Annotated in this window: 53 protein-coding genes (1 of these 53 running past the window's edge); 4 read left to right on the forward strand and 49 right to left on the reverse strand. The window is 32.0% G+C overall.

Annotation, left to right across the window (positions count from 1 at the left end):
* Window positions 1-119: 119 nt before the first annotated feature.
* The gene (locus CD121_RS11305; RefSeq protein ID WP_126568316.1) at window positions 120-2,729 is read left to right on the forward strand and encodes a YfhO family protein; all 2,610 of its coding nucleotides are present in this window, start codon (window positions 120-122) and stop codon (window positions 2,727-2,729) included.
* Between the two features lie 200 nt (window positions 2,730-2,929).
* Here the strand turns inward: CD121_RS11305 and rplS are convergent, their stop codons facing one another.
* The 17 genes from rplS to CD121_RS11390 form a co-directional block, all read right to left on the reverse strand.
* The gene (rplS, locus tag CD121_RS11310) at window positions 2,930-3,280 is read right to left on the reverse strand and encodes a 50S ribosomal protein L19 (RefSeq protein ID WP_126568318.1); all 351 of its coding nucleotides are present in this window, start codon (window positions 3,278-3,280) and stop codon (window positions 2,930-2,932) included.
* A gap of 105 nt (window positions 3,281-3,385) precedes the next feature.
* Window positions 3,386-4,123, reverse strand: coding sequence for a tRNA (guanosine(37)-N1)-methyltransferase TrmD (gene trmD / locus CD121_RS11315; RefSeq protein ID WP_029055451.1), 738 nt, complete (start codon window positions 4,121-4,123; stop codon window positions 3,386-3,388).
* Window positions 4,123-4,626 (reverse strand): ribosome maturation factor RimM, encoded by a 504-nt coding sequence (gene rimM, locus CD121_RS11320; RefSeq protein ID WP_017637119.1) that lies wholly within the window; start codon window positions 4,624-4,626, stop codon window positions 4,123-4,125. Before rimM ends, trmD begins: the two co-directional genes overlap by 1 nt.
* 166 nt (window positions 4,627-4,792) lie before the next feature.
* Window positions 4,793-5,068 (reverse strand): 30S ribosomal protein S16, encoded by a 276-nt coding sequence (rpsP, locus tag CD121_RS11325; RefSeq protein WP_017637120.1) that lies wholly within the window; start codon window positions 5,066-5,068, stop codon window positions 4,793-4,795.
* A gap of 541 nt (window positions 5,069-5,609) precedes the next feature.
* Window positions 5,610-6,977, reverse strand: a complete 1,368-nt coding sequence (ffh, locus tag CD121_RS11330) for a signal recognition particle protein (protein ID WP_126568321.1) — start codon at window positions 6,975-6,977, stop codon at window positions 5,610-5,612.
* A 19-nt stretch (window positions 6,978-6,996) separates the two neighbouring features.
* The gene (locus CD121_RS11335) at window positions 6,997-7,329 is read right to left on the reverse strand and encodes a putative DNA-binding protein (RefSeq protein ID WP_046466606.1); all 333 of its coding nucleotides are present in this window, start codon (window positions 7,327-7,329) and stop codon (window positions 6,997-6,999) included.
* Window positions 7,316-8,563: a signal recognition particle-docking protein FtsY gene (ftsY, locus tag CD121_RS11340; RefSeq protein ID WP_017637123.1), complete on the reverse strand. Its 1,248-nt coding sequence runs from the start codon at window positions 8,561-8,563 to the stop codon at window positions 7,316-7,318. Before ftsY ends, CD121_RS11335 begins: the two co-directional genes overlap by 14 nt.
* Window positions 8,560-12,129 carry a chromosome segregation protein SMC gene (smc, locus tag CD121_RS11345; RefSeq protein WP_107999701.1) on the reverse strand — a complete coding sequence of 1,190 codons (3,570 nt, stop codon included), beginning with the start codon at window positions 12,127-12,129 and terminating at the stop codon, window positions 8,560-8,562. Before smc ends, ftsY begins: the two co-directional genes overlap by 4 nt.
* Before the next feature lie 146 nt (window positions 12,130-12,275).
* Entirely contained in the window at window positions 12,276-13,004 is a 729-nt protein-coding gene (rnc, locus tag CD121_RS11350) for a ribonuclease III (protein ID WP_017637125.1), read from the reverse strand.
* A gap of 110 nt (window positions 13,005-13,114) precedes the next feature.
* Window positions 13,115-13,348 carry an acyl carrier protein gene (locus CD121_RS11355; RefSeq protein ID WP_000426914.1) on the reverse strand — a complete coding sequence of 78 codons (234 nt, stop codon included), beginning with the start codon at window positions 13,346-13,348 and terminating at the stop codon, window positions 13,115-13,117.
* Window positions 13,349-13,681: 333 nt separating this feature from the next.
* Entirely contained in the window at window positions 13,682-14,416 is a 735-nt protein-coding gene (fabG, locus tag CD121_RS11360) for a 3-oxoacyl-[acyl-carrier-protein] reductase (RefSeq protein ID WP_029055455.1), read from the reverse strand.
* Window positions 14,417-14,424: 8 nt separating this feature from the next.
* The gene (fabD, locus tag CD121_RS11365) at window positions 14,425-15,336 is read right to left on the reverse strand and encodes an ACP S-malonyltransferase (RefSeq protein ID WP_126568323.1); all 912 of its coding nucleotides are present in this window, start codon (window positions 15,334-15,336) and stop codon (window positions 14,425-14,427) included.
* Window positions 15,329-16,315 carry a phosphate acyltransferase PlsX gene (plsX, locus tag CD121_RS11370; protein WP_070451366.1) on the reverse strand — a complete coding sequence of 329 codons (987 nt, stop codon included), beginning with the start codon at window positions 16,313-16,315 and terminating at the stop codon, window positions 15,329-15,331. The genes fabD and plsX overlap by 8 nt, the downstream gene beginning before the upstream one ends.
* Window positions 16,308-16,877 (reverse strand): transcription factor FapR, encoded by a 570-nt coding sequence (fapR, locus tag CD121_RS11375; protein ID WP_017637129.1) that lies wholly within the window; start codon window positions 16,875-16,877, stop codon window positions 16,308-16,310. Before fapR ends, plsX begins: the two co-directional genes overlap by 8 nt.
* A gap of 148 nt (window positions 16,878-17,025) precedes the next feature.
* Window positions 17,026-19,074, reverse strand: a complete 2,049-nt coding sequence (gene recG / locus CD121_RS11380) for an ATP-dependent DNA helicase RecG (protein WP_126568326.1) — start codon at window positions 19,072-19,074, stop codon at window positions 17,026-17,028.
* 245 nt (window positions 19,075-19,319) lie between these two features.
* A complete protein-coding gene (gene fakA / locus CD121_RS11385; protein ID WP_126568328.1) occupies window positions 19,320-20,969 on the reverse strand; it encodes a fatty acid kinase catalytic subunit FakA in 1,650 nt (549 codons plus the stop codon).
* A 14-nt stretch (window positions 20,970-20,983) separates the two neighbouring features.
* The gene (locus CD121_RS11390) at window positions 20,984-21,358 is read right to left on the reverse strand and encodes an Asp23/Gls24 family envelope stress response protein (protein ID WP_017637132.1); all 375 of its coding nucleotides are present in this window, start codon (window positions 21,356-21,358) and stop codon (window positions 20,984-20,986) included.
* Window positions 21,359-21,665: 307 nt separating this feature from the next.
* On the opposite strand from CD121_RS11390, the gene rpmB reads away from it, so the two are divergent.
* Window positions 21,666-21,854, forward strand: coding sequence for a 50S ribosomal protein L28 (gene rpmB / locus CD121_RS11395; protein WP_002435210.1), 189 nt, complete (start codon window positions 21,666-21,668; stop codon window positions 21,852-21,854).
* A 164-nt stretch (window positions 21,855-22,018) separates the two neighbouring features.
* Here the strand turns inward: rpmB and CD121_RS11400 are convergent, their stop codons facing one another.
* The 9 genes from CD121_RS11400 to CD121_RS11440 all read right to left on the reverse strand — a co-directional run bounded on the left by CD121_RS11400 (window position 22,019) and on the right by CD121_RS11440 (window position 30,901).
* Window positions 22,019-22,663: a thiamine diphosphokinase gene (locus tag CD121_RS11400; protein WP_029055459.1), complete on the reverse strand. Its 645-nt coding sequence runs from the start codon at window positions 22,661-22,663 to the stop codon at window positions 22,019-22,021.
* 5 nt (window positions 22,664-22,668) lie between these two features.
* Window positions 22,669-23,313, reverse strand: a complete 645-nt coding sequence (gene rpe / locus CD121_RS11405) for a ribulose-phosphate 3-epimerase (RefSeq protein WP_126568331.1) — start codon at window positions 23,311-23,313, stop codon at window positions 22,669-22,671.
* Window positions 23,314-24,189, reverse strand: coding sequence for a ribosome small subunit-dependent GTPase A (gene rsgA, locus CD121_RS11410; protein ID WP_017637135.1), 876 nt, complete (start codon window positions 24,187-24,189; stop codon window positions 23,314-23,316).
* A gap of 140 nt (window positions 24,190-24,329) precedes the next feature.
* Window positions 24,330-26,342 carry a Stk1 family PASTA domain-containing Ser/Thr kinase gene (gene pknB / locus CD121_RS11415; protein ID WP_017637136.1) on the reverse strand — a complete coding sequence of 671 codons (2,013 nt, stop codon included), beginning with the start codon at window positions 26,340-26,342 and terminating at the stop codon, window positions 24,330-24,332.
* On the reverse strand, window positions 26,339-27,082 hold the full coding sequence (locus CD121_RS11420) for a Stp1/IreP family PP2C-type Ser/Thr phosphatase (protein ID WP_017637137.1): 744 nt from the start codon (window positions 27,080-27,082) through the stop codon (window positions 26,339-26,341). Before CD121_RS11420 ends, pknB begins: the two co-directional genes overlap by 4 nt.
* Before the next feature lie 5 nt (window positions 27,083-27,087).
* The gene (rlmN, locus tag CD121_RS11425; RefSeq protein ID WP_029055464.1) at window positions 27,088-28,182 is read right to left on the reverse strand and encodes a dual-specificity RNA methyltransferase RlmN; all 1,095 of its coding nucleotides are present in this window, start codon (window positions 28,180-28,182) and stop codon (window positions 27,088-27,090) included.
* 1 nt (window position 28,183) lies between these two features.
* A complete protein-coding gene (gene rsmB, locus CD121_RS11430) occupies window positions 28,184-29,491 on the reverse strand; it encodes a 16S rRNA (cytosine(967)-C(5))-methyltransferase RsmB (RefSeq protein ID WP_017637139.1) in 1,308 nt (435 codons plus the stop codon).
* A complete protein-coding gene (fmt, locus tag CD121_RS11435) occupies window positions 29,488-30,420 on the reverse strand; it encodes a methionyl-tRNA formyltransferase (protein WP_017637140.1) in 933 nt (310 codons plus the stop codon). Before fmt ends, rsmB begins: the two co-directional genes overlap by 4 nt.
* Window positions 30,413-30,901, reverse strand: coding sequence for a peptide deformylase (locus CD121_RS11440; protein ID WP_029055467.1), 489 nt, complete (start codon window positions 30,899-30,901; stop codon window positions 30,413-30,415). The genes fmt and CD121_RS11440 overlap by 8 nt, the downstream gene beginning before the upstream one ends.
* A 207-nt stretch (window positions 30,902-31,108) precedes the next feature.
* On the opposite strand from CD121_RS11440, the gene CD121_RS11445 reads away from it, so the two are divergent.
* Window positions 31,109-31,312 (forward strand): TM2 domain-containing protein, encoded by a 204-nt coding sequence (locus CD121_RS11445; RefSeq protein ID WP_029055468.1) that lies wholly within the window; start codon window positions 31,109-31,111, stop codon window positions 31,310-31,312.
* A 74-nt stretch (window positions 31,313-31,386) separates the two neighbouring features.
* On the opposite strand, the gene priA is transcribed toward CD121_RS11445, so the two are convergent.
* The 4 genes from priA to gmk form a co-directional block, all read right to left on the reverse strand.
* A complete protein-coding gene (priA, locus tag CD121_RS11450) occupies window positions 31,387-33,795 on the reverse strand; it encodes a primosomal protein N' (RefSeq protein ID WP_126568334.1) in 2,409 nt (802 codons plus the stop codon).
* Complete coding sequence (coaBC, locus tag CD121_RS11455; protein WP_107999693.1) at window positions 33,795-34,994, reverse strand: bifunctional phosphopantothenoylcysteine decarboxylase/phosphopantothenate--cysteine ligase CoaBC; 1,200 nt, start codon at window positions 34,992-34,994, stop codon at window positions 33,795-33,797. The genes priA and coaBC overlap by 1 nt, the downstream gene beginning before the upstream one ends.
* A gap of 220 nt (window positions 34,995-35,214) precedes the next feature.
* The gene (gene rpoZ / locus CD121_RS11460) at window positions 35,215-35,427 is read right to left on the reverse strand and encodes a DNA-directed RNA polymerase subunit omega (RefSeq protein WP_017637145.1); all 213 of its coding nucleotides are present in this window, start codon (window positions 35,425-35,427) and stop codon (window positions 35,215-35,217) included.
* Complete coding sequence (gene gmk / locus CD121_RS11465) at window positions 35,427-36,050, reverse strand: guanylate kinase (protein WP_017637146.1); 624 nt, start codon at window positions 36,048-36,050, stop codon at window positions 35,427-35,429. Before gmk ends, rpoZ begins: the two co-directional genes overlap by 1 nt.
* Before the next feature lie 193 nt (window positions 36,051-36,243).
* Between gmk and CD121_RS11470 the strand changes: the two genes are divergently transcribed.
* Window positions 36,244-37,950: an Rqc2 family fibronectin-binding protein gene (locus CD121_RS11470; RefSeq protein ID WP_046466595.1), complete on the forward strand. Its 1,707-nt coding sequence runs from the start codon at window positions 36,244-36,246 to the stop codon at window positions 37,948-37,950.
* Between the two features lie 131 nt (window positions 37,951-38,081).
* On the opposite strand, the gene CD121_RS11475 is transcribed toward CD121_RS11470, so the two are convergent.
* The 19 genes from CD121_RS11475 to CD121_RS11565 all read right to left on the reverse strand — a co-directional run.
* Window positions 38,082-38,489 carry a VOC family protein gene (locus CD121_RS11475; RefSeq protein WP_017637148.1) on the reverse strand — a complete coding sequence of 136 codons (408 nt, stop codon included), beginning with the start codon at window positions 38,487-38,489 and terminating at the stop codon, window positions 38,082-38,084.
* Window positions 38,490-38,937: 448 nt separating this feature from the next.
* The gene (locus tag CD121_RS11480; protein ID WP_126568337.1) at window positions 38,938-39,162 is read right to left on the reverse strand and encodes a hypothetical protein; all 225 of its coding nucleotides are present in this window, start codon (window positions 39,160-39,162) and stop codon (window positions 38,938-38,940) included.
* A gap of 25 nt (window positions 39,163-39,187) precedes the next feature.
* Window positions 39,188-39,799: an orotate phosphoribosyltransferase gene (pyrE, locus tag CD121_RS11485; protein ID WP_017637150.1), complete on the reverse strand. Its 612-nt coding sequence runs from the start codon at window positions 39,797-39,799 to the stop codon at window positions 39,188-39,190.
* On the reverse strand, window positions 39,800-40,492 hold the full coding sequence (pyrF, locus tag CD121_RS11490) for an orotidine-5'-phosphate decarboxylase (RefSeq protein ID WP_029055472.1): 693 nt from the start codon (window positions 40,490-40,492) through the stop codon (window positions 39,800-39,802).
* Window positions 40,493-40,602: 110 nt separating this feature from the next.
* Entirely contained in the window at window positions 40,603-43,776 is a 3,174-nt protein-coding gene (gene carB, locus CD121_RS11495; RefSeq protein WP_017637152.1) for a carbamoyl-phosphate synthase large subunit, read from the reverse strand.
* On the reverse strand, window positions 43,769-44,869 hold the full coding sequence (locus CD121_RS11500) for a carbamoyl phosphate synthase small subunit (RefSeq protein ID WP_017637153.1): 1,101 nt from the start codon (window positions 44,867-44,869) through the stop codon (window positions 43,769-43,771). Before CD121_RS11500 ends, carB begins: the two co-directional genes overlap by 8 nt.
* Window positions 44,870-46,147 (reverse strand): dihydroorotase, encoded by a 1,278-nt coding sequence (pyrC, locus tag CD121_RS11505; protein WP_017637154.1) that lies wholly within the window; start codon window positions 46,145-46,147, stop codon window positions 44,870-44,872.
* Between the two features lie 18 nt (window positions 46,148-46,165).
* Window positions 46,166-47,047 (reverse strand): aspartate carbamoyltransferase catalytic subunit, encoded by an 882-nt coding sequence (locus tag CD121_RS11510; protein ID WP_029055474.1) that lies wholly within the window; start codon window positions 47,045-47,047, stop codon window positions 46,166-46,168.
* Between the two features lie 24 nt (window positions 47,048-47,071).
* A complete protein-coding gene (locus CD121_RS11515; protein ID WP_029055475.1) occupies window positions 47,072-48,364 on the reverse strand; it encodes a uracil-xanthine permease family protein in 1,293 nt (430 codons plus the stop codon).
* A gap of 192 nt (window positions 48,365-48,556) precedes the next feature.
* Window positions 48,557-49,084: a bifunctional pyr operon transcriptional regulator/uracil phosphoribosyltransferase PyrR gene (gene pyrR / locus CD121_RS11520; protein WP_017637157.1), complete on the reverse strand. Its 528-nt coding sequence runs from the start codon at window positions 49,082-49,084 to the stop codon at window positions 48,557-48,559.
* 396 nt (window positions 49,085-49,480) lie between these two features.
* On the reverse strand, window positions 49,481-50,398 hold the full coding sequence (locus CD121_RS11525; RefSeq protein WP_029055476.1) for an RluA family pseudouridine synthase: 918 nt from the start codon (window positions 50,396-50,398) through the stop codon (window positions 49,481-49,483).
* An 11-nt stretch (window positions 50,399-50,409) separates the two neighbouring features.
* Window positions 50,410-50,886 carry a signal peptidase II gene (gene lspA / locus CD121_RS11530; protein WP_029055477.1) on the reverse strand — a complete coding sequence of 159 codons (477 nt, stop codon included), beginning with the start codon at window positions 50,884-50,886 and terminating at the stop codon, window positions 50,410-50,412.
* A 167-nt stretch (window positions 50,887-51,053) separates the two neighbouring features.
* Window positions 51,054-51,527: a CHAP domain-containing protein gene (locus tag CD121_RS11535; RefSeq protein WP_117239310.1), complete on the reverse strand. Its 474-nt coding sequence runs from the start codon at window positions 51,525-51,527 to the stop codon at window positions 51,054-51,056.
* Window positions 51,528-51,531: 4 nt separating this feature from the next.
* Entirely contained in the window at window positions 51,532-52,326 is a 795-nt protein-coding gene (locus CD121_RS11540) for a VOC family protein (RefSeq protein WP_017637160.1), read from the reverse strand.
* 341 nt (window positions 52,327-52,667) lie between these two features.
* Complete coding sequence (gene ileS / locus CD121_RS11545; protein ID WP_029055478.1) at window positions 52,668-55,418, reverse strand: isoleucine--tRNA ligase; 2,751 nt, start codon at window positions 55,416-55,418, stop codon at window positions 52,668-52,670.
* Between the two features lie 215 nt (window positions 55,419-55,633).
* A complete protein-coding gene (locus CD121_RS11550; RefSeq protein ID WP_017637162.1) occupies window positions 55,634-56,284 on the reverse strand; it encodes a DivIVA domain-containing protein in 651 nt (216 codons plus the stop codon).
* A 23-nt stretch (window positions 56,285-56,307) separates the two neighbouring features.
* The gene (locus CD121_RS11555) at window positions 56,308-57,087 is read right to left on the reverse strand and encodes a YlmH family RNA-binding protein (RefSeq protein ID WP_017637163.1); all 780 of its coding nucleotides are present in this window, start codon (window positions 57,085-57,087) and stop codon (window positions 56,308-56,310) included.
* 141 nt (window positions 57,088-57,228) lie between these two features.
* Entirely contained in the window at window positions 57,229-57,522 is a 294-nt protein-coding gene (locus CD121_RS11560; RefSeq protein ID WP_017637164.1) for a YggT family protein, read from the reverse strand.
* Between the two features lie 11 nt (window positions 57,523-57,533).
* On the reverse strand, window positions 57,534-57,671 hold the end of the coding sequence (locus CD121_RS11565) for a cell division protein SepF (RefSeq protein ID WP_017637165.1). 447 nt of this gene lie beyond the right edge of the window; the window shows 138 of its 585 coding nt (coding positions 448-585); its start codon lies beyond the right edge, outside the window; it ends in the stop codon at window positions 57,534-57,536.

A 57,671-nucleotide genomic window follows, 5' to 3' on the forward strand; every position in this document is an offset into this window, starting at 1 on the left:
CATTAAATATCAACCACCTTTATGGAATACAATGATTTTTATATCAATAATTAGTATGATTGTAAGTTTGATATTTATTAAATATTTAAAATCTATAAAGAGAAAGAAGAGAAAGCATAATGTATAAAAAGATCACTTCCAATCCTTATTCATTTCTATTATTAATTATCATTGCAAGTGCTATTTTATCACTATGCATTTATCTCCCTTTCATTTATCTTTTTATTACTAAAGGAACAGTGTTTAGTGGTAATGGAGATGGATTCAGACAAATGATGCCATTTCAAATGTATTTATATGAACATTTCTCTACTTTCAAAGGATTCTATGATGAATCCTTTGGTTTAGGTGGAGATTATGTAAAAGGACTTGCCTATTATTATTCAATGTCACCTCTTATGTGGATTAACTTTGGTTGGATTTGGATTTTAGAAAAAATAGGATTAGCGCACCCACACGATATCAATTTTTGGCCTGCAAACCAATTAATAATGGCGTATGTTAGAACCGTTCTTACATTTATTTGTACATTTTATTTCTTTAGATATTTAAAATTCAAACCTACTTCAGTCATCTTAGCTACAATAATGTATTGTATTTCTACAGTTGTTATCTACTACAATTTTACATGGTCTTTTTATGGTAATTTATTAATTCTATTACCACTTTCTTTACTCTCTATGGAACGTTTCTTTAGAGAAAAGAAAATTGGACTTTTTATATTTGCCATTGGTTTGACCCTTTTTATGAATTTTTACTTTAGTTATTATCAAGCAATCGTATTAGGATTTTATTTTATTTATAGAATAATCATGACGCATCCAAAAGATATTGTGACTAGATGGCAAAAATTCTATATGCTTCTAATTGCTGTAATATTAAGTGTATTAAGCAGTATATTTGGATTGTTTACAGGACTTTCTTCATTTTTTAACAATGATAGAGCACAGAATTCTAAATTTGAAATCACTTTATTGACAGATCTTACAAACAGTAATTTTAATATTTTTGCAGATGGATTTTATATAACGATTACTTTTATAACAATTATTGCTTTATTTTCAATCAAATTATATCGTCATTATTATTTTAGATTATTTGCCATAGTGACATGGATATTATTGATTGGCTCATTATCACAATACTTTGATAGTGCATTTAATGGTTTTTCAATGCCCCAAAGACGTTGGGTTTATGCATTAACGTTATCTTCTAGCGCATTAGTTGCATTATTAATACAGCATATTAGTGAATTATCACTTAAAAAATACTTAATAGTTGCAATACCTATTAGTTTATATGGAATCATTTACTTTTTGGAAGCAAGTCATACTATTTATTGGATTCTGGTATCAATCATACTTATTGTCGTATTAGGTTTCATCATTAAAAAACCTATGCTTGCTAATCAATGGTGGCTCCAACTTTTATTAATATTACTCATTTTTCTACAACAATTAGCGATTGAACATGTGACTTTTAAGAAGACAATTGAGCCTTATCAATCAACGATGAAGGATATCAATGATCCCAGCAATAGAGGTCATACTTTAAACGATAAAATACAACAAATCAAACAATCACAGTCCAATCCATTGTCTAGAATCGATTACATGTCTTTTTACGGATTAAATTCACCATTCATTTATCACTATAATGGGATTTCTTTATACTCAAGCATTTTTGATGGAGACATTTTAAAATATTATGATAAGACAATGCAAATCAATATGCCAGTAGATAAAAATAGTACTTATCGTTATCTAGGCAATCGTGCAAACTTAATGGCATTATGGGGAGTAGAAGATCGACTTAGACATCCTAACGATTTAAATATGCCTTATGGATTTAAAAAGAAAGCGTTAATTAACGATAGCGGTGATCAATGGATTCATTCACATAACATGATGCATTATCCAGCTGCACATATTACAAATAAAATATATGATGCGAAAGATTTAAAATCTCCTTTAGATCAAGAACAAGCTATGCTTCAAGGTGTTGTATTTAATCAGAAAGACGATAAATCGAATACGTCTTTCAGTTCAAATCCAAATCTGTTATCACATACTAAACGTACGTTAGTTAATGCTAAACGACTTTATAATAATCATATTGAAGTTACTAAAAATAATGGAGGCATTCATCTTCAATTACCTCAATTCATTTCTAAACAATATAAAGATTTATACGTTGAAATGGATGTTGAATTATTATCACCAGATAAAAAACATACAGTAGGTGTAAATGATTACAGTCAAAACCGTAATGAGCTCACTTATAAATATCGTCGATTCGTAAGCCCAGTCACAATGCGTATTAAATCATCAGATGATTTAAATATAAAATTATCTAAAGGCAAATACCGTATTAAAGTTAAAGGTATATATGGCGAAAATTATCAAATATTAAAACAAAGTACGCAACAATTAAAGCATGTGCATATTGATAAACAACGAAATGGTTATACAATTAAAAAAGATAAAAAAGACAGTGGTTATTTAGTTATGCCTGTACCTTATGCTAAAGGAATGAAAGCATCTATTGATGGTCATACAGAAAAAGTTGAAAAAGCAAATGGTATCATGACAGCGATTCCTGTTAAAAAAGGACAAGAAATGATTAAACTAACTTATACACCACCTCATTTTTACTTATTAATCATTATTTCGATTATTGGTATCATCGGCAGTATAATATTTACCAAAAAATTAAATAAAAGAAATTAAAAAAGTATGAGTCTTATCAAATGTTTAAGTTGATAGGACTCACACTTTCTGTATAGATTTTTAATAACATTAAAGGATTTGTATTCACAAACGAATATATACCCATTCATACAAAAAGCCATTAAGCTATCATATTAAGATAACTTAATGGCTTTTCTAAAGTATAGTCTTCATACGTAACTACGTTATTAGTATGCTGATTAACGAATTTCTTGGATTCTAGCAGCTTTACCACGTAAATGACGTAAGTAGTATAATTTAGCACGACGTACTTTACCGCGACGTTTAACTTCGATTTTTTCGATTTTTGGAGTGTGTAATGGGAATGTACGTTCCATACCTACACCTGAAGAAATTTTACGAACTGTGAAAGTTTCTGAAATTCCTCCACCACGGCGTTTGATTACAACACCTTCGAATACTTGGATACGTTCACGTGAACCTTCAATGATACGAACGTGTACACGTAAAGTGTCACCAGGACGGAATGAAGGTAAATCTGTACGTAATTGTGATTTAGTTACTGCTTCGATTAACTTATGATTACTCATTATAAATTCTCTCCTTCAACCTATGTTCTTGCCTAGACAAATGTATAGCAGCGGATCATAGTGATTTTTAGTGCTTTTTCACACTTAAATTATGTTAGCACAACGTTAGTCGTTTTTCAATTGGTTTTTATATGTTTGTATGATTTTTTTATCTTTATCAGTCAAATCATATTGTTTTAATAAATCTGGTCGTTTATTTAATGTACGAATAATTTTCTGTTCATGACGCCACTCATCAATATGTGCGTGATTACCTGATAATAACACATCTGGTACTTTTAAACCTTTAAATTCTCGTGGTCTTGTATATTGTGGAAATTCCAATAAGCCATCTGAGAATGAATCATCTTGATGTGATTGTTCATTACCTAATACACCAGGAATGAGTCTAACAATGGCATCTGTCATCGTCATTGCAGGTAATTCCCCACCTGTTAATACATAATCACCCATAGATATTTCATCAGTGACTAAATGTTCCCTAATACGTTCGTCATATCCCTCATAGTGGCCACAGATAAACACAATGTGCTCTGCTTCACTTAATTCTTGTGCAATTGCTTGGCTAAATGGACGTCCTTGAGGACACATTAAAATAACTCGAGTATTATCTGTTCTGTTTAAGTCTTCCATTGCATTAAACACTGGCTCAGGCTTTAAGACCATACCTTGTCCACCACCAAAGGGATAATCATCAACTTGATTGTGTTTATTGATAGAATAGTCTCTAAAATTAATAGTATTCACTTCAATAATATTTTTGTCTTGAGCTCTTTTTAGTATCGAATGGTTAAGCACGCCATCAAACATCTCTGGAAAAAGTGTTAAATAATCAATTTTCATTAATCTAACAATCCTTCCATTGGCGTGATAATCACTTTTTTACCTTCAACATCTACTTCTTTAACTACATCTGCAATATAAGGAATTAAATATTCTTTATCTCCTTTTACAACCCAGACATCGTTAGCTCCAGTTTCAAAAATACTTGTAATTCTACCAATAGGTTGTTCATTATCATCAAAGACAGTACAACCTATAATATCAGAATAATAAAATTCATTTTCTTCTAATTCTATTTCTTCATGGTCTCTTTCTTGGTAAAGCGTAGCACCTTTTAAATATTCGATATCATTGATATTATCAATGCCTTCAAATTTCAACATATGAAATCCTTTATGTACACGATATGATGTTATAGTTAAATCTTTTTCAGTTTGATTTAATTTAGCTGTTAACACTTCTCCTGGTTGAAAACGAGTATCTGTAAAATCAGAATTAGATTTTACTTTCACTTCTCCTTTAATTCCATGAGTATTAACGATTTGTCCTACTTCTACTTCCATTAATACTAACCTCCTTATATTGCAAGTTTATTTCATAATATCACTTTACCATTGATTAAAGTTATTAGTTATTGATTTGTTATAAGTAAGACATTGATATAAATAAAAAAGGCACCAAATAATGGCGCCCTAACTAAATTGATAGATTAGTCAATAATGACTAGAATTATTTAGTGTGTTTTTGGTCATCAAATTTTTTCAAAATACCTTCTCTTGATAAGATATTGTGAACTGTATCTGTTGGTTTAGCACCGTCTTTTAACCATTTTAATGCTAATTCTTCGTCAATTTTCACTTCTGGAGCATTAACGTGTGCTGGGTTGTAAGTACCGATTTGTTCGATGATACGACCATCACGTGGTGAACGTGCATCTGCAACTACGATACGATAGAATGGGTTTCTTTTAGAACCTAAACGAGTTAAACGAATTTTAACTGCCATTATAAAACTCTCCTTTGAACATTTCAATTTTTATTTTCTACAAGAATAAATAATAACAGGTATATAAAACTTTGTAAAGACATTTTTCTTTACCAAATCTAAATTCATGAAATGAATTGTAGATTTGGTTATGCATTAGCTTTAGCTAAGGCGTTCCTCTTCGTTACTTTTTTCTGAAAGAAAATTAGTGTTGGTTATGGTAGTGGGAAAGTTAAAGTTTAATTTACAAGGGACATCAATAAACAAAATCATGTGTATTAAACAGCTTACTAAATTTTAAATAATTACAACTTTAACGTCGTCCCACCCCGGCAAGGTTGACTAGTATAGAAAAAAGCTTAAAAAGCGCATTTTCTATACAGACAACTACTGCCAATATAAGATTTTATCCCTTTATATCAATATATTTCAAACATATCTGTTCTAAATTCATGAAATGAATTGTCATAAATAGGTTCCTAATCGTACATACGATTAGGTAAGGCATTCCTCATACATAAAAAATTCCAACAGACTGAAATCTGTTGGAATATATAAAATATTATAAAGGTAAATTCATGCCTTTTAGCATATTTTGCATTTGATTACGTTTTGCTTTTTTACCTTTACCGCCACCAGTAAATTGTTTCATCATTTTCTTCATGTCGTTAAATTGTTTCATTAAACGATTCACTTCTTGTAATGAACGTCCTGAACCTTTAGCAATACGCTTTTTACGTGATACATTTAACATTGCTGGATTTTCTCTTTCACTAGGTGTCATTGATTGGATAATCGCTTTAATATGGTCGATTTGTTTATCACTCATATTAAGTTGATCTAATCCTTTCATCTTGTTCATACCAGGAATCATTTTCATTATGTCATCCAATGGTCCAAGATTTTTAACTTGATCAAGTTGCTCTAAGAAGTCATCCAATGTAAATGATGAATCTCGCATTTTTTTCTCTAAATCTTTAGCTTTTGTTTCATCAACATCTTGTTGTGCTTTCTCAATTAAGCTTAGTACATCACCCATACCTAAAATACGAGATGCCATACGTTCTGGATGGAATAGTTCTAAACCATCTAGTTTCTCACTCATACCTACAAATTTAATTGGTTTTTGAGTAACGGAACGAATTGATAGCGCAGCACCACCACGAGTGTCCCCGTCTAATTTAGTTAATGTAACACCAGTTACATCTAATTGGTCATCAAATGATTGAGCTACATTAACAGCATCTTGACCGGTCATGGCATCAACCACTAACATAATTTCATTAGGTTTCGCTATTTCTTTAACTTCTTGAAGTTCATTCATCAATGCTTCATCGATGTGTAAACGACCTGCTGTATCAATAATAACAAAATCTAAATGTTCTTCTTTAGCGTGTGCCAATGCATTTTGAACAATTTGTTGAGGTTTAACTTGGTCACCTTCACTATAAACAGGTACATCTAATTGTTTACCTACTGTTTGTAATTGGTCAATGGCAGCTGGTCTGTAAATATCTCCAGCAACTAACATTGGTTTTTTATTATATTTTTTACGCATTAAAAGCGCTAATTTACCGGCAGTTGTTGTTTTACCTGCACCTTGTAAACCTACCATCATGACAACAGTTGGTGGTTTATTAGCCATTTTGATAGATGAATTTTCGCCACCCATTAAATTAGTCAATTCATCTTGAACAATTTTAATGACTTGTTGTCCAGGTGTTAATGACTGCATTACATCTGAACCTAAAGCACGTTCTGAAACAGTTTTGACGAAATCTTTAACAACTTTAAAGTTAACGTCGGCTTCTAATAATGCAAGACGCACTTCTCGCATCATTGCTTTAATATCCGCTTCGGTAACTTTACCTTTACCACGCATTCTTTGCATTGATGCTTGTAAGCGATCCGACAATCCTTCAAATGCCATAATTATTCCCTCCTCATCGTTATTCTAATTCTTCTAATTGATCTATATATTGCTTTAATAATTCTGGTTTATCAAGAGATTGTTTCATTTGATTATAAATATCTCGTCGTTGTTCAAACCTTTTGTATAATCCTAATTTAGCTTCATAATCTTCAACTAAATCGCCAGTTCTTCTTATATTATCATAAACTGCCTGTCTACTCACTTTAAAAGTATCAGCAATTTCACTTAAAGCATAATCTTGTAAATAAAATAATTCTAGATAATTTCGTTGTTTATCAGTCAAAAGTGACTGATAAAAGTCGAAGAGATAATTCATACGTAACGTTTTAACTAAATCATTTTGGCTCATTATTATTTTCCTCATGATTATCAGCTGAAACGTCACTACTTTCTTCTGGAATTTCTTCATTTTGTTCAATCATATCTGCAAATAAACCATAAACATAACTTTCGGGATTAAATGGTTGCAAGTCGTCTAATTTTTCACCTAAACCTACATATTTAACTGGTATTTTAAGTTCATTTCTAATAGCTAACACAATACCACCTTTAGCTGTACCATCTAATTTAGTTAATACGATACCTGAAACATCTGTTACCTCTTTAAATGTACGAGCTTGTGATAATGCATTTTGTCCAGTTGTGGCATCTAAACAAAGTAATGCTTCATGTGGCGCGTCTGGAACGGCTCTACCAATAACACGTTTAACTTTTTCAAGTTCTTGCATTAGGTTAGATTTATTTTGTAAACGTCCTGCTGTGTCACATATTAAAATGTCTACTTGTTTATGTTTAGCAGCATTAATTGCATCATACATTACAGCTGCAGGATCTGAACCTTCACTTTGGCTAATCACTTCTACACCAACACGTTCGCCCCAAACTTTTAATTGTTCAATAGCGCCCGCTCTAAAAGTATCACCTGCTGCAAGCATTACTTTTTTACCTTCCATTTTATAACGATATGCTAATTTACCGATTGTTGTTGTTTTACCTACACCATTAACACCAACCATTAAAATAACATTTAAACGTCCATCTTCTAAATTCATCACTTCAGATTTATCATCTTCTTGGTGATAAATTTCAACAATTTTTTCTACGATAACTTCTCGTAAATCTTCTGTCTCTTGAATGTTACGACGTTGTGCTTCAACACGTAATTCTTCAGTAAGTTGCATTACCGTATTAAAACCAACATCAGCTGTAATTAACATTTCTTCTAATGCTTCAAAGAATTCTTCATCAACTTTTCTATAACGCGCTATTAAGTTATTTAACTGTTCTTGGAAATTTTCACGAGATTTTTCTAATCCAGCTTTAAATTTCGCTCCGATTTTTTGTGCTTCTATTTCTTCAAAATCTTCAATTGAAATTAATCCATCTTCATCAAAGTCAGCTTCACTTAACTTTTTAGGTTTCTTTTTAGGTTTTTCTTCTTCAATTTCATTTTGTAACCCTTGTTGTGAATCGTCAGTCTTTTTCGAAGACTCATCAATTTCTTCCTCATTGGATAATTCTTTTTCTATATCTTTTTCACTCGATCCTGAAAATTTATCTTTTAAGCGTTTAAAAAAGCTCATGCTTCTTCCTCCTTCATAACCTCATCTATTGTATTTAGGTTAACACTTACTAATTTAGATACTCCTGATTCTTGCATCGTAACACCATACAAACGATCTGAAAATTCCATCGTTCCTTTACGGTGCGTAATCACAATGAATTGCGTTTGATCAGATAACTCATTGAGATATTGAGCATATCTGATTACATTTGCTTCATCCAATGCCGCTTCGACCTCATCTAAGATTACAAATGGGGCTGACCTTACTTTTAAAATAGCGAATAATAAAGCTATTGCGCTTAATGCACGCTCTCCACCACTTAATAATGATAAATGTTGTAATTTTTTGCCAGGTGGTTGCACGATAATATCAACGCCAGCTGCTAGATAGTCATCTTCAGTGAGTTGTAACTCAGCCTTACCACCGCCGAACAGTTGTTTAAACACATTACTAAAATGATTTTGAACAGCGTGAAACGTCTCTTTAAATCGTCCTTCTACTTCTTTATCCATTTCATTAATAATTTGTTCTAATGTAGATTTTGCCTCACGCAAATCTGTTCGTTGTTCATTTAAGAAAGTATAACGTTCATTTAATTCTTCAAATTGTTCAATTGCATTTAAATTAACGGGGCCTAATTCATCAATGGACATTTTTGTTAATTTAACCTTTTTACGTAAAGAATCGATCTCTTCATCATTGTCATAAAGTGTACGTGCTCTTTCTACCGTAAGTTGATATTCATCATTAAGATGATCGATAGCATGATTGATTAATACATCTAATTTAGATTGATTTGCTTTAATATCTTGGTAATGATTTTCGATAGACAATAAATCTTGGTGGCATTCTTGAAGCTTATTATCATTGTCTTCAATCATTTGATTTAAGTCAACTCGTTGTTGTTTAACTTGATCTAGTTGCTGATTTAATTCAGTTCTTTCACGTTCTTTATCCTTAATTTGTGTTCGGATTTTATCAAACGCTTGCTCACCCATCATTTCATCTGAATTAAATAATTCTATTTTTTCTTTAATAGTATCAAGTTGTTGTTCTGTACTTTGTAATTGTTTATCTAAACGTTCGATGTCTTGTTGTTGAGCTTTAATACGCTCTTTGACTACTGCTAAATCTGATTGTTTTTGATGCAGTTGTTGTTGTGTTTGTGTAGTAGATGCTTTACCTTCTTTGGATAATTTTGTATAACGCTCGATATCTTCTTCAAGTTGTTTTAATTCTGCTTTAATTTCAGCTAAATGTTGTTGCTTTTGTTCGAGTGTTTCTTTACTCTTATCACTTTGATAACCATCATTTTTTTCAAATTCAAATTCTTCATGTTCATCTTTAAGATGTGCTTCTTGTTTCTTCAGACGATCAAGTTCTAATTCATAGCCATGTGCTTTTTCTTTCAAAGTATTATAACTTTGACTGATATCAAAATATTGTTCACTTAATTTTTCAGAATGAGATTGATGGGCTTGAAATTGTTTTTCAAATTCTTGAGTCTGTTGTTGATAATCTGCTAATTGCTTGCGCATTGTTGTAAGTTCATCTTTTTGAGACAAGATGCTTTTTGTTTTACGAGCGCCACCACCTGTCATAGAACCACCAGGGTTAACTACATCTCCATCAAGTGTAACAATTCTTGTACGATAGCGAATTGATCTCGCTAAGTCATTAGCATGCTTTAAGTCTTCAACTATAATTGTATTACCCAATAAATTCTCGACAATGTTTTTATATTGAGACGATACCTTAACAGCATCTGAAGCAATATTCACAAATCCTTCTGAAGATTGTGCTGTTGATTTGATATCTGAAGCTAAATAACGCGGTTGAATTACATTTAACGGTAGAAATGTTGCTCTCCCTAAACTGCGCTGTTTTAAAAACTGTATTGCTTGGCGTCCATCTTTCTCATCTTCAACTATAATGTGTTGTAATGATGCACCTAAAGCTGTTTCGATAGCCTGTGTTAAATGGGATGGAACGTCAATAACTTCTGCTACAGCACCATGAATACCACTTAATTCTTTACCTTTAGCTTTTAATATATGTTTTACGCCATTAAAGAAATACGTATAATCCTCTTCTTGTGTTGCTAAACTATCAATACGAGATTTTAATTTCTCGTTATAACGATAAGCTTGATACAATTTATTTTCAAATTCAGACTGGTGTTGTTTCGATTGAGTCAATTGTTTCTCTACTTCTTTGATTTGTTGTTCAGTCTTTTTCATTTCTTTCAGAGTTTGATTATAATCTTTTTCAGTATTTGAAATGTTATTTTGTATTTCTTTCAATTGATTAAAAGCTTCAACTAATCTAGAATCAAGCCTTGATTTTTTAGCTTCATTTTCATTAATAGTATGCTCTAAAAAACGAATATCATTATTCACGTCTGACTGTTTAGACATCAACTCATAATATTGGTTCTTTATTTCTTCTAATTTTTCATCATGTTGTTCATCAGAAACATATAATTTAGATTCAAGTGTCTGTATTTCTTTATTTAATTCTTTTTGTTTCTGTTTTAATTGATTAAGTGTATGAATTGCCTCTTCTTTTTCTTGTTGAACATTTTCTAATTGAGTCTGTAAGTTGTCTTGTTCTTCTTCAAATCTTGCATTAGTTTCTGACTGATTCTTTTTACGTTCTTCCAATACATTAAGTTGACCAGAGTATTTTTCAAATTCTTCAGTTGCCTTAACTAGGTTATAGTTTAATTGTTCAATCTGTTGGTCTAACTCTTGACGTTTACCTTTATGCTTTTGCAATAATTGATTAATTTGACTTTGTTCAGCCTCTTTATTTGCTTGTTTACCTTTTAAATCATTAAGTTGTTCGTCTAGTTGAGCGTTATCTTTTGTATATTGATCAATATCATGGACAGTAACAATTACATCACTTTTCTCCATTTCTGATGATAATTGTTTGTATTCTTTCGCTATAGCCGCTTCTTCTCTTAAAGGTTCAACGCGTCCTTCTAAATCATATAGAATGTCTTCAACACGTGTTAAATTATCTTCAGTATGATCTAATTTTTGAACGGATTCAGCTTTACGTTTTTTATATTTTAAAACTCCTGCTGATTCTTCGATAATTTGTCTTCGATCTATTGGCTTTGCATTTAAAATTTCATCAACTCTACCTTGAGAAATAATCGAAAATGCCTCTTTACCTAACCCAGAATCTAAGAACAAATCAATAATATCTTTTAATCGTGCACGATCATTATTTAAATAATACTCACTTTCACCACTACGATATAAACGTCGTGTGACTTCAACTTCTTCAGCATCAATTTGTAATTTTTTTGAATGATTATCTAATTTTAATTTAACTTCTGCATAATTTTGGGGTTTGCGATGTTCTGCACCAGAAAAAATAATATCTTCCATCTTAGAACCACGAAGTGATTTTGCAGATTGTTCACCTAAAACCCATTTAATCGCATCAGTAATATTACTTTTACCGCTACCATTTGGACCAACAATTGCTGTAACACCTTTATCAAACTGAACATCAGTATGGTCTGCAAATGACTTAAATCCTACGGCATCTATTGATTTTAAATAAACCATGCTATTCTCCTTATCCAAATCCACGTTGATTCTTACTTCGAAATCAACTTATTGTTTGATGCATATTCATGTTGATTGCATCAGTATTCAACTTATACAAATCACATAACGTTAATCTCTATTGGATGTATTTGTATGTCGTAACATTATTTGTTCTTCATCATTTTATAGGCACGTTCAGCTGCTTTTTGTTCAGATTCTTTCTTAGTTTTACCCTTACCTTCAGCAACAGCTTGCTTTTCTAATATCACTTCGGAAGTGAATAAACGGTGATGTGCTGGACCTTCTTCTTTAATCAAACGATAAGTAACGTCACCTTTGTTTTGTGTATGAACAAATTCTTGAAATTGTGTTTTGAAATCTACAACTCCATCTAGTTCATCATCTTCTACATAAGGGAAGATAATTTTTTCGGCGAATTTCCACACCGTATCTAACCCTTGATCCAAATATAAGGCACCAACAAATGCCTCAAAAGCATCAGAAATAAGGGAAGGTCTAGTTCTACCTCCAGTTTTTTCTTCACCTTTTCCTAACAAGATGAGTTCATTTAATTTAATTTTATTTGCAAATATTACAAGTGAAGGCTCACATACGATAGTCGCTCTCATTTTTGTTAAATTACCCTCTGGTAAATCTGGGTGTTTATCAAATAAATAACGTGAAACCGTCAATTCTAATACCGCATCACCTAAAAATTCTAAACGTTCATTATGAGCTAAACGATCCATATTAAAATCATTGATGAAACTAGAATGTGAAAACGCTTGTTGATATAAATCTATATTTTGATATTCAAAACCTAACTCTTGCATCTTTTGTGCAAATTGTTTTCGAAATTGATTAACCATCTCTGTCTTTTTATGATTGGTCATAAATCTTACCTCCTCAATTAATGATGCGTTAACTATAATTTTACGTGAAATTGCAATAAAACAAAAGAAAAAATCTGAGCCGACACAAAGACGACTCAGATATAGGTTTATTATTTTTCAAGACTATTGATGAATTTAACAGCATCACCAACAGTGTTGATTTTTTCAGCTTCTTCATCAGGAATTTCAGTACCAAATTCATCTTCTAATTCCATTACTAATTCAGCGATATCAAGTGAGTCAGCGCCTAAATCATCTTTGAAAGATGCATCTTCAGTTACTTTATCAGCATCTACACCTAAACGGTCAACGATGATATCTTTTACTTTATCGAAGTTTTCCACGTCGATTCACCTCCTTTAAAAGCGTCTATCCATAGACTATTATATTTTCCCATTTTAGATTCTAAAATACAAGTAGAATTTTAGAAACACTTGCATTTCATGCATAGTGTTTCTTATGCATGAGCTTTAGCTCAGGCGTTCCTTAATACTAATCGCCCCAACTTGCGTTGTCCGGCGATTTTCTTTTCGAAAATCTCTGTGTTGGGGCCCCGGCACCCGCAAGGTTGACTATAAAGTATCACTACTATTTTAATAGTTTAGTGATACTTACACATTAGTTTTAACTAATGTGTTCAATAATTTTAACTAAGTCAACTAATTTGAGCATAATCGTTACATGTACATTCCGCCATTAACATGGATAGTTTGACCAGTAATGTATTTAGCTTTGTCTGAAGCTAAGAATGCAACTGTATTAGCGATATCAGTATCTTCACCAAAACGAGCTAATGGAATTTGACCTAACATTTGTTCTTTTAAGTCATCACTTAAAGCATCTGTCATATCTGAAACAATAAATCCAGGTGCTACTGCATTAACTGTAATACCTCTTGAAGCTAGCTCACGTGCAGCTGATTTAGTTAACCCTACAACACCTGCTTTAGTTGCTACATAGTTTGCTTGACCTGGATTACCAACTGCTCCAACAACACTTGATAAGTTGATAATTGAACCACTACGTTGTCTTAACATTTGAGGCGTAACTTTTTGAATACAATTAAAGACACCTTTTAAGTTTGTGTCGATAACGTCATCCCATTCTTGTTCTTTCATACGCATAAGTAAATTGTCACGTGTGATACCTGCATTATTAACTAATACATCGACAGAACCAAATTGGCTTACGACTTCTTTAATCATAGCTTTAACTTCGTCTCCATTTGCAACATTAGCTTGAATTGCAAAACTTTCGACACCTTTTGCTTTAATTTCTGAAACGACTGCTTCTGCTTTTTCTTGATTGCCAGCATAGTTTACAGCTACATTGTAGCCCTCTTCTGCTAACTGAATTGCAATACTACGACCAATACCTCTTGAAGCACCTGTTACTAATGCACTTTTTGTCATTATTCATTTCATCCTTTCACATCTTCAAGCGTTTGAATTGAAGTTATTTTAACATCTCTATTAATTTTCTTAATAAGACCTGATAAAACTTTTCCTGGACCAATTTCGATAAAATGATCAACACCTTGATCTATTAACCATTCTGTTGATTTAATAAATTGAACTGGTGAATAAAGTTGTTTAACCATATTATGTTTAATTACTTCTGGATCAGTTTCTCCTTCAGCATTGTAGTTTTGAACGACTGGAAATTGTGCTTCATGCCATTCGAATTGATTAATATACGCTGCAAAATCTTCTTCAATTACGTTCATCATTGAAGAATGGAATGGGCCAGAAACTGCTAATGGTAATACACGTTTAGCACCTAAAGACTTTCCTTTTTCAGCTAACTCATCAATCAAGGATTTATGTCCAGATACTACAATTTGACCTGGTGAATTAATATTAGCTGGCTCAATTAATTCATCATCTGTTGAAAGTTCTTTACAAATTTTATCAACGTCATCATAATCCAAGCCTAATACTGCTGCCATGCTACCTACACCATTGGGAAATGCTTGGGCCATTAATTCGCCACGTTTACGAACGATTTTTACTGCATCTTCAAAAGAAAGAACACCACTCGCAACTAAACTAGAATATTCACCTAAACTATGACCCATAGTGAAATCAGCATTTACATTTTCTAAAGTTTCTAATAATGCAACACTATGTGTTAATAATGCAGGTTGTGTATTTTCTGTTTCTCCTAATTTACCTTCTTCATCTGTAAACATTGTTTCTAGTAAATCAAAATCAACTGCTGCTTGTGCTTGGTTCAAAATTGTCGTAGCTTTGTCATCTACATTATATAAATCTTGAGCCATTCCGACCTTTTGTGCACCTTGTCCGGGGAATACGATTGCTGTTTTACCCATTTGAATCACCAACCATTTCTCTCATAGTTTGTACAATTTGTTGTTCTCCTGCAATTTTTGCTTGGCGAATTGCTGAATAGAATGCTTTAGCATTAGAACTACCATGTGCTTTTACAACAGTACCATCTAAACCTAATAAAACAGAACCGCCATATTCTGAGTAATCCATTTTTGAAGCAAATTGATCTAAATCCTTTTTAAGAACAACTGCTGCCAATTTATTTTTGAAACTACTTAATAATGTTTCTTTCAACATTTTACCAATTGATTTAGCTGTACCTTCTAAGTTTTTAAGTACCATATTACCTGTAAATCCATCGGTAACAACAACATCAACATTACCATCCATCAATGTTTTAGCTTCTACATTACCAGTAAAGTTAAAATCTTGTTGCGCTTCCATTAATTCATAAGTTTTCTTAGTAAGTGTATTACCTTTTGCCGCTTCTGTACCAATATTTAATAATGATACTGACGGTTGTTTGATGCCTCTAATTTTTTGTGCATATATATTACCTAATTGTGCATATTGCAATAAATGTTCAGGCTTAGCGTCTGCATTAGCGCCAACATCTAAAAATACAAATCCCTTACCATCAATAGTTGGTAAAGTAACAACGAGCGCAGGTCTTGAGACGCCTTTAATTCTTCCAACAATGAACAAACCTGCTGACATCAATGCGCCTGTATTTCCTGCTGATACACAACCATCTGCCTCTCCAGATTTTACTGCTTCAGCCATTTTAACCATTGAACTGTCTTTTTTACGTTTAATTGCTCTAACTGGTTCATCTTCCATTTCGATTTTTTCAGAACAATGTCTAAAATCTATACGTCCATGATTTAAAGTATATTGGTCTTTATCACCAAATAAAATAATTTCTAAATCTTTAAAATTATCTACAGCTTTTTTTACGGCTTCTAATACGATTCCTGGTGCGTCGTCTCCACCCATCATGTCTACTGCAATTTTAACCATTAAATTCATCCTCACTTATATAGAACATTTTAAAATTACCTTTAAATACTAGATTATCTTTTACATAAGAGTTTACTTCTATAAAATAATGTTTATCTGTTTGTTTTATTACTTTTGCTTCAGCTTTCACTGTATCATTTAATTTAACTTTATCCAGAAATTTAATATTACTTTCTTGAGTTAAAACTGTTGGGTTATGTATAAGTGCTACACACAGTGAATTTGCTTGTGCAAATAAAATATGACCTCTAGCTATTGATGATTTCGAAAAAACTGAATCTGTTGTAATTTCAATCATTGATGTAGCAGTATGATTCGGTTTCAACTGTACTAAATCACCTATAACTTCATTAGCTTCCATTGATTTAATTTGATCATAATTGTGTTCTGCCACTAACTTAACACGTTTTCTTAATTCTGGAATATTAAGATGTGTACGGTCTAGTCGAATTGTTTGTATACTCACTTGGAACATTTCACAAAGTTCATTATCAGTAATAAAGGGGTTATTATCTATCGCTTGTTGAATAGCTTGTCTACGCTCGTTTTTCTTTAATTTCACTATCTCACCCCTCATTTTAGTACCAAGTCTTAAACATTCCTCACATATCATAACACTTTCTATTTCAATCCCTCAACAATAAACTATAATAGATATTTAAAATAGTTTTTAGATTATTGAAAATGGCGTCTTAATAGTACTCCAACAATTAATCAAAGCTCATATCTAATAAATTATCTTCAATGAAATGTCTTAAATGATCATAATTTGAATTGAAAAATTCTCCTGATTGAATTAATTCACCAGCTTCATCTCTAGCAACTTCTAACATTCTATAATCTTCTACTATATTCGCAACTAAGAAGTCAGGCAATCCACTTTGCTTAACGCCAAAGAAATCTCCTGGACCTCTCATTTCTAAATCGCGTTCACTTAATTCAAATCCATCCGTTGTTTGTGTCATGATAGTCATTCTTTCAATACCTGTTTCTGTTTTAGGTGAAGCTATAAGTACACAATAACTTTGATGCTCACTTCTACCAACTCTTCCTCGTAATTGATGTAGTGTAGATAAACCGAAACGATCTGCATCATAAATCATCATAAATGTTGCGTTAGGTACATTTACACCAACTTCAACAACAGTAGTAGAAACTAAAATATCAATCTCATGTTGACTGAATCGATGCATTACTTCATCTTTTTCCTCATTAGTCAATTTACCATGTAATAACCCTACTTTATTTTGCCCATAGTATTGTTGTAATGATTCATATAACTCAACTACATTTTGTACATCTTCTAAATGTTCTGAGCTTTCTATAAGCGGACATATCACATATGCTTGTCTTCCTTTTTTAAGTTCGCTTGTCATTTGAGTTAATACTTGTTCATATTGTTCATGCTTGGCCCAACTCGTGATAATCGGCTTTCTTCCTTTTGGTAATTGTTTAATAGATGAAACGTCCATTTCACCAAATACTGATATAGCTAAAGTTCTTGGAATTGGGGTTGCCGTCATAAATAATACATTAGTCATAGCACCTTTTTCTCTTAAACGTTGTCGTTGATTTACACCGAAACGATGCTGTTCATCTGTTATAACCAAACCAACATTTTCAAATGTTACATCATCTTGTATTAAAGCATGTGTACCTATAAGACAATCAATTGTTCCATTTTCAAGTTGTTCAAGTAGAATACGACGTTTTTTTCCTTTTACAGACCCTGTTAACAAGTCTACGTTCATAGTTTCTCCGAATAAATCAATTAAACTTTCTGCATGTTGTTCAGCTAATATTTCTGTTGGTACCATTAATGCAGATTGATATCCAGCCGTTTTTAAGGCATACATACATATAGCTGCTACAACAGTTTTACCTGATCCTACATCGCCTTGTAATAATCTATGCATACGTATAGGTGCTTTTAAATCTCTAAAGATTTCATTCACACTACTTTTCTGAGCATCTGTAAGTTCAAAAGGAAGTGAGTCTATAAAAGATTTCACTTTTTGAATATCATATTTTATTTCGATAGCATCATCTGAGGTCTTTTCCAATCTATTCAACCATTGCATACGCAATTCAAACATAAATAATTCTGTAAAAGCATATGTCCGTCGTGCTCTTAACAAATCATGTTTACTTTTTGGATGATGTAACGTTTTAAGTGTATAATCTAATGTTTCTAATTTATATTTTGTTCTTAATTCATCTGATAACCATTCATGAATGACCACATCATCTAGTGATTGACGAATATTATCTCGAAGTTGCTTTTGTTTAATGCCTTCTTTAATACGGTAAACCGGCTCTAGTTGCGTATCATTCGAATTATCTTGCTGATTAAAAAACATTCGATTGCCATTAATTTCTTGTTTAGCTCGATTCCATTTTCCTTTTACAGTTACGATACCATTTAATTCGATTTTCTTTTTTAAATAAGGTTGATTAAAAAAGACGCATTTAACGGCAATCTGATTGACCATAATATGTACTGTTAATTTAGACTTATTTCTTCCAAAGAATGCTACAGTTGGAGATGAATAGACTTCCCCTTGAACTGTCACTGTACTTTGATCTTCGGCTTCATTTAAATCTATAACAGTATTATCTTCGTAACGTGTAGGTAAATAAAGTACGAGGTCTTCCACAGTATTAATATTTAATTCTTGTAACACAGCCAAACGTTTAGGTCCAATGCCTTTTATTTGATTTAAAGGATACGGACTTTCTATTAAATTGACTTTCGCCATATTCGATCACCTTAATTTAAATTACTCTATTAAACGAGTTTTGATTATTAAACCCATTCTACCATTTACACAGCTTAACGTTGATAGAAACGCATTACGAAACTAAAGTTTACATAATATATTTATGTTAGACTTTATTATTATCATTTATTACTAAATATAAAAATAAAACGAGAATGAAGTATACAGCTATCTCTGCATAAAACTTCAATCTCGTTATCATTTATAGTTTACCTATATTACTCTTATTCAACCGCAAATAAATATTGATATATTGGTTGTTGTCCATTATGGTTTTCAATTTCAACATCAGGATAAGTAGACTCAACCCATTCAGTTAATTGATCCGTAATTTGTTGCTTACTATCTTCTCCAGCTATAATAGTTAAAATTTCACTATCTTCACTTAACATAGCTTCTAACAATTGCTTAGTAGCTGTATATTGATCAGCGTCACAAGTTATAATTTTATCTTCAGCAAGACCCATAAACTCATCTTTTTTGATTTCAACGCCATCAATTTTTGTATCTCTAACAGCAAATGTTACAGAACCTGATTTAACAACATCTAATGCATTGACCATATGGCTTTTATTATCTTCTAATGAAGAATCTGCATCAAACTGGAATAATGCTGCAATACCTTGTGGTACAGATTTTGTAGGGATTACTACTGCTTCTGCATCAACTATTTCAGCTGCTTGTTCACTGGCCATTAAGATATTTTTATTATTTGGTAAAATAATAGCACGTTTACATTCAGACTGTTCAATTACTTTGACAATATCTTCCGTAGATGGGTTCATTGTTTGACCACCACTAATGATATGAGTTGCACCCATCGATTTAAATAATTCTGAGATGCCGTCACCCATAGATATAGTAATAATTGCTGTTTCAACTGTTTGAGGTGCTTCGTGTTTATGATTGTTTGCTTCTTTTCTAATCACTTCACGATGTTGCTCTCTCATGTTTTCAACTTTAAGTTTGATTAATTCACCATATTGTTGTCCGTAATTAAATACTTGACCTGGATATTCCGTATGAACGTGAACTTTAACAATTTCATCGTCATTAATTACTAATAAGGAATCTCCAAATTCGCTCATATCTTGACGGAATTCTTCTTCTTTAAAAGGTTTCTTATCTTTACCAAAACGAACCATCATTTCAGTACAATAACCATAGACGATATCTTCAGTATTGATAACACCATGGAAATCGTGTTCATCATTTACTAAAGTATCAGTATCTAGTTTTGGTTTAGATGCTTCTATAGTTTCACCATTTAATCCTTTTAAAAATCCTTCATATACAGATAATAGACCTTTACCACCACTATCGACAACGCCGACTTCTTTCAATACGGCAAGTAAATTAGGGGTATTATTTAATGATTTTTCAGCTGCTTCAATAGTTGATTCCATAACTTCAATACAATCATTTGATGTTTCAGCTTTATCCACTGCTGCTTGAGCTGCGTCTTTAGCGACCGTTAAAATTGTCCCTTCAACTGGTTTCATAACAGCTTTATACGCAGTTTCAACACCAGCCTGCAAACTAGCAGCTAATTGTTGAGCAGTAATTTCGGCTTCTGTTTCGATATTTTTACAGAATCCTCTAAATAATTGAGATAAAATAACACCAGAATTACCTCTAGCACCCATTAATAATCCTTTAGAGAATGTTTTACCTAGTTCTCCAATGTTTTGTGATAAATTATTTTCAACTTCTTCACGACCAGAAGTGATTGTAAGATTCATATTAGTCCCTGTATCTCCATCTGGTACTGGATATACATTAAGCGAATCCACTAAATCTGCATTATTAGATAAATTTTGTGCCCCTTGTATTATCATATCGGCAAACAATTTACCATTGATTTTGCTAATCATTTCACGTTGTCCTCCTAAATCTTTTTGCCCGTTTGGTTTAATCTAACACCTTGTACAAAGATATTAACTGAATTCACTTTAACATTAAGTGTTGACTCTAATGTATATTTAACAGTTGACTGAACATTGTTAGCCACTTCTGAAATTTTCACACCATAACTTACTATAATATACATATCTATATCAACATTTCCGTTTTCTTCGCGTACTTTGATACCGCGTGCGTAATTGTCATGCCCTAAAATTTCAGCAATTCCATCTCTAACTTGTTGTCTAGATGACATACCAACTATGCCGTAACATTCAACAGCTTTACCGCCTACAACAGAGGCGATGACTTCATTCGAAATATCAATTTTACCGTAATCATTTGAAATTTCTAATGTCATATTAATATTCCTCCTGAAAAATAAAGTTATATGTTGCGATTCTCATATAATTAAGCAATCTCATTGCTAAATTTTAATAATTAATATTAGTAAATCATTTGAATTTTTAATGTTTAAATTTCATATTTCTTTACAGTATCATACTATATTACTCCACAACTTACAATTATATCATAAAATATCAACAGTTTGCGCCATTAAATTTTAATTTGCAGAACTAATTATTGCCAATTTCGTTAAGTTATGATATCTTAATAAAGTATATAAGTAGTGACGTGTATTTATATTTATTAAAGGAGGTACTTTCATGGGTAAACAATGTTACGTAACAGGTCGTAAAGCTTCGACTGGTAATAATCGTTCACACGCTTTAAATGCGAACAAACGCAGATGGAACGCTAACCTTCAAAAAGTTAGAATTCTTGTTGACGGAAAACCTAAAAAAGTTTGGGTTTCTGCACGTGCTTTAAAATCTGGTAAAGTTACTAGAGTTTAATAAATATAATGCACTTATAAATAGTCCTTATGTGGAGGATTTATTTTAAAAGAACTTAAAGGAGCTTCCTTTAAGTTCTTTTTTTATGCAATCATATTTACAAGTAATAAAATAAGGGGGTACTATTTCCAAATAATTATATCTTTTTCTTTCCTATTATTCTATTAGTAATCTTTGTCTTTGCTTCTCATTTGTAAAACATGTCCATGACTAATTTCAATATTGCCTCGCTCATGTTTAACTTCATTTGAAATTGTTAACGTAGATCCCACTTCTAATTTTTCTTGTTGTAATTCATATTTAAATCCAGTTAAAGAAATAACTGGTTCACCACTCATAGGTATAAATGAAATATAAGGATAATTTGAATTAAAATCTACTGTATAACAACCAGGTGTCAGTAATGTAATTTCATTTTGAGTATCAATAATCTTAAACTTGACCCCTTTATTAATATATTCAGGTTTTAAGAGTAATTGAATAACACCCATAAAATGATCTAAACGACCACCAGTCGCGCCATAAATATTAATCTCTTTATACCCTTCGGCGACTGCTTGTGCTACACCGAGGCCTAAATCAGTATCATCCTTTTCTGCTTTCACTGGATGTATATTTAATTGTTGGGATAAAATGTGACGTTCTTCATCGTTTACTGAATCAAAATCACCAACCGAAAATTCAGGAATAATTTGATGCTTTAAGAGAATTAAGGCACCTCTATCTATGCCGCCCCAAATATCTTCACGGTGTTGATCAAATAAATCATTTGGAAGATTTCTATCAGAGCACATTAAATTGATTTCCATAATCATCAGCCCTTTAGTTTTTGTGTAACTTCTTTATAATCACTTTGTTTAAAGAAATATGAGCCAGTTACTAACATTGTAGCTCCATTTTTCACACAAATTTCAGCTGTTTCTGCATTGATACCGCCATCAACTTCAATATCAAATGTAAGTTGCTTTTCATTTTTTAACGTATTTAATTCTAGTATTTTATCAACACATTCTTCAATAAATGATTGACCACCAAAACCAGGGTTAACTGTCATAATTAATACATAATCTACTACATTGATAATAGGTAGTAGCTGACTAACTGGTGTTCCTGGATTAATGACAACGCCTGCTTTTTTACCTTTGTTCTTTATTTGTTCTAGCGCTCTATGAATATGGGCAGTAGCTTCTAAATGAACAGAAATGAAATCTGCACCATGGTCTGCGAATAATTCAATATATTGTTCAGGATTTTCAATCATTAAATGGACATCTATCGGTAAATCTGTTTGTTTACGAACTGCATCTAGAATTGGAATTCCAATAGAAATATTAGGTACAAATTGACCATCCATAACATCAAAGTGTAATCCATCAACTTGTGCATCTTCTAATTTTATTATTTCATCTTTTAAGTTTAAAAAATCAACTGATAGTAGTGAAGGTAATACTTTAGTCATTTAATATCGAACCTTTCTCTCTGAAATTTCATTAAATAATTGTAAATAATGTTCATATCTAAATTGTGCGATGTTTCCTTTATCTAATTCTTCTTTGACATTACATTTTGGTTCTTTAAGATGATTACAATTACGGAATTTACATTGCTCACCGTATTGTGCAATTTCGATAAAGTAGTTTTTAATCTCATCTTTGTCAATATGATCAAAGTCAAGTGCACTAAAACCTGGCGTGTCTGCGATAAAACCACTCACCGTTTCATGCAGTTCTACATGTCTAGTAGTATGTTTACCTCGATTAAGGGATTTTGATATATCATTAGTTTCAAGCTCAAGTTCTGGTTTAAAATGGTTTAAGAATGTCGATTTTCCAACTCCAGACTGTCCACTTAAAACAATTAAACCTCCTCCCCATTCTTCAACTAATGTCGTTTGGTTATCATGAATACTTACAAATTGAGTTGAATAACCTATTTCTTCATAAATAGATAGATAATTATTAATTTTTTCAATTTGATTATCGTCAGCCATATCTTTTTTAGTGACTAAGATTCTTGTGTTTAACCCATATGAATGAGCAATCACTAAAAATCTATCTAATAGTTGCGTTGAAAATTGTGGCTCAACAGCACTCATTACAATAACTAATGTATCAATATTACTGACAGGTGGCCTTTTTAATTCATTATCTCTTTCATGAACATGTTGAATATAACCTTCTGTTTCATTTTGCACATCAAAATCTACAATATCTCCAACAATGGGTGAAAATTTCTTCTTTCTAAATAAGCCACGTGGTTTCGTATTATAGCGTGTACCGTTAACATCTACTTGATAAACGCCGCTTATCAATTTTACAATTCGACCTGTCTTCAAAAGGACACCTCTCATAATTATTTTACTGATAATAGTATATCAAACTCATTAATAATTATATATCTTTATAACTATAAAAAATACGATGAGTCTCGTAATTGACTCATCGTATAGCACTTCATATTTTAATGAATTATTATTTAGTCATCATAATCCACATCTTTATCTGCAACAATTTTGTTATCTACTCTTACAGTGTAACCAGCAGTTTTACCTTTTTCAATTTTCATAGGAATATTAATTGATTTGTCATCTTTAATTTCAAATGATTGAACTGCGCTAGAACCACTATTATCTTTATCTCTAACATAAACTTCTACTTTTTGGCTTTTTCCCTTTTTACCAGAATAAGGTACTTTCACTGATTCATTGTAATTCTTAACATCTTTATCTGAATCATCATCTGATTTATCATCGTCGGATTCTTCGCCTTTAGAGACAACTAATGTTATTGTTGAGCCTTCATCTACTGATTTACCTTTTGGTGATTGTGAAATAATATCATTCTTTTTCACACTGTCGCTATAGGATTTTGAAACTTTTAATTTGAATCCTTTTGATTCTAATTCTTTCTTAGCAGTATCATATGATTTGTTTTCATAATCACTTACATATACTTGTCTAACTCCTAAAGATTCATAAATTTTGATATTATTGTCATTTAATTTCACTTTTTTATTTGCTGACACACTTTGATTAGCAATATAACCTTTAGGTGTGCTTGAACTATATGTTTGTTCAACCCCTACATCTTTAAGACCTACTTCACGCAGTTTATCGAGCGCGTCATCTTTTGATAAACCAATTACACTTGGCATTTTAACCATTTCAGGTCCTTTTGATACTACAATATCAATTTTATCTCCACGCTCAACGCGCTCACCTTTAGCTGGTTTAGATTTAATGATTTGATTTTCAGGGTATTTATCACTGTAATCTTTCGAAACGTCACCAAGTTTTAGATTATGATTTTTCAACATTGTTTCAGCTTGGGATTGTGTTTTACCAGTGATATCTGGCATTTCTTCAAATTTATCACCAAACACTGCCATACTTACAAAAGAAATAAGACCGATAAGTAATAACGCAAAGATAAATGCGTATAAAAATTTCTTTTTCTTAGAACTTTTTTTGCGTGGCGGTTCATATAAATGTGTATCTTTATTTTGAGGTTGTTGATTGTCTTGGTGATCCATTATTGGAATTTGCATTGTTTGACCAATACTTTTCTCTTTTGGTGTGTCGTCAATCTTTCTGGAAATTTCTTCTTTAGAAAAAGACATTGTTTTAGTCTTGGTTTGATCTAAAGTATATCTTTCTTCGTTAGAACGATTTTCATGTAGTGCACTACTTAAATCATCACGCATTTGTTGAATAGTAGTATATCTATTAGCTCTATCCTTCTCAGTCGCTTTAAGTACAACGTTGCTCAAAGCTTGTGGCACTTCTTCGCGTTTATCTGTTGTTATGTTAGGAATGGAATCTTGTATATGTTTAATGGCAATGCTTACAGCTGTTTCACCATTAAATGGTGGTTCTCCTACTAACATTTCAAATAACACGATACCTATAGAATATATATCAGTACCTTCATCGGTAGATTCACCTTTAGCTTGTTCGGGAGATAGATATTGCACAGTCCCAAGTACATGATTCGTTTGAGTTAACGATGTTTCACTTATCGCTTTTGCTATACCAAAATCAAAAATTTTCAAGGTTTTATTTTTATCAATGAGAATATTTTGTGGCTTTATATCTCTATGTACGATTCTATTGTCATGTGCATGTTTAATGCCTTCTAGAATTTGTTGAGTAAATTGTACTGCAGTTTCTAAACTTAAGGGTCCATGGTTCTCAATATACTCAGCAAGTGTGGGCCCTTCAATATACTCCATTACTAAAAAGTAACAATCATCTTCTTCAGCGACATCAAAAATGGTAACAATATTTTTATGTGATAATTGTGATGAATTATGAACTTCTCTTTCAAAGCGACGTAATGTCTCTTCTTTCTCCCTTGGTGGGATTGAAATAGCTTTAATTGCAACCTTACGCTTCAGAATTAAATCTTCAGCTAGATAAACAATGCTCATTCCACCGCCACCAAGCTTATCAATGACTTTATAGCGCTCATTAATCAGTTTATTTATCATACTCTATCACCCTCGATAGCAGATAATATAAAACTTATATTATCTCTAGATTCGTGGGCGAATGCTAAACGCATAAGGCTCTCACCATGATCTTCTAAAGAAGCTTCTTGTTTTAATTCTTCTTGAATCTCATAATTTCTAACATAATCTGTTAGTCCGTCAGAATTAAGTAATAAATAATCATAAAAGTTTAAGCGCTTAATAAATAAATCTGGAGACACACGTTTATCTGTTCCCATTACTTTAGTAATGATATTTCTTTGAGGATGATGGTATGCCTCTTCTTCTGTAATTTGACCTGTCATTACTAAATGATTCACAAAAGAATGGTCACTAGTAATTTGATCAATTTGCCTACTATTTATAACGTAAGCTCGAGAATCTCCAACATTAGCAATAACAACTACTTTATCGAATACTAATGCACAAACACAAGTCGTACCCATACCGTGGTAATCAGGGTTTTCTTGAGCATAATTATAAAGATCAAAATTAATTGCTTTAATGTTCGTACTCAACCATTCTTCAGCTTGATGTTCTTCGATTAAATTTTCCGCTTCAAAGCGTTTTTGTAGTTCATAAGTAACAAACTGACTTGCAATTTCACCAGCTCTATGACCACCCATACCGTCACACAACACTAACATTTGTTGACTAGTTTGGTTATAAAATATACCGCCTGCGTCCTCGTTCTTATCTCTATGTTGTCCAGTATCAGTGAAAAATTGTGCATTTAGCATTGCTCTTACCTCGTTTCTACTTGTCGTTCCTTCGCTCTTAATTGACCACATGCTGCATCAATATCTGATCCTTGTTCACGTCTTATTGTAGCATTGATACCTAATCGTTTTAACTCTTTTTCAAATTTAAAAATATCATCTTTAGGTGTTTTGACATAGTTTCTTTCTGGAACATGGTTAACTGGAATTAAATTGACGTGACAATTTAATCCTTTAATAAGATGAGCTAAATCTCTAGCATGTTCTAATTGATCATTTACACCGCCAAACAAACCATATTCAAATGTAATACGACGATTTGTTTTTTCTTGATAGTATTCAATAGCTTCCATTAATTTTTCAACATTATAGGCACGGTTTATAGGCATTAATCTTGAACGAATTTCATCTTTTGCACCATGTAAACTTACTGCAAAATTAATTTGGATATCTTCATCAGCAAAGTCATAAATTCTTGGAATAATTCCTGAAGTAGATACTGTGATATGTCTTGCACCGATATTTAAACTATTATCGTCATTTACAATACGTAAAAAGTCCATCATTTCATCATAATTTTCGAATGGTTCGCCAATACCCATAATAACAATTTGCGATACACGTTCATCTGTTTCGTCTAGTGCTTTTTGTACTGTTAATACTTGAGATACAATCTCTCCTGCTTCTAAATTACGTTTTAATCCGCCTAATGTTGAAGCACAAAATGTACAACCAATACGGCAACCAACTTGTGTTGTTACGCAAACTGAATTTCCATATTCATGTCGCATTAATACAGTTTCAATTGTATAGCCATCTTGTAATTCGAACAAGAATTTGATTGTGCCGTCTCTACTTTCTTGTTTAACAACAGTCGTTAACGTTGTCATTGCAAAGTTGTCTTTTAATAGTTGACGTAAATCTTTTGAAAGATTTGTCATTTCATCAATGCTATCAACACGTTTTTGATATAACCATTCAAAAATTTGTTTTGCTCTAAATTTCTGTTGACCGTGTTCAATTAACCAGTCTTGCATTTCATCGTATCTTAAAGAGTAAATAGACTGCTTCTCAAAATCAGGAAGGAATTTATTTTTCTTTTTCTTTTTTTCAGTAATCATATTAACTTTCCTTTCTTTTAATTCTAGCGATAAAGAATCCATCTGAATGATAGTCTTGGGGGAAGACTTGTAATGTTTTAACCATTTCACCAGTTGTTGGGTGTTGGAATGGTTCAAATTCAAAATCATCGTTTTGTTTTAAGAATGTATACACTACATTTTCATTTTCCATTTGTTCTATTGTACAAGTTGAATAAACAATTGAACCTCCAGGTTTTACGTTATGTTTTACATTCTCCAATATTTGTAATTGTAATTCAACTAGTGATTGAATTGTATTTTTCGACTGACTATATTTAATTTCAGGTTTATGTCGTAATACACCGAAACCGCTACATGGAGCATCCACTAAAATTTTGTCATATTGATTTTCATAGGGTTCTGTTGCATCGTGTTGAAAGGCTTTAATATTTTTAAGTCTTAATTTTCTTATATTGAAATCAATGAGTTTTATTTTATGATCATGTATATCTGTCGCATCAACATGCCCTTCTGGAGATAAAATTTCAGCGATGTGACACGCTTTACCTCCAGGTGCACTACATGCATCTAATACAGAATCATTTCTATCTAAATCCATGATATGCGCTACAAACATGGAACTTTTATCTTGAATTGATACTAAACCATCTTTAAAAGCTCTTGAGTTCACAATTGGTTTTCCAGAAATGTGAAGACAGAAAGGTAAAACGTCATCTTTCTTTACTGTATACTCTTCTTTTTCTAACGCACTTATAATGTTATCAATCGATCCTCTTGTTATATTAGCTCTTACAGTAGTAGCTACTGGTTCTAAAAATGATTGTGCAATTGTCTCTGTTTGTTCCAATCCGTAATGTGTTACCCAATGGTCAACTAACCACTTAGGTAAACTATATTGAATAGCAATTCTTTTTTTATCATCTTGGATATCATTTATATCTGGTAATTCACTTCTCATAATTGTACGTAGTATACCGTTAACCACATTTCCGGTATAATAACCGCCTTCTTCTTTGGCAATTTCCACCGCTTCATTAATGATTGCGTGATCAGGTACTTTATCTAAGTATACATATTGATAAATACTCATCCAAAGTAATTCACGTACCCAACCTTTGATTTTTGTTTTTAAAAATGGTTTCAAATAAAAATCTAAAGTATATTTACGTTTTACTGTACCGTATACAAGTTCAGTGAATAATCCTTTATCTAAATCACTAATTTCATATGTTGATAGTACTTCATTAATTTCTAAGTTACTATAGGCACCTTCATCTAATATTGCTTGTATTGTCTCAAAAGCGAGACCTCTTATCGAATTTGTCATACTAATTTCTTCCCAACTAGTGATTCTTGAACACCACTTAAATAATTTGCTACTTGCATACGTTTTTTACCGGCTAATTGAATATCAGTTAAAGCAATACATTCCTCTGAGGCAGTTGCAACTATAATTGCTTTCTTAGTCGTATCTACAATAGTGCCTGGTTCACCTTTTTTACCTGATACGATATGTGCACCATAAATTTTTAAATTTTTGTCATCCATAATAGTATAGGCAACTGGCCATGGTGATAGACCTCTTATATGATTGTGTATCTCTTGTGCACTACAATTCCAATCGATTTTTTCATCTTCACGACTAATATTTGAAGCAAATGAAGCTTGACTATCATCTTGTTCTACACTGTCATTAGTACCATTTAAAATTGAAGGTAATGTTTCTTTTAATAAATCAGCACCTAAAAAACTCAACTTATCATGCATTGAACCCACATTATCATCTTGTTCTATGTCGATAGCTCGTTGTGAGATAATATTTCCTGCATCTAGTTTTTTCACCATATACATAATCGTTATACCTGTTTCTTTTTCACCGTCTATAATCGCTTGATGTATTGGTGCGCCACCTCGATATTTAGGTAACAATGAAGCATGTACGTTTATTGCCCCTAGTTTAGGTGTATTCAATAATTGTTCTGGTAAGATTTGGCCAAATGCAGCTGTTACGATAAGATCTGAATCCATGTTTAATAATGTTTGTAATTCCTCAGATCCTTTTATTTTCTCAGGTTGATATACTGGAATATTATGTTCTACCGCTACTTTTTTTACAGGCGGTGGTGTCATAACGCGTTTTCTACCTACTGGTCTGTCTGGTTGAGTTACTACTGCAATAACTTCATGCTCTGCAATAAGCATTTCTAATACTTTAGTTGAGAAATCTGGTGTTCCCATAAAAATTATTTTACTCATTTTCGAAATATGCCTCCATTTCACTATCACTTAATATACGTTTAGCCTTTTCTGTGAAAAATATGCCATTTAATTGATCAATCATATGTAAAATCATTCTCGCTACATCATCGTACGCTGTTAATTCTACTGAATTTCCGTTAACGTCATTACTTTCAACAACAATCATTTTACTGCGTTCAACTTCACCATATACATCGGGTAAACTTACTGATCCTTCTAAATCAGTAATCGTTTCAGTTGATTGTTTAATAATTTTAGGGTTGATAAGTTGTAATAAGCCTTCCATTTCCATATCAACGATGGCAACTTGTTGGTTAATACCGATTTGATTTGCGCTTAATGCAGATCCTTCCAACGCATATAAAGTATCTTCAACATCTGTTAGTGTTTGCTTTAATTGATTATCGTATTGTTCTACTTGATGTGCCGGTTGGTTAAATATTGGATGCTCCGCTTTAACTAATTTTTTTACTGACATATTTAACGCTCCTCATTAAAATTCATCAAACCATTATAACTTATATAGTATAAAATTGCGACCTCCCTTATTCAGACTAAAGAATGAGAACGATCTCTTTGACTTTAATACCATATTTTATAAAATATAAATGAGTACTATGTTTAAAAAAAGGGAAGATTAATAAAGACAATTAATTTAAATTGTAAAAAAAGAGGTGAATTAATAATGGAAGTAAACAAAGTGATTTATATTTTATTAGCTGTATTTTTAGGTAGCTTTGGAATTCATAAATTCTATGCTGGTAAAAATATGCAAGGCATTCTACACATTTTATTCTGTTGGACAGCAATACCTCATATTTTAGCTATTATTAGTGCTATCTTAACATTATTCAGACCAGCTGATGAAAATGGTAATGTATTAATGTAATTAAATTAAATTTTTAAGCCATTGATCGCTGACAACTGTGTTTGTTGTCATGATACTCAATGGCTTTTTTATGTCTACATCATCATTTGTGGGTTGATATCTATTTTTAATGCTAATTTATCTTTAACATACTTGTCATGATAATAATCATCTAAATATGTTAATGCTTTGTGTAATTCTGGTTCTCTTTTATATTTAACTAGAATTTGGAAGCGGTACTCGTTGTTAATTCTTGATAAAGCCGCAGGAGAAGGACCGAGGACAAGGGCTTGATCAGTTAGATGTTGTAACAATATTTTATGAATATGTTTAGAAGCTTCCATTACTTTTTTCATTTCTTTATGTGAAATTGTAAAATTAATTAAAAAGTAATAAGGAGGATACTTACCTAATTTGCGATAACTCATTTCTTGTTGATAAAAAGTTAAATAATCATTTTTCTTAACATCTTCAATTGCGTAATGTTCAGGATTATATGTTTGAATAATTACTTGCCCTTCTTTTTCATGACGTCCTGCTCGTCCAGCTACTTGTGTTAATAGTTGATATGTGCGTTCGCTAGCTCTAAAATCAGGTAAATTTAACATTGTATCTGCATTTAGAACACCTACTAATGTGATATTAGGATAATCTAATCCTTTAGCTATCATTTGTGTGCCTAAAAGAATATCTCCTTTACCATTTTCAAAATCATTAAGTAATTTTTCATGAGCACCTTTACGTGATGTTGTATCTACGTCCATACGAATGATTTTTGCATCTTCGAATTCTTGCTGGAGTAATTCTTCAACTCTTTGTGTACCAGTCCCTACTTGTCTAATATGTTCACTTTCACAATTAGGACATTTATTAGGTGGCGTTTCTTGATAACCACAATAGTGACATTTCAATTGATCAGTTGTTTTGTGATACGTTAATGAAATATCACAGTTTGGACACTGTGGTACGTGACCACAATCACGGCAAAGCATAAATGAAGCATATCCTCTTCTATTTAAAAATAGTACGATTTGTTCATTATGGTCTAAACAATGTTGAATGGCTTGTCTAAGTGTAGAAGAAAACATTGAACGGTTCCCTTCTGCAAGTTCCTCACGCATATCCACAATATTAATAGCAGGCAGCGCTTGATTATTAACACGATTAGGTAATGTTAATAATTGATAAACGTCTTTTTCTGCACGTGCATATGTTTCCAAACTTGGAGTTGCACTTCCTAGTATGACTGGACATTGATGATAATGACTACGCCATTGCGCTATATCTCGCGCATGATATCTTGGATAATCTTCTTGCTTATATGTAGATTCATGTTCTTCGTCTATAATAATTAGACCTAAATTTTTAAATGGAGCAAATATACTTGAGCGAGCACCTACACTGACTTGTGCACGACCATCACGAATCTTTTGCCATTCATCATATCTTTCACCATTTGAAAGACCTGAATGTAACACCGCAACATCATCACCAAATCGGCGCTTAACCCGTAATACCATTTGTGGTGTTAAAGCAATTTCGGGGACGAGCATCATAGCCTGTTTACCTTGATTTAATGCTGTTTCAATAGTTTGTAAGTATACTTCTGTTTTCCCCGATCCTGTGACACCATGTAATAAAAATGTTCTCTCTTCATTTGCATCTATTTTTGCTTTAATCGCATCGAAAGCATTTTGTTGATCATTCGTTAATTGACGATTATTTTCTTTCTCAAAAATACGATTTGCAAAAGGATCTCTTTCAACTTCAGCGTCATACTTTTCTAAATAACCTTTTTTAATTAATGTATCTAAACTTGATTTAGAGAATCCCATTTCATCTAATTCTTTGATAAACACATCTCGGTGTCTTTCATCTAACAAGTAAGCATATAAATCATATTGCTTAATTGATTTTTCTAATTTATTTAAAATTTCGTCTGGATTACCTATATCCGTTACTTTAACAGCACGTTGTGTTTTCTTTTTAATATTTTGCGATAAGATAGTAGTTTCTTTAATGACATGTTGCTTTAATAAATCATCTAAATATCCTAAATCGTTATTTTTTTGTGCATCTTTATAAAAATAATATCCATCTTTATTAAATCTTTTTAAAATAGATTCTGATATGTCATTACCCTTTACAATTTCGAACGCTTTTTGATATTTAGCTTTAATTGCATTAGGCAACATGACTTCTAAAACTGAAATACGTTTTGTTAAATGATAATGACTAAGCCACTCACTAAGTTCAATTAATTCAGGTGTTAATTCTGGTTTGATGTCTTGAATCTCTTTGATTTCTTTAAGTTTACTGAAGTCAATGTCTTTATCAGGTTGATCTTGAATACTCATAACATACCCTTGAATTGTTCTTGGTCCAAACGGTACTATCACACGTATCCCTATTTGAACGAATGATTGCAATCGTTCAGGTATAATATAGTCAAATTTAAAATCAACACTTTTAGAAGGTATATCTACAATAACCTTTGCTATCATTATTGCCACCTAGTTTCTAATTCGTCTAAAATTTCGTTAGCAATTTCAACTTTTTTGCCTTTCTTTATATTGACCATATCTTGGTTTTTAAAATGCATCGTTAATTCATTTTCATCTGAATTAAAACCAATTGATTTATCACCAACATTATTGGAAATAATCACATCCGCATTTTTTCTTTTTAATTTATCTTGAGCATATTGTTCAATATTTTGAGTTTCTGCAGCAAAACCAACTAAATACTGATCCTGTTTATGTTCACCAAGATACTTAAGAATATCCTGAGTACGTTTAAATTTTACAGTTAAATCGCCATCTTGCTTTTTCATTTTATGATCTAACACTTCAGATGGAGTGTAATCAGATACAGCTGCGGCTTTAATAACGATATCTTGAGTATCATAGTATTGTAATGTTTCTTCAAACATCTCTTTTGCACTTTCAACTCGAATCACATTCACACCTTTAGGATCATCTAATTGGGTTGGCCCACTAACTAACGTGACATTAGCACCACGTTTTTGTAATGCAGTTGCTATTGCGAATCCCATTTTTCCTGATGAACGATTTGATACAAATCTAACTGGATCGATGACTTCAACTGTAGGACCTGCAGTAACAAGAGCATTTTTACCTTTAAATGAACTTTCAATTTGTGTCTCATGTTGATTAAAGTATTGATTAATGACTGACACAATTTGTAAAGGTTCTTCCATACGTCCTTTAGCAACATATCCGCACGCTAAATAACCGTCCCCAGGTTCTATAAATTGGTACCCATCAGATTTTAAAGTCTCTATATTATGTTGTGTTCGTTTATTTTCGTACATGTGTACATTCATAGCTGGAGCGATAAATGTTTGTGTTTCTGTTGCTAATAAAGTTGACGTTATCATATCATCTGCAATACCGACACTTAACTTTGCAATTGTATTTGCAGTCGCTGGCGCTACGATAATAACATCTGCCCAATCGCCAAGTGCAACGTGTTGGATTTCTTGAGGATTTTCTTCTTTAAAAGTATTTGTATAAACTGGATTTTTACTAATAGATTGAAAGGCTAATGGTGTAACAAATTCTTGTGCATGATTTGATAACATCACACGTACTTCATAACCTGCTTGAGTTAATTTACTAGTTAAATCTATAGCTTTATATGCAGCTATACCGCCAGTAACCGCTAATAAAATATGTTTCATTATTGTGTTCTCCTTAAATACATTTTCAATTCAATCAATTTATTTCCCTGATTAGAACTTTGCTCGTTTGTTTATTCAACAAGATGTTATTCAAATTTATATTAATTATACACAAATTATCAATGATATTAAAAAAACACACCTTATATAAGTGATATATTCATTACAACTCATGTAATAACATATCTCAAAAAAGGTGTGTACATTTATTTTAATGTGATTATCCTAAAAATTCGTTAGGAATAACTGGTGAAACTTTACCATCAGCAATTTCTTCTAGTGCTTTACCAACAGGTTTAGCTGAAATGTATTTACTTTCTAAAGCTGTTTCTGGTTTTTCATCTAATTCACGAGCTCTTTTTGCAGCAGTAGTAGCGATAAGATATTTAGATGTAATCTTACCTGTTAATTGGTTTAAAGGTGGATTTAACATTATTTTTTTGCCTCCAGTATCATTTTTCTATATTTAGCTTCTATTCTTTCACGTTTAAGGTGTTCAGCTTCGACGATTGATTGAATTTTGTTTTTGGCTAACTCTACTTCATCGTTAACCACAACATAATCATATAAATTCATCATTTCTACTTCTTTTCGTGCTTCGCTAACACGACTTTGAATTTTCTCATCTGATTCTGTCCCTCTACCTACTAAACGATCTCTTAAATCATCTAGACTTGGTGGAGCTAAGAAAATAAATAATGCTTCAGGGAATTTCTTTCTAACTTGTTTTGCACCTTCGACTTCAATTTCTAGAAATACATCATGTCCTTGGTCCATCGTATCTCTAACATATTGAACAGGCGTACCATAGTAATTACCTACATACTCGGCATATTCAATAAATTGATCATCTTTAATTAATGCTTCAAATTCATCTTTTGTTTTGAAGAAGTAATCTACACCATCAATTTCACCCTCGCGCATGCTACGAGTAGTCATCGATATAGAATACTTATACGAAGTATTGGGATCTTCAAATATTTTCTTTCTAACAGTTCCTTTACCTACACCAGAAGGACCTGAAAGAACTATTAACAATCCTTTTTCATTATCCATGCCTTACGACCTTTCTAAGCTATTCTTCTATTATTTAAATATGATATCATATTGCACTTGAAATTGTATAGAGATACTTTTAGCGACTCATTATACATTTTTCATAATAAGTTAAATTAAACAAGAATCATGACCGTACGAATGATGCATGTTACAATAATGAGAATGAATAACAAGAAGGTGGCAGATATCAATGGCATATGATGGCCTATTTACAAAACAGATGGTTGATTCCTTACAAGATTTAGTTACAGGACGCATCCATAAAGTTAATCAACCCGAAAATGATACGATAATTATTGTTGTACGCCAAAACCGTCAAAATCATCAACTACTTTTATCTATACATCCAAGCTTTTCAAGGTTGCAATTAACGAATAAAAAATATGATAATCCATTCGACCCACCTATGTTTGCTCGTGTCTTCCGTAAACATCTAGAAGGTGGCATTATTAAAGCTATTCGTCAAATTGGTAATGATAGACGTGTAGAAATTGATGTACAAAGTAAAGATGAAATCGGCGATACTATGTATAGAACGATTATATTAGAAATTATGGGTAAACATAGTAATTTAATATTAGTTGATGAAAATCGAAAAATCATCGAAGGATTTAAACATCTTACACCTAATACAAACCAATATCGTACAGTAATGCCTGGTTTCCAATATGAAGCCCCTCCAACTCAACATAAGTTAAACCCTTATGAAGTGTCAGGTTCTGAAGCATTAAAACATATTGATTTCAATGCAGGTAAAATTGCTAAACAACTGTTAAATACTTTCGAAGGTTTTAGCCCGTTAATTACAAATGAAATCGTTAATCGTCGTCAGTTTATGACGCCCGAGACTTTACCTGAAGCGTATGATGAAGTCATGGCTGAGACACTAGAAACACCTACCCCTGTATTTCATAAAAATCATCAATCTGGTAAAGAAGATTTTTACTTCATGACTTTAAATCAATTTTATGATGATATAGTAACTTATGACTCTTTAAATGATTTATTAGATCGTTATTATGATGCACGAGGAGAACGTGAGCGCGTCAAACAACGTGCTAATGATTTAGTGCGTTTTGTCCAACAACAACTTCATAAATATCAAAACAAATTAAGCAAACTCATGCATGAATATGAAGGAACTAAAGATAAAGATAATTATCAATTGTATGGGGAATTAATAACAGCAAATATTTATCGTATAAATCAAGGAGACGAATCTGTAACAGTACTCAATTATTATAATAATGAAGAGATTACAATTCCCTTGAATCCAACGAAATCTCCTTCTGTTAATGCACAATATTATTATAGACAATACAATCGTATGAAAACGCGTGAACATGAACTTCAACGTCAAATTCAGTTAACTAAAGAAAACATTGACTATTTCACTGGTATTGAACAGCAATTAGAACATATAACGGTAAATGAAATCGATGATATTCGTGACGAATTAGCAGATCAAGGATTTATGAAACAGCGTAAAAATGTTAAGAAAAAGAAAAATGCTAAAATACAGCTTCAATCTTATCTTTCAACAGATGGAGATACGATATTAGTAGGTAAAAATAATAAACAAAATGATTATCTCACTAATAAAAAAGCACAGAAAAATCATATATGGTTCCATACGAAAGACATCCCAGGTTCGCATGTTGTTATTCTAAATGATTCACCTTCAGAAGAAACTATTAAAGAAGCGGCTATGCTCGCTGGTTACTTCTCTAAAGCTGGAAATTCAGGTCAAATTCCTGTTGACTATACCGAAATAAAACATGTCCATAAACCTTCTGGTGCAAAACCAGGATTTGTCACTTATGACAAGCAAAAAACTTTATATGCAACTCCAGATTATGATCATATTCAACATATGAAATCTGAAAGTTTAACTTAATTTAAATATAAAGAGGACTGATTACGCATATATGAAGTGCACCCCAAAAGTTAGACTTAAAATCTAACTTTATGGATTTCAGCACAATATATGACACGTAACCAGTCCTTTTTAATTATATAAATATTTTGTTAGTGCTTATCTGGTAATGCAAGTTGGAAACTGACACCAAATTTATCTTGTACCCATGCAAATTCGCGATATGGTGGCATTTCAGTTTTAGGCATTAAAATAGCGCCTTCTTTTTTTAGTCCACTGAAAAGTCTTTCCATTTCCATTGTATCTTTAACAGTGACATAAAGTGACATTGCAGGATTCATTGGTAATTCTTCTCCATTGTTTGCATCAATAGCCATAAAAACTTGACCATTTAGTGTGAATATCGAATGTTGAACAGTTCCAGGTGTTCCAGGTCCATCTTCATCATATTTAACCATCGTTATAATTTCACTATCTTCAAATAAGCTTGTATATAAATTAATTGCTTCTTCTGCTTGATCATTAAACATTAAAAATGTCGTTATTTTTGGTATTTCCATTTTAATCCCCCTATAAGTGTTGTTTAAATTATTACCAATACTTATCCATAGTTTAACATGCGTGTCTTAATTTTGTTGACTATACCCACTTTTAAGATTTTAGCTATTTATAATATTTTTGTTAGAAGTAGTTTTTTAATTTTGACTTATATGTTTGAACGGTTAAAATTAAATTAAGTGAAAAGGAGGCCATAATATGACACATTTACTTATTCCTCTATTGATATTAGTAATTGTTTTACTAATTGGATGGCTATTAACTAAATTATTTATTCGTTAAAGTAATATAAAAAAGAAACGGCGTTAGAGTGTTGTTAAACTGATGTGCCCTTATAAAGTTAGATTTTTAGTACAACTTTAGGGTTCAGTACAAACATTGACTAATCGCCGTTTTTTTCATTCATTGCTTTTAAATTAATAATCATGTAGTTTAAATCATTATTTCGGACTACAATTCACCTTTAGTACGTAAGTTTTCCTTTGCTTTTTTGAAAATATCACTTGTATGTTCAAAAGCATTATAATTCATTTCTTTTTGAAATTTGGATACTTTACTTTCATTTTCTTGGACATCGAGTTGAGTTGTATTTCTAAAATCTTCCCGTCGACTTAAAAATGCATTGCAGTGTTTTAATGACGAGTACAGATGATTATCATGTTTCTGCTTTAACATTTTACATCCCACCTATAAACCTATCTTATGATAAGTTATCTCTCCAATCAACTAAAGTCTGAATGTCATTTTCAGAAATTTCTCCACGCTCTTTTGCTACTTCAATCAATTCATTATAATTACTTAAAGTGTAAAAAGGAATTTGTGCTTGTTTGAATGTATCATCTGCTTTAGCTAGACCATAAGTAAATATGGCAACAACGCCTAACACTTCTGCGCCAGCTTCTTTAAGGGCATCTACTGCTGTTACTGATGATCCACCAGTAGAAATTAAATCTTCAACAACCACTACTTTTTTGCCTTTACTTTTGGCACCTTCAATTTGATTTTGTTTACCATGGCTTTTACTTTTCGAACGAACATAGTTCATTGGTAACTCCATTTTTTCTGAAATATACGCAGCATGTGGTATACCTGCTGTTGCAGTACCAGAAATAATTTCTACGTCTTCAAATTTTTCATTAATAAGTTTGATTAAACCATCTCTAATAGCATTTCGTACTTCTGGATAGCCTAATGTTACTCTGTTATCGCAATAAATTGGTGATTTAATACCTGAACTCCATGTAAATAAATCATTTGGTGATAATGATACTGCTTCAATATCTAGTAGTGATTTTGCAATTTCTTTAGCCATTTAACCTAACCAACTTTCTTTTATTTTTTGATAACTTTCAACTGGATTGTCACTTTGAGTAATTGGTCGACCAACAACAATATGTGTTGATCCTAATTTTTTAGCTTGCTCCGGTGTAGTGATTCGTTTTTGATCATTTTGCGCAGCACCTTGAGGTCTAATGCCAGGCGTTACCTTCATAAAATCTTCGCCTAATTCTTTAGTTAACAATTCCGCTTCCAATGGTGAGCAAACGACACCATCAAGACCTGCTTGTTGAGTCAATCGAGCATAATTTAGAACTGCTTCTTCAATCGTTGTTTGTATATTTTGTTCATTATTTAACTGTTCTTGAGTTGTTGATGTTAATTGAGTAACAGCAATGATTTTTATATCTTTGTTGTGTTGACGTAATCCTTCAATAGCTGCTTCCATCATCGCCTTACCACCAGCTGCATGAACATTTACTAAATCTACATCTAATTTTGCTAACCCTTGCATTGCTTTATTTACTGTATTGGGGATGTCATGTAATTTTAAATCAAGAAATATACTATGACCTCTATCTTTAATTGATTTAATTAAATCAGGTCCTGTTTGATAAAATAATTCCATTCCAACTTTTACAAATAATGGTTCATTAAATTGATCTAAAAATGCATTAACTTTATCTGCAGATTCAAAATCTAATGCAATAATTGGTAATTGTTTCATTATGTACTCCTTATATTGAAAGTTCTTCAATCAAAGTCTAATAACTAAGAATTGAAGAACTTATCTAAATTAAAATGTAGTTTCAAAATATTAAATTATATTGAATTAGTTTACATATTTCGCATCGTAAATGTCATACTCTCAATAACATTAGTTAAAGCGCTAGCAGTATCTAATGATGTTAAACATGGAATACCATTTTCAACTGTTGTACGACGAATTTGGAATCCATCTCTTTCCACTTCTTTACCTTTTGTCATTGTGTTAATAACGATTTGAACGTCACCATTTTGAATACGTGTAAGCAAGTCATTTTCTCCACCGATTTTGCCTACAACTTCTGCTGGTATATTATTTTGTTTTAATTTTTCAGCAGTCCCCTTAGTTGCTAGAATCTTATAACCTACTTCATTAAGACGGTGTGCAATTTTGACAATTTCGTCTTTATCTTTATTGCTTACTGTCATTAATACTGTACCGTGATCTTTGACTTCAAATCCACTACCAGTTAACCCTTTGTATAGCGCTTTTTCTAATGTTTGGTCTTTACCCATTACTTCACCTGTAGATTTCATTTCAGGCCCTAAAGTAATGTCTACATTTTTCAGTTTATTAAAGCTAAATACTGGTGCTTTAACAAATACACCTTCTGAATACGGTTGAATACCTTCTTTATAGCCTAAAGATGATAATTTCGTACCCATGATTGCTTGCATAGCTAATTGTGCCATTTGAATGTCAGTAATTTTACTTAAAAATGGTACTGTTCGACTTGAACGAGGATTTACCTCTAGAACATAAACACCATCATGTGCAATTACAAATTGAATATTGATTAATCCAATAATATTTAAACCTTTAGCTAATCTAATTGTGTAATCTTCAAGTGTTTTAATTTCTTCTTGAGATAGTGTTTGAGGTGGGTATACTGCAATAGAATCACCACTGTGTACACCTGCACGTTCAATATGTTCCATTATTCCTGGAATAATGACTGTTTCTCCATCTGAAATAGCATCGACTTCAATTTCTTTACCAGTTAAATATCTATCAACTAATACTGGATGTTCTGGACTAGCTTTAACAGCTTGTGTCATATAATTTTCTAACTCATCATCACTATCTACAATTTCCATAGCACGACCACCAAGCACATAAGATGGTCTAACTACAACTGGATATCCAATATTACGCGCGTTTTCTAACGCTTCTTTTGGTGATGTTGCAGTTTTACCTTGAGGTTGTGGTACATCGATAGTATGAAGTAATGCTTCAAATTCTTTTCTATCTTCAGCACGGTTTAAGTTTTCTAAAGAAGTTCCTAGTACTTGTACGCCATGTTTTGCTAATTTGTCAGCAAGGTTAATTGCTGTTTGTCCACCAAACTGTACAACTACACCTTTAGGTTTTTCAAGATTAATAATACTCATTACATCTTCTTCTGTTAATGGTTCAAAATATAATTTATCTGAAATTGAAAAATCTGTTGATACAGTTTCAGGGTTATTATTTACAATAATTGCTTCATAACCAGCATTTTGTATTGCCCACACAGCATGAACTGTTGCATAGTCAAATTCTACACCTTGTCCAATTCGAATAGGTCCAGATCCTAATACAAGAATTTTTTCTTTATCAGTAACAATAGATTCATTTTCAGTTTCATAAGTACCATAGTAATAAGGTGTTGTAGACTCAAATTCAGCAGCACATGTATCTACCATTTTGTACACTGGAGTAATATTATTTTCAATTCGTAATTGATAAACTTCTTCTTCTGTCATATCAAAACGATGTGCAATAACTCTATCACTGAATCCATAATCTTTAGCATATTTAAGGTATTCTAAATCACCTTGATGTGCTTTAAGTTCATGTTCAATGTTGATAATATTTTGGAATTTATTTAAGAAGAAATAATCAATTTTAGTCATTTCATGAATTTCTTCTAAAGTTGTTCCACGACGAATAGCCTCACCTATAAAGAATAATCTTTCATCATCTTGATGACTAATACGTTCTTTAATGTAGTCTAAATCAAAGCTTTCACCGTTTGGTAATCCTAAATGATGTACGCCGTATTCTAATGAACGAATCGCTTTTAATAAAGATTCTTCATATGTGCGTCCTATTGCCATTACTTCTCCAGTTGCTTTCATTTGAGTACCTAATTCACGCTCACCTTTTTCGAATTTATCAAATGGGAAACGTGGTATTTTTGAAATAACGTAGTCTAGTGTAGGTTCAAATGCAGCATAAGAAGTTCCAGTAATTGGATTTAACATTTCATCTAGTGTTAAACCTACAGCAATTTTGGCTGCTAACTTCGCAATTGGATAACCTGTTGCTTTAGATGCTAATGCTGATGAACGAGATACACGTGGGTTTACTTCAATAATGTAATAGTTGTATGAATCTGGATCTAAAGCTAGTTGTACGTTACATCCACCTTCAATTCCTAAAGCGCGAATAACTTTTAATGACACATCACGTAGCATTTGATATTCGACGTCTGATAGTGTCTGACTTGGCGCAACAACAATTGAGTCACCAGTGTGTATACCAACTGGGTCAATATTCTCCATATTACAAACTACTATTGCATTATCATTTTTATCACGCATAACTTCATATTCAATTTCTTTAAATCCAGCAATTGATTTTTCAATTAAACATTGTGTAGCAGGACTATAATGAAGACCATTGGTAACAACTTCTTTTAAGTCATCATCGTTGTAGCAAATACCGCCACCAGTTCCTCCCATTGTGAATGCAGGACGAACGATTAATGGATAGCCAACTTCTTCTTTAAATTTAAAAGCTTGTTCTACTGTATTTACGATGTCACTTTCAGGTACTGGAACATTTAAATCATTCATTAACGTTCTAAATAATTCACGGTCTTCAGCTTGTTGAATTGATTCTAATTCAGTACCAAGTAACTTCACATTATTTGCGGCTAATACACCACTATCGTGTAATTGAATAGCCATATTCAAACCAGTTTGACCACCTAATGTAGGAAGTAATGCATCGGGTTGTTCTTTGCGAATAATACGTGCAATAAAATCGTGTGTTAATGGTTCAATATAAACTTTATCTGCAATTTCTTTATCTGTCATAATCGTCGCTGGATTTGAGTTAACTAATATAACTCTATATCCTTCTTCTTTAAGTGCAAGACAAGCTTGAGTTCCTGCATAATCAAATTCCGCAGCTTGCCCAATAATAATTGGACCCGATCCTACTACTAAAATTGTTTGAATATCGTTACGCTTAGGCATTTACATTACGCTCCTTTTCTATGAACTCGTTCATCATTGTTATAAATTCATCAAATAAATAATTCGAATCGCTTGGGCCTGGTCTTGCTTCAGGATGATATTGAACAGAAAAAGCAGGTAAAGTCTTATGTCTTAAACCTTCAACAGTTCCATCATTTAAAGCAATATGAGTAACCTCTAAATCAGTGTTTTCTAAAGAATCTTTATCGATTGAATAACCATGGTTTTGACTTGTAATGTCAACTTTACCTGTTTTTAAGTTTTTAACAGGATGGTTAGCGCCTCGATGACCAAACTTCATTTTGAATGATTTAGCACCTTGGGATAATGCGAATAATTGGTGTCCTAGGCAAATTCCAAAGAATGGAATTTTACCAAGAATACCTTTAATCATTTGAATAGCTACTTCTACTTCATCTGGATCTCCAGGTCCATTTGATAGCATTACGCCATCTGGTGACATCTTCAATATTTCTTCAGCAGATGTGTCGTATGGCACAACTGTCACATTGCACCCTCGCATATTTAATTCTCGTACAATATTTTGCTTTTTACCAAAGTCAAGAAGTACAACGCTTAAATCTGCTCCAGTAGATACATAAGGTGTTTTTGTAGAAACAGTTGATACTTCGTCTCTAGGTAATTCAGTTGTTTTAAGATGTTCAACTAAGCTTTCAATTTCATCTTTGTTATCTGTAAATCCAGCTCTTAATACACCATGTTGGCGAATTTTACGTGTGATACTTCTAGTATCAACACCTGAGATACCAGGTATTTGATATTGAACTAATACTTCATGTAATGTCTTTTGATTACGGAAATTACTTGGATGTGTACTTGCTTCTTTGACTACTACACCATTTAATGTAGGTGTTAAAGATTCAAAGTCATCTCTATTAATTCCATAATTTCCAATTAATGGATACGTAAATGTAATAATTTGACCTGTATATGAAGGGTCAGAAATTGTTTCTTGATAACCTGTCATTGCTGTGTTAAAAACAATTTCACCAATCGATAATTCATCTGAACCTAGCTGGTATCCTTCATAATAAGAACCGTCTTCAAATACTAGATAACGTTTTGAAAGCATTTATTTTTCCTCCTTAAATACAACTTCACCTTTTATCATAGTTAATACGGGATGTCCGTATACTTTCTCACCAATAAATGGTGTATTGTCAGCTTTTGATAAGAAATCTTCACTTCTAATTTCTTTTTCATTTTCTAAATCAATAATAGTAATATCAGCATAACTATCTTTGTGTAGTTTTCCGTAGTTAAGATTAAAGATTGTAGCTGGTTTAATTGTTAAATAATCAATTAATTGTTTTAATGACCAATTACCATTTCTTACGAAGTGTGTATATAGTAATGGGAATGCTGTTTCACTACCTACAATTCCAAATGGTGCTTTAGTCATAGGTTGTTCTTTTTCTTCTTTAGCGTGTGGCGCATGGTCTGTAGCAATACAATCAATTGTACCGTCTAATAATCCTTCTAATAATGCGTCACGATCTTCTGTACTTCTTAATGGTGGATTCATTTTATAATTAGCATCATCACCTGGAACATCATTTTCTGTTAATAATAAGTGATGTGGCGTTACTTCAGCTGTAACATGAATGCCTGCTTTTTTAGCATCGCGAATAACACGGACACTTTCTTTAGTTGATACGTGACAAACATGATAATGACATCCTGCTGCTTCAGCTAATAAAACATCTCTTGCAATTTGAACTGATTCACAAACATTTGGAATACCAGGAATACCTAGTTCTTCACTACGTTTACCTTTATGCATAGCGCCGCCATAAATTAAGCTATTGTCTTCACAATGAGCAACAATTGGCTTTTTAACTTTAGCAGCTTGCTTCATAGCAGCGTACATCATACTCGCTTGTTGTACACCGACGCCATCGTCTGTGAACGCAAACACACCTTCTTTAGCTAAAGCTTCGAAATCCACTAACTCTTTACCAGCTTGTCTAGTTGTAATTGAAGCATAGGGTAATACGCGAACTTGAGCTGTTTCAGAAATTCTTTCTCTTAACGCTCTTACATTTTCAACTGAATCTGGTACTGGTCTTGTATTAGGCATAGGGCAAATTGTAGTAAATCCACCTCTAGCTGCTGCTTTTGTACCTGTTTCAATTGTCTCTTTGTGTTCACCACCTGGTTCACGTAAATGCACATGTACATCTACAAATCCTGGTGCGATTAAATTTCCTTTAGCATCAATGACTTCAATATCGTCAGATGATGCATCTATTTTAGTACTGATCGTTTTAATTCTTTTACCTTCGATTAAAATATCTGTATTTTTCAATTTTCCGTTCTTAATAATTTTACCGTTTTTAATTAATTTCATGATTCAAATACCCCTTCCTTATTGTAAAAGCTCATCAATAACTGCCATTCTCAAATACATACCGTTTTCCATTTGCTTAAATATTCGAGACTTAGGTGCCTCTACCAATTCGCTTTCGATTTCTACTCCTCTATTTACAGGAGCCGGATGCATGACAATAGCTTCTTCTTTTAATTTATCATATCTTTCCCTAGTTAACCCATATTGTTGATGATAATTTTCAGCTTCAAAATTGGCCTTTCCAGTAATACCATGTCTTTCATGCTGAACTCTTAGCAACATCACAATATCTACTTGGTTAATCACATCATCAATATTTACATATGATGCCTCTATTGTATCGTCTACCCATTCTTCGGGGCTCGCGAACATTACATTTGCACCTAATGCTTTTAAACTATGAAAATTACTTCTAGCTACTCGAGAATTTTTGATGTCACCACAAATTAATACATTTAGACCTTCAAATTTTCCATACTCTTCATAAATTGTCATTAAATCAAGTAAACTTTGTGTTGGATGTTGACCACTACCATCCCCACCGTTAGCTATAGGGATATTTAAATTATTTAATTCTTCATAATATGCATTTTGAGAATGTCTAATTACAAGTAAATTAACACCAATACTTTCTAAAGTTTTACAAGTATCATACAAGGATTCACCCTTTTGAACTGATGATGTACTTGTCTCAAAATTAACTAAATTCAATCCTAACTTTTGTTCGGCAACTTCAAAACTACATTTTGTTCTAGTTGAATTTTCAAAGAACAAATTAGCTACAAATTTATCTTTGTATTGCGGTACATTAACTTCTCCAGATTTAAATTGACTTGCTTTTTTAACTAAGCTAAAAATTTCATCGTTTGATAAATCTTCCATTGATAATAAATGTTCCATTGTTTGCCTCCTCAGTTAAACTGATTATTTTTTAGGTAAGATTAAATTTAAAATAATACCTGATAATGCTGATAATGCCATTCCTTCAAGCTGAAGATTTATGCCAATACCTTTTAAATTGATAAGTAGATTTCCAATACCAATTACTAAAATGACAGATGCTATTACCAAGTTTCTATTGTTAGCAAAATCAACATTACTCTCAACAATCATTCTTAAACCACTTGCGGCGATAATACCGAATAATAGTATAGATACACCACCCATGACTGGTGTTGGTATTGAAGAAATAAGTGCTGTGAATTTTCCTATAAATGCGAGTACTATCGCTATGACAGCTGCGCCACCAATAACGTAAATACTATAAATTTTAGTAATCGCCAGAACGCCAATGTTCTCACCGTATGTTGTACTTGGTGGTCCTCCGATAATACTTGCAACCATCGTTGATACACCGTCACCGATAATTGATTTGTCTAATCCTGGATCTTTAAAGAAATTTTTACCTACAATTTTATTAATGACCATTTGATGTCCAATATGTTCACTGACTGTAACAAAAACAACAGGTATCATCACTAGTACCAATCCTAGGTGAAACGATGGTACATAATCTTTAAATGGTAGATAAATATCTGGGAAATCTAACCATTTAGCTTTAGCTATTGGCGCAAATTTTACTAATCCCATAAATATTGAAACGATATAACCTACAATAATACCGATTAAAACTGGTATGAGGGATAAGAATCCTTTGAAAAAACCTTGCACAATAATAGTTACTATTAAAGTGATTAACGCTACTACTAAATAACTTAAATTGTAACCTTTCATGTCTCCTGAATTTTCATACATTGCCATGTTTACTGCTGTAGGTGCAAGACTTAAACCGATAACCATGATTACTGGTCCAACCACAACAGGTGGTAATAATTTCATTAGCCATTCTGTTCCACTAAATCGTATACATATACCGATAATGACGTACATTAATCCACTCATGAATAATGCAACTAACATGTCTCCTAAACTATGTGTACTTAACCCAGTAATGATTGGAGTGATAAAAGCGAAACTAGAACCTAAATAAGCAGGTATTTTGGCTTTTGTTATTAATATGTATAATAATGTTCCGATTCCAGATGCTAATAATGCAGCTGATATTGGTAGTCCTGTTAAAAATGGTACAAGTACAGTCGATCCAAACATCGCAAATAAATGTTGTAAACTTAAGAATGCCCATTGGCCTGCTTTTGGTTTATCTTTAACATCTAATACTGGTTTTACTGTACGTTCAAACATTTGTTCATTTTCCATAATGATTCATTTCCTCTCATAAAAAAATCTCTTTACATACAGTTATGCAAAGAGACTAAAGTCAATGATATGAATCATAAGCAATATGTATCTATAGTCATATAAGTTTACATAACTATATTACAGTTAGTTAAATGCTTATATAATTCAATTCACCTTTTTCAGTCTCTCGTACTGTTTTAAAAGGATATATTATTCAATTACTACCGCATTCGTTGAATCCTTTTCCGTTAAGAATACTTTCACTGATTCATCTCGTGCAGTAGGTATATTTTTCCCTACAAAATCTGCTCGAATTGGAAGTTCTCTATGGCCTCGATCAACAAGTGTTGCCAAACCAATTTTAATTGGTCTAGAGTGTAATAGTATAGCATCTAATGACGCTCTTACAGTTCTTCCTGTATATAAAACATCGTCCACGATGACAACAACTTTTCCTGTGATGTCTACATCAATCTCAAATGCTTTATCAAAAGATTGCTTTGAAACTTGATCAATGTCATCTCGAAATTGTGTAATATCAATTGTACCTGTTGGAACAAGTTGTTGCTCAATCATATTAATTTTTTCTTGAATACGGTAAGCAAGGTAAGCACCTCGCGTTTTAATGCCCAATAATACTAAATCTTCTGTACCTTTGTTATACTCAAGAATTTCATGTGCAATTCGAGTTACTGTACGTTGTATTGCTGCTTCATCCATAATGATGCGTTCAGACATTTCCTCACCTCATAAATTAACATGAAAAAAACCTCACGCCTTTAACAAGACATGAGGTTGATATATAGACAATGTGTGATTGATGTTTTATCACATACACATGTTCATTCAATTACATGAGTTACATTCCTTTATTGACGTCTCTATATACGAATATAAAGGTAGTAACGTTAATGTAGATTAAGTATCATTTTCATGTCTTTGAAGCCTCTCTGGACTTACATTTAAAGACCTACGATTTTTTATTTAAACTGTTATTAGTTTAATCCTAAAACTACAATTAGTCAACGGTCATATGACTATTTTTTTATTTATCTTTATAAGTTTATGACTTATGTCTAGACTTTAATTAATATCTAAATTCAAATATTGAACTATATGATTTATCAAACTATATTAAGCATCTCTTTTTCTAATATCATCTAATAAATCTTCAAATTCTTGTGGTAATTTAGCTGTTCTTTCAATATATTCATGCGTAACTGGATGTTCAAAACCGATGACTCCAGCATGTAAAGCTTGTCCACCAATATCTAATGTTTTCTTAGGACCATATTTAGGGTCCCCAACTAATGGGAATCCAATATATTTCATATGTACACGGATTTGGTGAGTACGACCTGTTTCTAACTCGCACTCAATTAATGTGTAGTCTTTAAAATGTTCTAATACATTGAAATGTGTTACTGCTTCTTTTCCATCATCTACGACAGCCATAGCTTGGCGGTCTTTTTTATTACGTCCAATAGGTGCGTCTACAGTTCCATAATCATGTGGAATATTGCCATGTACTAATGCGACATATTTACGTTTAACTGATTTCGCCATTAATTGCTCAACTAAGCCTCGATGCGCAATATCATTTTTAGCAACCATTAACAATCCTGAAGTATCCATATCAATTCTGTGAACGATGCCTGGGCGTATTTCACCATTAATACCTGATAAATCTTTAATTTGATACATCAATCCATTGACTAAAGTACCTGTATAATGACCAGGTGATGGATGAACAACCATACCTTTAGGTTTATATACAATAGCTACATCGTTATCTTCATAAAAAATATCAAGATTTAAATTTTCTGGCGTGATATCCGCTTCTACGACCTCTTGTTCTGTTACGATAATATGATCGTTTTGTTTAACTTTATAGTTTGGTTTTACCACTTTATCATTTACTTTTACTAAATCTTCTTTGATCCAATCTTGAATCTGACTACGTGACCAATCGCTATTCAATTCAGGTAATACTTTATCTAATCTTTGACCTACATAATTATTATCTGAAATTTGATATTCATATGTTTCCATTACCTTACCTCCTATTCTTTATTTGTTGTATCTTTAAGTAAAGCTATAATTATTAAAATTACACCAATTGTTAAACTTGAATCGGCAATATTAAATATTGGAAAATCATATCCAAAAATATTTGTGTCGATAAAATCAACAACTTCTCCATTAAACAAACGATCTATAAAATTCCCTAAAGCGCCTGCGAACAACAAACTAACAGCTAATTGCATAAATAAATTGTACTTAGCTTCTTTAATAAAGAATAATACGAGTATGATTAATATAATTACTGTAATGATATAAAAGAAAAACATTTTTCCACTTAAAATACCCCAAGCAGCACCATTATTTCTATGGGATGTTATATTTAAAAAATTTGGTATTACTTCGTAGGAATCCCCTATTTTCATTGAACTAGCAATTATCCATTTTGTTATTTGGTCAATGACTAAAATAAAAATGACTACGAATAATGAAATACCAGTATAATATTTCTTTTTCATTCATGTGCCTCCATTCAAAACCATTCATCACTTTTTTACAACATCTTTTATTATATCTTAATCAAGTATATAAAAACAGGATAGCCTAAAAATAAATACGATGTACATAATGAAATAATTTTATTTGCTAATCGGCATTATTATGAGTATCGATATGTTGTTCTTAATTATGCTTTTTCATTATTTTTAGGATGTATATACTGATATTGATCTACATCAAAACTTGGAATTGTTCTATCTGTAATTTCATAAGCTTTTTTAAAATTCATCTCAGAAATTTGAAGTGATCCATCTTGATTTATTTTTTCAATATATGCTACGTGCCCATATTTTCCTTTAGTTGTTTGTAATATCGACCCTTTTTTAGGTTGATGATTGACTTTGTAATCATCTTTTTCAGCATTTTTAGCCCATTCTTTTGCATCAGACCATGTGTTCTCAATTTGATGGTGATTTTCTTTAACTTTATCAAAAACATAATACGTACATTGACCTTTTTGATAAGTATTATATTTCATTGGATTGATTTCTAATAAATGATTTTTGGGCTCTGTCATATCTTGATTATTTAATCCATCTATTATTGCAGCTATCGTAATACATATAGTCACTATAAACATTAAAGTTATACTTTTTTTCACTGAATCACTCTTCTTTTATATAATTAAACCTAAAATATATGCCATCCGGCCCTTTAACATTCAAATGGGTCGTTTCTGGATAATGAAAATCTACAAGTGCTAAGCCATAAGAATGAGAATTATCAACGCGTTTAGTTCCGGATATCCATTGATTTATAGCTAAATGATGGTGGTAATGTTGAGATGATAAAAAGAATGAATAGTCATCCATATATGCTGATTCTTCTAAACCAAAATAATTTAAATAATAATCTTTGACTTCAGATATACGTACCGTCTTTAAATGTAACGTACCAATTTTAGCCTCATCTGGAATGCCTTGCCACTTTTCGTCTGAAACTTCATTTAATAAACGTGGGACGTTAATTGGCACAATATTAAGCAATGCTTTATCATCCTCATAATGCCATGACTCAAAATCTTGATCGACATAAAATTTCAAACCGTTGCCTTCAGGATCTTCAATAAACAAAGACGTTGAAACACTTTGTTCTCCACCGTTAACAGGTATTTCATAATCGCTCAATTGTACTAATAAATCAGCTAAATCAGATAGCGTTGGCAACATGATTCCTAAATTAAATAACCCAGCTTCTGACATTAATGGTTCTCGTCCATTAGTAATTTCATTTAACGTAATGAATGTATTTGACATTCCTACTTCATATTGAATGCTCGTCATCGTTTCGTTAACAATATTTAACCCTAATATTTCTTCATAAAAAGGTTTAAGTTCATCTTTATCTCTTACATTTATAGTTATTCCATTTACAAAATTTGCATTCTTATTATGAAACATACATACTACCTCTTTCATAAAGCTTATCTATAAATTTAACTCATTATTGAAATTATTATCAGTAACATCCATATTTTTAATATTATGCTAAAAATTTATACTAAAAGCAACTTAATTGCTAAAAATATTGCTTGAAAGAGCATAATGAGAACATGACATTTCAATTAAACTTACACTAATTCATTCCAATTTTAATGACTATCTAAATTTTCATTAGCTAATATATGAACGTAAAAATAATAAAGTAACCTTTATCAATATTTCAAATTTAAAAATATAAAATAAAAGCTGTTAGCAATGTCAATTGACACTGCTAACAGCTTTAAATCAATGATCTAATATTAATTTAATGTTTTTACGACTTCTTGACAACGTGGGCATAAGTGATCTAGTTCTCCTACTGATCCTAATTGATCACTGTAGTTCCAGCATCTTTCACATTTTTCACCTTCAGCATGTTCAATACGGATATCACCATATTGATAAGCTTGACCATTGTCAACGTGGTCAACTACTTCTGCTTGAGAAGTAATAAATAATTGTTGTAAGTCATTAAATTGTTGTAAGAATTCTGAAGCATTGAAATCACTATTACTACCGATAGTCACTTTAGCTTCTAATGATTTACCAATGACTTTTTCATTACGAGCTGCTTCTAATGCACGGTTGACGTCATCACGTAATTTCATAAATGTATTCCATTTATCTAATAATTGTTGGTCTACTTCTTCAACTTTTGGCATATCAGCTAAATGTACACTTTCTTCTTTAACATGTGGCGTATGTGACCAAACTTCTTCTGCAGTATGCACTAAGATTGGTGCAAGTAATTTAGTCATATCAACTAAGATTTGATATAACACTGTTTGCATACTACGACGTTTATGTGATGAACGTTCTTCAATATAAAGAATATCTTTACCATAATCTAAGTAGAAATTACTTAATTCTACATTGATAAAGTTTTGTACTTCTTGATAAATATTAAGGTAATCAAAGTTTTCATAGTTTTTGATAGTACTAGCAGTGAATTCACGTAAACGATGTAATAAATAACGATCGACTTCTAATAAATCCGCTTCAGCAATACCATCTGTTTCTGGATTGAAATCATTCACATTACCTAACATAAATCTTAATGTATTTCTGATTTTACGATATACATCTGACGTTTGTTTTAAAATTTCATCTGAAATACGCACATCAGCTAAATAGTCTGTACTACTTACCCATAAACGTGCAATATCAGCACCTTTTTGTTTTACAACTTGATCCGGTACAATCACGTTGCCTAATGATTTACTCATTTTCTTACCTTCTCCATCCATGACGAAACCATGAGATAATAAGAATTTGTATGGTGATTGACCTTTTGTTGCCACTGCAGTTGTAATTGATGAGTTAAACCAACCACGATATTGGTCACTACCTTCAAAGTATAAATCTGCTGGGAAACTTAATTCAGGGCGTGTTTCAAGTACACCTCTATGAGATGATCCTGAATCGAACCATACGTCCATAATATCTTCTTCTTTAGTAAATTCGCCATTAGGACTTCCTGGATGAGTGAATCCTTCAGGTAATAAATCTTTAGCTTCACGTTCGAACCAAATATTTGAACCATGTTGTTCGAATAAATCTGCAACATGATTAACTGTTTCTTTAGTCATGATGATGTCGCCATTTTCAGCATAGAATACTGGTAGTGGAACACCCCATACACGTTGACGAGAAATAACCCATTCTCCTCGATCACGAATCATATTGTAAATACGAGTTTTGCCCCAATCTACTTTAAAATCAGTATTATCAATCGCATCTAGAATATCTTGTCTTACTTTATTAATAGAAGCAAACCATTGTGGTGTCGCACGGAAAATAACTGGTTTTTTAGTTCTCCAATCATGTGGGTAACTATGAGTAATGAAGCTTAGTTTTAATAAAGCATCTTTTTCTGTTAATAAATCAGTAACAGCTTTATTCGCTTTGTCATAGAACATACCTTCAAATGGTCCGCCTTCTTCAGTGAACACACCTTTATCATTTAGTGGACTAATAACAGGTAAATCATATTTTTGACCAACGATATAGTCATCTTCCCCGTGTCCAGGAGCAGTATGAACACAACCTGTACCAGCATCAGTAGTGACGTGGTCTCCGTTAATAACTAATGAAGTTCTGTCTAAGAATGGATGTTGTGCTTCAACATATTCTAATTCCTTACCTGTAAATTCTTTTTCAAGTTGGATTGAATCTGTATCCCATTCTAATGCTTCTGCAACTGTTTCTGCTAGAGCTTGTGCAATAATGTATTTTTTACCGTTAACATTATATTGTCCATATTTTAATTCTGGATGAACTGTAATCGCTACATTTGAAGGGATTGTCCATGGTGTAGTTGTCCAGATAATAAATTGTGCGTCAGGATCAACGACACCTTTGTCATCTTTAACATTAAACGCTACATAGATTGAAGCAGAACGTTTATCATGGTATTCAATTTCAGCTTCAGCTAATGAAGATTCACTTGATGGTGACCAATATACTGGTTTTTTACCTTTGTAAATTAAACCTTTGTCAGCCATTTCACCAAATAATCGAATTTGTGCTGCCTCATATTCAGGGTTTAATGTGATATACGGATTATCAAAATCACCACGTACACCTAAACGTTTGAAATCATTTTTTTGAATTTCAACTTGTTTTAAAGCAAACTCTTTACATTTTTCTCTAAATTCAGCAGTAGTCATTTTTTTACGATCTACGCCTTTTTTAGTTAATGCTTGTTCAATTGGTAAACCATGTGTATCCCAACCAGGAACATACGGGGCATAAAAGCCTTGCATCGTTTTGTATCTAACGATGAAATCTTTAATAATTTTATTTAAAGCATGACCCATATGTAAGCTACCATTAGCATAAGGTGGGCCATCATGTAAAATGTAAGATTGGTTTCCTTTATTTTTATCTAATGCTTTTTGGTATTGATTGTCTGCATCCCATTGTTCTTGAATTTTTGGCTCTTTATTAGGTAAGCCACCACGCATTGGAAATTCTGTTTTTGGCATTAATAACGTATCTTTATAATTCATTTACTTTCATTCCTCCTAATTATAAAAAAGAACTCTAAGTTCAATTAACAGGGACGGTTATACCGCGGTACCACCCTGATTAACTCAACTTAGAGTTCTCTCTTGAATGTATTCATTTTAAATAAATCAGTGATATAAGAAACATGCTTATATTAGGCTCCCACCATTTCCTAATTCGCTGTGATAAGTGTTTTGTTTCTTACGCGTCTGATTTTTTATTTTTGATTTGGTGATTCTGATTGAGTCACTGAATCACTTTGAGATGTTGAAACCGTACTTTCTGAAGATTCAGTTGTTTGAGACTGACTTTGAGCATTTTGTTTCATTGCTTTTTCTTCTTCAGTTAAATCATTTTCATTTAAATGGTGAATGTCTTCTAAAGTGACTTGTTCAGCATCTAAATCATAATTTAATAAATAATCCCAATCGTCATTCTTAAGTAAGTCTAATTGAGCTTCAACTAACATACGGAAACGAGATCTAAATACTTTAGATTGACGTTTCATATCTTCAGTTTGGAAAGCTAAACGACGTGCTTTTTCTACCGCATCGTTTACAATTTGATCAGCTTGCGCTTGAGCTTTGGCAATTGTTGCTTCTGCATCTTTATTCGCTGCTAATTTAGTTTCTTCACCAGCTTTTTGTGCTTGTACTAATGCGTCAGTTACAGATTGATGAACATCTTGATATGACTTAATATTAGTATCTCTTTCTTCAATAACTTTTTCAAGTTGTTTTTTATCTTCTTTTAATCTTTCTATTTCAGAGCTTAATTGTTCTAAATAGTTTGCAACTTCAGTAGGTTCTAGACCATTTTTCACACGAGTAAACTCTTTGCTTTTAATTTCACTTGGTGTAAAAGGCATTTTATGTCCTCCTTAATTTTACACTATTTGAATAATGTATTATAGGTAATGTGTATTTTATCTTTTTTAGTTCTTCCACCTATATCGGTCATTTGTGCTCTACCGAAACCTTGGATGGAAAGTAAATCATTCATTTCTAATTGAAAATCAGGTGAATCAATGATTGTGTGATTCACTTTTACTCTTTTTTTCTCGATGAGTTGTTTCGCAATCGATCTTGATTTGTGAATCATTTCTTTAAGTACAACATCAAGTCTTAGTGCACTCACCGTTGAACTATGAATCTTCCAATTCTCTTCTGATTGTATCATATCTTTCAAAGGAATAGAATTAAGTTTAATTGTAGCACCTTTGATTTTAGTGAATTCTAACATAATAAATGATTCTAAAGCTTTTGTCAAAACAAATTGAATACGTTCTCCAACCATAATATCTCCAAGTTGATTTCTATCTATTCCTAAAGACATCAATGTCCCTAATACATGTTGGTGTTGTATTGTAACAAACTTTTGTGGATAGTCTATTTCAATTAAAGTTAAATCAAAATCACTTTCATTTGGTTCGTAATAAGAAGGTGTGATCAGTGCACGTTGTCGTTCAGCTTGAGGTCCCCCATTAAAATGAACAACCAAATCTTCATAACTACCAACAATAACTTCCAATATATACTGACCTCTAGGATCTAAAAAGTTCGTTAATACTGGCGCATAATGTCGTTCAGCTTGTTGGCATTTATCGATTAATAAATCAATGGTTGCTTGTTCTTCTTTTCTAAAATGCTGATAAATATCGATGTTTGACACCTCCTTATTTTTAAGTAGTTTAGCCAGTTCAGTCACATTATTTTACAAAGTTAACAATAAAACGAGGCAAACTGGCATACTTCCAGTTACCTCGTTATTCAACAACATCTATATTATTTACTATCTTTTAAGTATTTACTCTTATCCAGCTAAGTGAACTAAAATCATGTTGAAAATAGTCACTAATCCTCGTTGGAATAATACTAAAACAATGATAGCAACAATAGATGATATATCAATAATTCCAATTGGTGGAATTATTTTTCTAAATGGTTCCAAAAATGGTTCGTAAATCTTCCCGAGTATTTCACCAAACTTAGATTCTCGAATATTTGGCACCCAAGAAGTAAAGAAATAAACAATCATTCCATAATAATAGATTTGAACAATCCAAATTATAATTCGGAATATTGTATTAAGTAATCCAATATCCATATGTTATCTCCTTATTCGTAATGTTGCTCCATATTCTCAATATGGTCTGTAATGCTACCAGCAACTTCAACATTGTCTGGAGTACATAGGAAAATATCTGTACCGACACGTTGGATATCGCCACCAATTGCATATACTGTACCACTCAA

This window comes from Staphylococcus pasteuri (assembly GCF_003970495.1).
Taxonomy (GTDB): domain Bacteria; phylum Bacillota; class Bacilli; order Staphylococcales; family Staphylococcaceae; genus Staphylococcus; species Staphylococcus pasteuri.

Bases quoted from the DNA above. Each gene is read 5' to 3' on its own strand.
- CD121_RS11500 (WP_017637153.1), bottom strand. From the start codon at position 44,869: ATGCTTTCAAAACGTTATCTAGTATTTGAAGACGGTTCTTATTATGAA.
- fabG (WP_029055455.1), bottom strand. From the start codon at position 14,416: ATGACAAAAAGTGCATTAGTAACAGGTGCTTCAAGAGGTATTGGTCGT.
- rsmB (WP_017637139.1), bottom strand. From the start codon at position 29,491: ATGACAAATTCGATAAGAGGTCTCGCTTTTGAGACAATACAAGCAATA.
- CD121_RS11335 (WP_046466606.1), bottom strand. From the start codon at position 7,329: ATGAGCCAAAATGATTTAGTTAAAACGTTACGTATGAATTATCTCTTC.
- CD121_RS11550 (WP_017637162.1), bottom strand. From the start codon at position 56,284: ATGCCTTTTACACCAAGTGAAATTAAAAGCAAAGAGTTTACTCGTGTG.
- CD121_RS11480 (WP_126568337.1), bottom strand. From the start codon at position 39,162: ATGTTAAAGCAGAAACATGATAATCATCTGTACTCGTCATTAAAACAC.
- CD121_RS11525 (WP_029055476.1), bottom strand. From the start codon at position 50,398: ATGGAAACATATGAATATCAAATTTCAGATAATAATTATGTAGGTCAA.
- fakA (WP_126568328.1), bottom strand. From the start codon at position 20,969: ATGATTAGCAAAATCAATGGTAAATTGTTTGCCGATATGATAATACAA.
- rimM (WP_017637119.1), bottom strand. From the start codon at position 4,626: ATGGAAGTAGAAGTAGGACAAATCGTTAATACTCATGGAATTAAAGGA.
- CD121_RS11420 (WP_017637137.1), bottom strand. From the start codon at position 27,082: ATGCTAAATGCACAATTTTTCACTGATACTGGACAACATAGAGATAAG.
- pyrF (WP_029055472.1), bottom strand. From the start codon at position 40,492: ATGAAACAATTACCAATTATTGCATTAGATTTTGAATCTGCAGATAAA.
- coaBC (WP_107999693.1), bottom strand. From the start codon at position 34,994: ATGAAACATATTTTATTAGCGGTTACTGGCGGTATAGCTGCATATAAA.
- CD121_RS11510 (WP_029055474.1), bottom strand. From the start codon at position 47,047: ATGGAACATTTATTATCAATGGAAGATTTATCAAACGATGAAATTTTT.
- trmD (WP_029055451.1), bottom strand. From the start codon at position 4,123: ATGAAAATTGATTATTTAACACTTTTTCCAGAGATGTTTGATGGCGTG.
- pyrC (WP_017637154.1), bottom strand. From the start codon at position 46,147: ATGAAATTAATTAAAAACGGTAAAATTATTAAGAACGGAAAATTGAAA.
- recG (WP_126568326.1), bottom strand. From the start codon at position 19,074: ATGGCGAAAGTCAATTTAATAGAAAGTCCGTATCCTTTAAATCAAATA.
- CD121_RS11390 (WP_017637132.1), bottom strand. From the start codon at position 21,358: ATGACATTAGAAATTTCAAATGATTACGGTAAAATTGATATTTCGAAT.
- CD121_RS11305 (WP_126568316.1), top strand. From the start codon at position 120: ATGTATAAAAAGATCACTTCCAATCCTTATTCATTTCTATTATTAATT.
- CD121_RS11400 (WP_029055459.1), bottom strand. From the start codon at position 22,663: ATGGAAATCAATTTAATGTGCTCTGATAGAAATCTTCCAAATGATTTA.
- ileS (WP_029055478.1), bottom strand. From the start codon at position 55,418: ATGAATTATAAAGATACGTTATTAATGCCAAAAACAGAATTTCCAATG.
- CD121_RS11445 (WP_029055468.1), top strand. From the start codon at position 31,109: ATGGAAGTAAACAAAGTGATTTATATTTTATTAGCTGTATTTTTAGGT.
- rpmB (WP_002435210.1), top strand. From the start codon at position 21,666: ATGGGTAAACAATGTTACGTAACAGGTCGTAAAGCTTCGACTGGTAAT.
- rpoZ (WP_017637145.1), bottom strand. From the start codon at position 35,427: ATGTTAAATCCACCTTTAAACCAATTAACAGGTAAGATTACATCTAAA.
- pyrR (WP_017637157.1), bottom strand. From the start codon at position 49,084: ATGTCTGAACGCATCATTATGGATGAAGCAGCAATACAACGTACAGTA.
- CD121_RS11540 (WP_017637160.1), bottom strand. From the start codon at position 52,326: ATGTTTCATAATAAGAATGCAAATTTTGTAAATGGAATAACTATAAAT.
- CD121_RS11470 (WP_046466595.1), top strand. From the start codon at position 36,244: ATGGCATATGATGGCCTATTTACAAAACAGATGGTTGATTCCTTACAA.
- rlmN (WP_029055464.1), bottom strand. From the start codon at position 28,182: ATGATTACTGAAAAAAAGAAAAAGAAAAATAAATTCCTTCCTGATTTT.
- rpe (WP_126568331.1), bottom strand. From the start codon at position 23,313: ATGACTAAAGTATTACCTTCACTACTATCAGTTGATTTTTTAAACTTA.
- fmt (WP_017637140.1), bottom strand. From the start codon at position 30,420: ATGAGTAAAATAATTTTTATGGGAACACCAGATTTCTCAACTAAAGTA.
- rnc (WP_017637125.1), bottom strand. From the start codon at position 13,004: ATGACCAATCATAAAAAGACAGAGATGGTTAATCAATTTCGAAAACAA.
- CD121_RS11475 (WP_017637148.1), bottom strand. From the start codon at position 38,489: ATGGAAATACCAAAAATAACGACATTTTTAATGTTTAATGATCAAGCA.
- plsX (WP_070451366.1), bottom strand. From the start codon at position 16,315: ATGGTTAAAATTGCAGTAGACATGATGGGTGGAGACGACGCACCAGGA.
- CD121_RS11440 (WP_029055467.1), bottom strand. From the start codon at position 30,901: ATGTCAGTAAAAAAATTAGTTAAAGCGGAGCATCCAATATTTAACCAA.
- rpsP (WP_017637120.1), bottom strand. From the start codon at position 5,068: ATGGCAGTTAAAATTCGTTTAACTCGTTTAGGTTCTAAAAGAAACCCA.
- pyrE (WP_017637150.1), bottom strand. From the start codon at position 39,799: ATGGCTAAAGAAATTGCAAAATCACTACTAGATATTGAAGCAGTATCA.
- fabD (WP_126568323.1), bottom strand. From the start codon at position 15,336: ATGGGTAAAACAGCAATCGTATTCCCCGGACAAGGTGCACAAAAGGTC.
- lspA (WP_029055477.1), bottom strand. From the start codon at position 50,886: ATGAAAAAGAAATATTATACTGGTATTTCATTATTCGTAGTCATTTTT.
- gmk (WP_017637146.1), bottom strand. From the start codon at position 36,050: ATGGATAATGAAAAAGGATTGTTAATAGTTCTTTCAGGTCCTTCTGGT.
- ftsY (WP_017637123.1), bottom strand. From the start codon at position 8,563: ATGAGCTTTTTTAAACGCTTAAAAGATAAATTTTCAGGATCGAGTGAA.
- smc (WP_107999701.1), bottom strand. From the start codon at position 12,129: ATGGTTTATTTAAAATCAATAGATGCCGTAGGATTTAAGTCATTTGCA.
- rplS (WP_126568318.1), bottom strand. From the start codon at position 3,280: ATGAGTAATCATAAGTTAATCGAAGCAGTAACTAAATCACAATTACGT.
- carB (WP_017637152.1), bottom strand. From the start codon at position 43,776: ATGCCTAAGCGTAACGATATTCAAACAATTTTAGTAGTAGGATCGGGT.
- ffh (WP_126568321.1), bottom strand. From the start codon at position 6,977: ATGGCATTTGAAGGATTGTCGGATCGCTTACAAGCATCAATGCAAAGA.
- CD121_RS11560 (WP_017637164.1), bottom strand. From the start codon at position 57,522: ATGGATATTGGATTACTTAATACAATATTCCGAATTATAATTTGGATT.
- priA (WP_126568334.1), bottom strand. From the start codon at position 33,795: ATGATAGCAAAGGTTATTGTAGATATACCTTCTAAAAGTGTTGATTTT.
- CD121_RS11515 (WP_029055475.1), bottom strand. From the start codon at position 48,364: ATGGAAAATGAACAAATGTTTGAACGTACAGTAAAACCAGTATTAGAT.
- pknB (WP_017637136.1), bottom strand. From the start codon at position 26,342: ATGATAAATAAACTGATTAATGAGCGCTATAAAGTCATTGATAAGCTT.